Origin of the sequence: Megalodesulfovibrio gigas DSM 1382 = ATCC 19364 (assembly GCF_000468495.1) — a bacterium.
GTDB lineage: Bacteria > Desulfobacterota > Desulfovibrionia > Desulfovibrionales > Desulfovibrionaceae > Megalodesulfovibrio > Megalodesulfovibrio gigas.
Genome location: NC_022444.1, coordinates 3149767 through 3206296, shown reverse-complemented (window position 1 = coordinate 3206296; position 56530 = coordinate 3149767). Strand labels below are relative to the sequence as shown.

52 protein-coding genes (2 of these 52 running past the window's edge) are annotated in these 56530 nt (G+C 63.2%); 19 read left to right on the top strand and 33 right to left on the bottom strand.

Annotation, left to right across the window (positions count from 1 at the left end):
* The 10 genes from DGI_RS14090 to DGI_RS14045 all read right to left on the bottom strand — a co-directional run.
* A protein-coding gene (locus tag DGI_RS14090; RefSeq protein ID WP_021761838.1) for a sensor histidine kinase crosses the window boundary here: on the bottom strand, positions 1 to 902 show its 5' portion. 115 nt of this gene lie to the left of the window's left edge; 902 of the gene's 1017 nt are visible here — the first part of the coding sequence; it begins with the start codon at positions 900 to 902; its stop codon lies beyond the left edge, outside the window.
* Positions 903 to 916: 14 nt separating this feature from the next.
* On the bottom strand, positions 917 to 1300 hold the full coding sequence (locus DGI_RS14085) for a response regulator (RefSeq protein WP_021761837.1): 384 nt from the start codon (positions 1298 to 1300) through the stop codon (positions 917 to 919).
* A 12-nt stretch (positions 1301 to 1312) separates the two neighbouring features.
* A complete protein-coding gene (locus tag DGI_RS14080) occupies positions 1313 to 2968 on the bottom strand; it encodes a sensor histidine kinase (protein WP_021761836.1) in 1656 nt (551 codons plus the stop codon).
* A gap of 3 nt (positions 2969 to 2971) precedes the next feature.
* The gene (locus tag DGI_RS19475; protein ID WP_021761835.1) at positions 2972 to 5623 is read right to left on the bottom strand and encodes a PEP/pyruvate-binding domain-containing protein; all 2652 of its coding nucleotides are present in this window, start codon (positions 5621 to 5623) and stop codon (positions 2972 to 2974) included.
* Between the two features lie 63 nt (positions 5624 to 5686).
* Positions 5687 to 6070, bottom strand: coding sequence for a response regulator (locus tag DGI_RS14070; RefSeq protein WP_021761834.1), 384 nt, complete (start codon positions 6068 to 6070; stop codon positions 5687 to 5689).
* 98 nt (positions 6071 to 6168) lie between these two features.
* Positions 6169 to 6675: a hypothetical protein gene (locus tag DGI_RS14065; protein WP_144284203.1), complete on the bottom strand. Its 507-nt coding sequence runs from the start codon at positions 6673 to 6675 to the stop codon at positions 6169 to 6171.
* A 15-nt stretch (positions 6676 to 6690) separates the two neighbouring features.
* Positions 6691 to 6972, bottom strand: coding sequence for a hypothetical protein (locus DGI_RS14060; RefSeq protein ID WP_021761832.1), 282 nt, complete (start codon positions 6970 to 6972; stop codon positions 6691 to 6693).
* A 70-nt stretch (positions 6973 to 7042) separates the two neighbouring features.
* Positions 7043 to 7633: a DUF4881 domain-containing protein gene (locus DGI_RS14055; RefSeq protein ID WP_021761831.1), complete on the bottom strand. Its 591-nt coding sequence runs from the start codon at positions 7631 to 7633 to the stop codon at positions 7043 to 7045.
* 32 nt (positions 7634 to 7665) lie between these two features.
* A complete protein-coding gene (locus tag DGI_RS14050) occupies positions 7666 to 8718 on the bottom strand; it encodes a sulfite exporter TauE/SafE family protein (RefSeq protein WP_021761830.1) in 1053 nt (350 codons plus the stop codon).
* Between the two features lie 32 nt (positions 8719 to 8750).
* Positions 8751 to 9047: a DVU0150 family protein gene (locus tag DGI_RS14045; protein WP_021761829.1), complete on the bottom strand. Its 297-nt coding sequence runs from the start codon at positions 9045 to 9047 to the stop codon at positions 8751 to 8753.
* 437 nt (positions 9048 to 9484) lie between these two features.
* On the opposite strand from DGI_RS14045, the gene DGI_RS14040 reads away from it, so the two are divergent.
* The 3 genes from DGI_RS14040 to thpR all read left to right on the top strand — a co-directional run bounded on the left by DGI_RS14040 (position 9485) and on the right by thpR (position 13129).
* Positions 9485 to 11974, top strand: coding sequence for a sigma-54-dependent transcriptional regulator (locus DGI_RS14040; RefSeq protein WP_235619954.1), 2490 nt, complete (start codon positions 9485 to 9487; stop codon positions 11972 to 11974).
* Between the two features lie 66 nt (positions 11975 to 12040).
* Complete coding sequence (locus DGI_RS14035; RefSeq protein ID WP_021761827.1) at positions 12041 to 12550, top strand: CinA family protein; 510 nt, start codon at positions 12041 to 12043, stop codon at positions 12548 to 12550.
* Positions 12551 to 12553: 3 nt separating this feature from the next.
* Positions 12554 to 13129, top strand: coding sequence for an RNA 2',3'-cyclic phosphodiesterase (gene thpR / locus DGI_RS14030; protein WP_021761826.1), 576 nt, complete (start codon positions 12554 to 12556; stop codon positions 13127 to 13129).
* A gap of 72 nt (positions 13130 to 13201) precedes the next feature.
* On the opposite strand, the gene DGI_RS14025 is transcribed toward thpR, so the two are convergent.
* Positions 13202 to 13702, bottom strand: a complete 501-nt coding sequence (locus DGI_RS14025) for a hypothetical protein (protein WP_021761825.1) — start codon at positions 13700 to 13702, stop codon at positions 13202 to 13204.
* 244 nt (positions 13703 to 13946) lie between these two features.
* On the opposite strand from DGI_RS14025, the gene DGI_RS14020 reads away from it, so the two are divergent.
* The 4 genes from DGI_RS14020 (at position 13947) to DGI_RS14005 (ending at position 17546) form a co-directional block, all read left to right on the top strand.
* Positions 13947 to 14393, top strand: coding sequence for a universal stress protein (locus DGI_RS14020; RefSeq protein ID WP_021761824.1), 447 nt, complete (start codon positions 13947 to 13949; stop codon positions 14391 to 14393).
* Between the two features lie 140 nt (positions 14394 to 14533).
* Positions 14534 to 15694, top strand: a complete 1161-nt coding sequence (gene hisC / locus DGI_RS14015; protein WP_021761823.1) for a histidinol-phosphate transaminase — start codon at positions 14534 to 14536, stop codon at positions 15692 to 15694.
* A gap of 1 nt (position 15695) precedes the next feature.
* Positions 15696 to 16367, top strand: a complete 672-nt coding sequence (cmk, locus tag DGI_RS14010) for a (d)CMP kinase (protein WP_021761822.1) — start codon at positions 15696 to 15698, stop codon at positions 16365 to 16367.
* 444 nt (positions 16368 to 16811) lie between these two features.
* A complete protein-coding gene (locus DGI_RS14005) occupies positions 16812 to 17546 on the top strand; it encodes a carbonic anhydrase (RefSeq protein WP_021761821.1) in 735 nt (244 codons plus the stop codon).
* A gap of 112 nt (positions 17547 to 17658) precedes the next feature.
* Here the strand turns inward: DGI_RS14005 and DGI_RS14000 are convergent, their stop codons facing one another.
* From DGI_RS14000 to DGI_RS13990, 3 genes are read right to left on the bottom strand one after another with little or no spacing between them, the layout of a single operon-like run.
* Entirely contained in the window at positions 17659 to 18153 is a 495-nt protein-coding gene (locus DGI_RS14000) for a hypothetical protein (RefSeq protein ID WP_021761820.1), read from the bottom strand.
* On the bottom strand, positions 18126 to 18902 hold the full coding sequence (mazG, locus tag DGI_RS13995) for a nucleoside triphosphate pyrophosphohydrolase (RefSeq protein ID WP_021761819.1): 777 nt from the start codon (positions 18900 to 18902) through the stop codon (positions 18126 to 18128). Before mazG ends, DGI_RS14000 begins: the two co-directional genes overlap by 28 nt.
* Positions 18903 to 18911: 9 nt before the next feature.
* Positions 18912 to 19556 (bottom strand): CvpA family protein, encoded by a 645-nt coding sequence (locus tag DGI_RS13990; protein ID WP_021761818.1) that lies wholly within the window; start codon positions 19554 to 19556, stop codon positions 18912 to 18914.
* Between the two features lie 261 nt (positions 19557 to 19817).
* Here DGI_RS13990 and groES point away from each other — a divergent pair, with 261 nt between their 5' ends.
* Both groES and groL read left to right on the top strand, forming a co-directional pair.
* Positions 19818 to 20108: a co-chaperone GroES gene (gene groES / locus DGI_RS13985; protein ID WP_021761817.1), complete on the top strand. Its 291-nt coding sequence runs from the start codon at positions 19818 to 19820 to the stop codon at positions 20106 to 20108.
* 80 nt (positions 20109 to 20188) lie between these two features.
* Positions 20189 to 21826 carry a chaperonin GroEL gene (gene groL, locus DGI_RS13980; RefSeq protein ID WP_021761816.1) on the top strand — a complete coding sequence of 546 codons (1638 nt, stop codon included), beginning with the start codon at positions 20189 to 20191 and terminating at the stop codon, positions 21824 to 21826.
* Between the two features lie 311 nt (positions 21827 to 22137).
* On the opposite strand, the gene DGI_RS13975 is transcribed toward groL, so the two are convergent.
* The 8 genes from DGI_RS13975 to DGI_RS13940 form a co-directional block, all read right to left on the bottom strand.
* Positions 22138 to 22701, bottom strand: a complete 564-nt coding sequence (locus tag DGI_RS13975; protein ID WP_144284201.1) for a hypothetical protein — start codon at positions 22699 to 22701, stop codon at positions 22138 to 22140.
* Positions 22702 to 22890: 189 nt separating this feature from the next.
* Positions 22891 to 24057: a 3-dehydroquinate synthase gene (gene aroB, locus DGI_RS13970; RefSeq protein WP_021761814.1), complete on the bottom strand. Its 1167-nt coding sequence runs from the start codon at positions 24055 to 24057 to the stop codon at positions 22891 to 22893.
* Between the two features lie 95 nt (positions 24058 to 24152).
* On the bottom strand, positions 24153 to 25253 hold the full coding sequence (locus DGI_RS13965) for a bifunctional 3-deoxy-7-phosphoheptulonate synthase/chorismate mutase (protein ID WP_021761811.1): 1101 nt from the start codon (positions 25251 to 25253) through the stop codon (positions 24153 to 24155).
* A complete protein-coding gene (locus tag DGI_RS13960; protein ID WP_021761809.1) occupies positions 25250 to 26506 on the bottom strand; it encodes a DUF362 domain-containing protein in 1257 nt (418 codons plus the stop codon). Before DGI_RS13960 ends, DGI_RS13965 begins: the two co-directional genes overlap by 4 nt.
* Before the next feature lie 2 nt (positions 26507 to 26508).
* Complete coding sequence (locus DGI_RS13955) at positions 26509 to 28050, bottom strand: class I adenylate-forming enzyme family protein (RefSeq protein ID WP_051286643.1); 1542 nt, start codon at positions 28048 to 28050, stop codon at positions 26509 to 26511.
* Positions 28047 to 29330, bottom strand: a complete 1284-nt coding sequence (locus DGI_RS13950; protein WP_021761805.1) for a DUF362 domain-containing protein — start codon at positions 29328 to 29330, stop codon at positions 28047 to 28049. The genes DGI_RS13955 and DGI_RS13950 overlap by 4 nt, the downstream gene beginning before the upstream one ends.
* 126 nt (positions 29331 to 29456) lie before the next feature.
* Complete coding sequence (locus DGI_RS13945) at positions 29457 to 30788, bottom strand: protoporphyrinogen/coproporphyrinogen oxidase (RefSeq protein ID WP_021761803.1); 1332 nt, start codon at positions 30786 to 30788, stop codon at positions 29457 to 29459.
* Between the two features lie 15 nt (positions 30789 to 30803).
* Positions 30804 to 31211 carry a hypothetical protein gene (locus DGI_RS13940; RefSeq protein WP_021761801.1) on the bottom strand — a complete coding sequence of 136 codons (408 nt, stop codon included), beginning with the start codon at positions 31209 to 31211 and terminating at the stop codon, positions 30804 to 30806.
* Positions 31212 to 31583: 372 nt separating this feature from the next.
* On the opposite strand from DGI_RS13940, the gene DGI_RS13935 reads away from it, so the two are divergent.
* Positions 31584 to 32945: an O-antigen ligase family protein gene (locus tag DGI_RS13935; protein ID WP_158407338.1), complete on the top strand. Its 1362-nt coding sequence runs from the start codon at positions 31584 to 31586 to the stop codon at positions 32943 to 32945.
* On the top strand, positions 32926 to 34125 hold the full coding sequence (locus DGI_RS13930; protein ID WP_027193269.1) for a glycosyltransferase: 1200 nt from the start codon (positions 32926 to 32928) through the stop codon (positions 34123 to 34125). The genes DGI_RS13935 and DGI_RS13930 overlap by 20 nt, the downstream gene beginning before the upstream one ends.
* Before the next feature lie 9 nt (positions 34126 to 34134).
* Here the strand turns inward: DGI_RS13930 and DGI_RS13925 are convergent, their stop codons facing one another.
* From DGI_RS13925 to DGI_RS17490, 3 genes are read right to left on the bottom strand one after another with little or no spacing between them, the layout of a single operon-like run.
* Positions 34135 to 34956, bottom strand: coding sequence for a phosphoadenosine phosphosulfate reductase family protein (locus DGI_RS13925; protein ID WP_021761796.1), 822 nt, complete (start codon positions 34954 to 34956; stop codon positions 34135 to 34137).
* A gap of 4 nt (positions 34957 to 34960) precedes the next feature.
* On the bottom strand, positions 34961 to 36253 hold the full coding sequence (locus DGI_RS13920) for an alkaline phosphatase family protein (protein WP_034607923.1): 1293 nt from the start codon (positions 36251 to 36253) through the stop codon (positions 34961 to 34963).
* A 20-nt stretch (positions 36254 to 36273) separates the two neighbouring features.
* Positions 36274 to 37677, bottom strand: a complete 1404-nt coding sequence (locus DGI_RS17490; protein ID WP_021761794.1) for a sugar transferase — start codon at positions 37675 to 37677, stop codon at positions 36274 to 36276.
* A 200-nt stretch (positions 37678 to 37877) separates the two neighbouring features.
* Here DGI_RS17490 and DGI_RS13910 point away from each other — a divergent pair, with 200 nt between their 5' ends.
* Positions 37878 to 38243 carry a diacylglycerol kinase gene (locus DGI_RS13910; RefSeq protein ID WP_051286639.1) on the top strand — a complete coding sequence of 122 codons (366 nt, stop codon included), beginning with the start codon at positions 37878 to 37880 and terminating at the stop codon, positions 38241 to 38243.
* Positions 38244 to 38251: 8 nt separating this feature from the next.
* The gene (locus tag DGI_RS13905; protein ID WP_021761792.1) at positions 38252 to 38992 is read left to right on the top strand and encodes a PP2C family protein-serine/threonine phosphatase; all 741 of its coding nucleotides are present in this window, start codon (positions 38252 to 38254) and stop codon (positions 38990 to 38992) included.
* A gap of 72 nt (positions 38993 to 39064) precedes the next feature.
* Here the strand turns inward: DGI_RS13905 and DGI_RS13900 are convergent, their stop codons facing one another.
* Positions 39065 to 40006, bottom strand: coding sequence for a YitT family protein (locus tag DGI_RS13900; protein ID WP_235619967.1), 942 nt, complete (start codon positions 40004 to 40006; stop codon positions 39065 to 39067).
* Between the two features lie 257 nt (positions 40007 to 40263).
* Here DGI_RS13900 and dksA point away from each other — a divergent pair, with 257 nt between their 5' ends.
* Positions 40264 to 40659, top strand: coding sequence for an RNA polymerase-binding protein DksA (dksA, locus tag DGI_RS13895; protein WP_021761790.1), 396 nt, complete (start codon positions 40264 to 40266; stop codon positions 40657 to 40659).
* A gap of 199 nt (positions 40660 to 40858) precedes the next feature.
* Here dksA and DGI_RS13890 read toward each other — a convergent pair whose 3' ends face one another.
* The 4 genes from DGI_RS13890 to DGI_RS17480 all read right to left on the bottom strand — a co-directional run bounded on the left by DGI_RS13890 (position 40859) and on the right by DGI_RS17480 (position 45847).
* Positions 40859 to 42619, bottom strand: a complete 1761-nt coding sequence (locus DGI_RS13890; protein ID WP_021761789.1) for a GspE/PulE family protein — start codon at positions 42617 to 42619, stop codon at positions 40859 to 40861.
* 160 nt (positions 42620 to 42779) lie between these two features.
* Entirely contained in the window at positions 42780 to 43166 is a 387-nt protein-coding gene (locus DGI_RS19470; protein WP_051349749.1) for a methyl-accepting chemotaxis protein, read from the bottom strand.
* The gene (locus DGI_RS19635) at positions 43076 to 44053 is read right to left on the bottom strand and encodes a methyl-accepting chemotaxis protein (protein WP_456152276.1); all 978 of its coding nucleotides are present in this window, start codon (positions 44051 to 44053) and stop codon (positions 43076 to 43078) included. The genes DGI_RS19470 and DGI_RS19635 overlap by 91 nt, the downstream gene beginning before the upstream one ends.
* A gap of 798 nt (positions 44054 to 44851) precedes the next feature.
* A complete protein-coding gene (locus DGI_RS17480) occupies positions 44852 to 45847 on the bottom strand; it encodes an ABC transporter substrate-binding protein (RefSeq protein WP_027193266.1) in 996 nt (331 codons plus the stop codon).
* 351 nt (positions 45848 to 46198) lie between these two features.
* Here DGI_RS17480 and DGI_RS13875 point away from each other — a divergent pair, with 351 nt between their 5' ends.
* From DGI_RS13875 to DGI_RS13860, 4 genes are all read left to right on the top strand, one after another.
* A complete protein-coding gene (locus tag DGI_RS13875) occupies positions 46199 to 47389 on the top strand; it encodes a PP2C family protein-serine/threonine phosphatase (protein ID WP_235619966.1) in 1191 nt (396 codons plus the stop codon).
* A gap of 32 nt (positions 47390 to 47421) precedes the next feature.
* Complete coding sequence (locus DGI_RS13870) at positions 47422 to 48147, top strand: ATP-binding protein (protein WP_027193265.1); 726 nt, start codon at positions 47422 to 47424, stop codon at positions 48145 to 48147.
* 135 nt (positions 48148 to 48282) lie between these two features.
* The gene (locus DGI_RS17475) at positions 48283 to 49635 is read left to right on the top strand and encodes an Hpt domain-containing protein (RefSeq protein ID WP_021761785.1); all 1353 of its coding nucleotides are present in this window, start codon (positions 48283 to 48285) and stop codon (positions 49633 to 49635) included.
* Between the two features lie 48 nt (positions 49636 to 49683).
* Positions 49684 to 51726, top strand: coding sequence for a chemotaxis protein CheA (locus DGI_RS13860; protein ID WP_021761784.1), 2043 nt, complete (start codon positions 49684 to 49686; stop codon positions 51724 to 51726).
* A gap of 126 nt (positions 51727 to 51852) precedes the next feature.
* On the opposite strand, the gene DGI_RS13855 is transcribed toward DGI_RS13860, so the two are convergent.
* From DGI_RS13855 to DGI_RS13845, 3 genes are all read right to left on the bottom strand, one after another.
* Entirely contained in the window at positions 51853 to 53175 is a 1323-nt protein-coding gene (locus tag DGI_RS13855; RefSeq protein ID WP_051286636.1) for a PP2C family protein-serine/threonine phosphatase, read from the bottom strand.
* Between the two features lie 96 nt (positions 53176 to 53271).
* A complete protein-coding gene (locus DGI_RS13850; RefSeq protein ID WP_021761782.1) occupies positions 53272 to 55782 on the bottom strand; it encodes a TIGR03960 family B12-binding radical SAM protein in 2511 nt (836 codons plus the stop codon).
* Positions 55783 to 55893: 111 nt separating this feature from the next.
* A complete protein-coding gene (locus DGI_RS13845; RefSeq protein WP_021761781.1) occupies positions 55894 to 56247 on the bottom strand; it encodes a hypothetical protein in 354 nt (117 codons plus the stop codon).
* A 198-nt stretch (positions 56248 to 56445) separates the two neighbouring features.
* On the opposite strand from DGI_RS13845, the gene rpmH reads away from it, so the two are divergent.
* On the top strand, positions 56446 to 56530 hold the 5' portion of the coding sequence (gene rpmH, locus DGI_RS13840; RefSeq protein ID WP_021761780.1) for a 50S ribosomal protein L34. The gene runs 56 nt beyond the window's last position; only the first 85 of its 141 coding nucleotides appear in the window; the start codon lies at positions 56446 to 56448; its stop codon lies off the right edge, out of view.

The following is a 56530-nucleotide window of genomic DNA, read 5'->3' as shown; positions in this document are numbered from 1 at the left end:
AGGCTCTCCACCATGCGCTTGCACAGAGCCAGCCCCAGCCCGGTGCCCTGGCCGGGGGCCTTGGTGGTGAAGAAGGGGGTGAAGAGCTTGTCCAGATGTTCCGGCAGAATGCCGGCGCCGCTGTCCCGCACGGAAATTTCCGCATGGCTGGCCGTTTTGGCGGTGGTCACGGTGATGTGCCCCGTACGGGTGGGGGGGGCTTGTCCAGACTGCACTGTCTGGGTCGCCTGGGTCGCCTGGGCGGCCTGGGCGGCCTGGGCTGCATTGTTGAGCAGATTCAGCAGCACCTGCCGCAGCAGGGGGCCGTCGGTGTGCAGGCTGGTCAGGGTCGGATCATAGCTGCGGATCACGTCCACATCGATGAGTCGTTCGTCCCGTTCCACCAACAGGATCATGTCTTCCACCAGCCTGTTGAGGTCCCAGGCCTGCACAAAGGCTTCGCGGGGGCGGGAGAAGTCCAGCAGTTTGCGGGTGATGTCTCCGCCGCGGGCCACCTGCTGGCAGATCTGGCGCAGACTGTCGCGGATGTCCGCACCGTGGCCGTTGGGGTTCTCGTCGCCCAGGAGCAGCAGGGCCAGTTCCGCTTCCTGGCCGATGATGGCCAGGGGATTGTTGATCTCGTGGGCCACACCCGAAGCCAGCTGGCCGATTTCCGCCATTTTCTGGGACTGCAGCAGGGCCTTGTCCAGGTGCTGCGCGTGGGCCAGGGAACGGGCCAGGGAGCGCTGCATCCACCACGCGCCGACCACGGCCAGGCCGGAACCTGCGGCCAGCACGGCCACGCCGCCGGCGGTCCAGCCGGCCAGCAGCAGCAGGCCACCGGCCAGGGCCAGGCCGGCGGTGGTCCAGCGACCCAGGCGCAAGAGCCGCCAGGGGGCGTCCGGCGCCAGCAACAGCAGCATGCACGTCTCCTTGCCTATTCGCCGCGCAGGGCCTTGCGCTCTGCGGCGATGTGTATTTTCTGCAGTAATTCATCAATGTTGTATGGCTTGAGCACGTAGTCGAACGCGCCGTAGCTCATGCCCTCCAGGCCGGTTTTCACCGACCCGTGGCCCGTGAGCATGATCACCTCCACGGTGGGATGGCGTTTTTTGATTTCCTTGAGGGTGTCCAGGCCGTTGAGGTCCGGCATCATCACATCCAGAATCACCACGTCCACGGTGTGGGCCTCCAGATGTTCCAGTCCCTTGCGGCCGCTGGTGACACCGGCGGCAGACAGGCCGCGCTTGCCCAGCCGCTTGACAATCAGGGACACGAATTCCTCTTCGTCATCGATGATCAAGACATTCACGGGTGCCATGGGGGGCTCCGTTCAGCAGGCTGCCACCTGGGGCAGGTGCACGGTGAAGGTGGCGCCTTGGCCTTCTTCGCTGGCCACGGTGATGCGACCGCCCAGTTTTTCGATGATGCCGTAGCTGATGGACAACCCCAGCCCGGTGCCCTCGCCCACCTTTTTGGTGGTGAAGAAGGGATCGAAGATCCTGTCCTGCACGTGTCGCGGAATGCCGTGGCCCGAGTCCGTGATGGAGGCGTAGACCTCGGTTTCGGTGTGTCCGCTGGAAATGACGATCTTGCCGCCGCGATCGATGGCGTCGATGGCGTTCTCCAGCAGGTTCAGAAACACCTGCTGCAGCTGGGCCGGATCCGTGGTGATGCAGGGCAGGGAGCGGTCGAAGTGTTTGTCGATGCTGATGTTGCGGTACAGGGCCTCGCTTTCCAGGAACTTGGTGGTCTGCTCCAGCACGGCGTTGAGGTCGATGTGTTCCTGCATGGGCTCCATGCGGCGGGCAAAGCCCAGCAGCCGATGCGTCACGGTGCGGGCGCGCTCCACATGCTGATCTATCTTGACCAGGGCTTCGTCTATTTCGTCAAAGTTGGCGATCTGCGTTTTGTTCTCTTCCGACAGCAAATCGCGGATCCAGCCGGCGCTTTCGCGGATGAGGGTCAGGGGATTGTTGACCTCGTGCGCCACGCCGGCGGCCAGCTTGCCGATGGCGGCGATTTTGCCGGACTGCAGGAGCGCGGCATCCATGGCGGCCTTTTCCTTGTCTGCCTGGGCCAGCCGGGCCACGATGCGGCTGGAGGTGAAGAGGGCCCCGGCCAGAACGATGAAGGCCCCGGCCAGGACGATGAAGAACGTCTGGCGCTGCGTGCGCAGCAGGGGGGACATCTCCTCCGCCGGATCTTCCTGCACCACCAGCATCCAGTTGGCCTGCTGCAGCCAGGTCATGCCCGTGAGCAGGGTTCTGCCGTTGGGCAGGCTGGATGCATACAGCCGGGCCCCGCCAAAGTGCCCGTCCATGCGCAGGGAGGCCGTGCTCAGCACGCCGCCGTGACGGGAGGAGAGGGTCTGCAGCACGCCCTGGCCGTTTACCAGAAAGGCTTCGGCCTGCCGGCCCATGGGCACGGCGCGCACCAGGGAGGTGAAGACGTCGGAATCCACGGTGGCGCGCAGGGCCCAGACCTTGTCCGGCTCCCGGCGCAGTACCGCCACGATGCAGTGGGGGTAGTTGCGGAAGCCCAGGAAGGTATCGCTCACATGGATGCCGCGGCGCATGACCTCGTTGAACCACACTTCCTGGCTGTAATTGAGCCCTTTGAGCTTGTACGGGCCGGCATAGGCCACGTGGTTGCCGTCTTCGTCGATGACGCCGATATCCATGAAGGCCCGGAAGTTGCCTTGCAGGGTGCCGAGCACGCGGGTCAGGCGATCCTGATCGCTCAGCTCGGCCAGGGTGTAGCTTTCGGCCACGGTGCGCAGCTGGGCCAGACTGGCTTCCAGGAACATGTCGATGGCGTTGCGCTTGTCTTCCATGATGATGCGCAGGGCGCGTTCCACTTTTTCCGTGTAGGCTTGGCTGAAGGAGGTGTGGATGAAGTAGCCCAGGGTAAACAGGGGCGCGAGGGACAGCACCAGGGTGGCGCCGATGATTTTGAGGCGCAGGGCGGTGTATGGCGTGGATTGCATGGGCTATGCCTCTCCGGATTCCATGGCGGCGACATGCAGCAGATCCCGCCGCAGACTTTCGCGGGTGGCGGCGGCCCGGGCTGCATCGCCCATGATCATATCCAGTTGCCGGGTGTGCTGCACCAGGTGCCCCACCAGCCGCAGGGCTGTTTCCATGCGGGGCTGGTCGTAGCCTTCCAGCCGGGCAGTGAGGGTATCCATGCGCACTTCCACGTCGAAGTCGTGCTCGGCCAACAGATCGGCGATGAGTTGGGCCCGGGATTCGCGGCGGTCGATGCTGGCTGCGCCGCCGTTGTAGTTGAAGAACAGGGTGTTTTCATCCACCTGGGGGCCGGCCATGGCCTCCACGGTGCAGAAGTGAAAGCCCGTGCGCGACTGCAGGCTCATGAAGTAGCGGGAGATGAGGAAGTACGTCTGCTGTGAGAAGGCGGACGCCATGCCGGGTTCCAGGTTCGGATTGGCGGTGGCCTCCAGCATCACGGACATGAAGCCCCGGGTGTCCAGGGCGGGCGGTCCCTGCCAGGGGATGGCCGTGAGCCCCTGCCAGTAGGCCAGCATGGGGGTGCTGGCGATGTCGTCCAGGGTGACGGTGGGGCCGTCCACGGGCTTGTTGAAGCCGTCGTCCAGATCCACCACCCAGTACTGCATGGGGCGGCCGTCCAGGAGCAGCTGCTTGCTGATGCCGATGGGGAAGGCCTGGGCGCGGCTGCCGTGTTCCTCGCCGGAGCGGAACATCTCGGCCACGGCTTTTTCGTGGCAGAAGCGGGTGATGTCGTGCAGGGTGGCGCAGTAGTCCGGATGGAAGGTCGCGGCGGCGGGATCCAGAAAGGTCAGCGGCACGATGAGGGACGCCACCTGCTCCAGCATGCGGTGGGCCGGGCTGCCCAGCAGGGTGTTTTTGCGCGGGCAGGGCGCGGCCTGGAGCACGTCTTCGCGCCGGCCGGGCAACACCAGACGGCGGTCCGCATCCACGGTGATCTCGCCGGCATTCTCCAGCCGCTCCACGGCGTCCTCGATGCCAAAAATGGCCGGCACACCGAATTCCCGGGCCACGTTGGCCAGATGCCCGGCCGTGCTGCCGCTGGCGCTGACCACCGCCGCCGCGCGCTGCAGCAAGGGCGCCCAGCGGGGCAGGGCCTGTTGCACCACCAGCACGGCCCCGGCAGGGAATTGCAGCAGGTGCGCCCCCTGGCGCACCACGAACACCGGGCCCGCCGCCACGCCGGGGCTGGCGGTCTGCCCGCCATGGGCCAGGGCCTCCTGCTGCAGGGTGGCCAGCTCGTCCTGGGCCGCGTCTGCCGTGGTGTCGGCGCAGGCATCCTGCACGGCCAGGGGCCGGCACTGCAGCAGCACCAGACGGTCGTTGGCGTCGAAGGCCCATTCCACATCCTGGGGCGTCCCGAAGTAACGTTCCAGATCCAGGGCCAGCCAGGCCACGCGCAGGGCCTGGGCGCTGTTCAGGCTGGGCTGTTCCTGCAGGGCCGGGGGCATTTCGTCCAGCATCACCCCTTCTACGGGATGCAGGATAATGCGGCTGGTTTTGACGGCGATGTGCGATTCCAGCACCTGCCCGTCGGTGCGTGCCAGGATGAAGCGATCTGCCGGGGTCTGCCCGTCCACCACGGCCTTGGGCAGGCCGAAGACGCTGTGGATCTGCACGGTGCCATCCTGGGGAGCCATGGGATTGGCGGAGTAGGCCACGCCGCTGGTTACGGCGTCCACCATCTCCAGGCAGCCCACGCACATGGCCACTTCCTCGTCCAGGAGTCCCTTGGCCTGGCGATAGGCCATGGCCGTGACGCCGTACTTGGAGGCGGCCACCTCCTTGTACTGCTCCAGCAGGGAGGCGCGATCCACATTGAGTTCCGTGCGATACTGCCCGGCAAAGGAGGCGCCGTGCGCGTCTTCGCCCAGGGCGCTGGAGCGGACGGCCACCTTGACCGGTCTGCCGCACTGGCGTTCCAGCTCGGCGTAGGCATCCAGAATGGCCTGGGTCACGTCTTCCGGCAGGTCCGCTTCGATGATGCCGTGCTGCACAGTGGAGGACAGGGCGATCAGATCGGGCAGGGAAGAGGCGTCTGCAATCTGAATCCGTCGGTTGAGCTCCTCCTGCAGGCCCTGGAACGTGAGAAACCTGTGGAAGGCTGCCGCCGTGATGACGAAGCCCCGGGGGATTTCGGCATGCACCGCCCGTGCGGCCTGGGCCAGGGTGGCCAGCTTGCCGCCTATTTCCAGCGCCTGCTGCATGCCTGCCTGCTGCAGCGCAATGATGTACGGGCCGGAAGCCGCCGCCGCATGCGTGCGCAAAGAATCTTCCATGGACGCCTGGATACGCTTGAAGGAAGTCTGCAGCGCATCGTACTTGCCTGGGGCCATGCCATCCAGAGAGCGAATCATGGTGAAGACGTTGGTGGAAATATCCACGCAGGTGCTGCGCAATGTCTGGATGGTGAAGCTGCGTTTGCCTTCCCGCGATTCTTCAAGAAAAGCCATGGCATGCAAAGACTTGCTGTTTGCCTGCAACAATCGTTTGAAGTGCAGGCAACGTCCCTGGAATTCCTTGCGCAGGGACTCCAGAGCGGCGAGGGCGGTTGGATCCTGCTCCGGGCTGGCCAGCCCGAGCCACTGGGAGATTCTGTTTCGCAGTGAGACCATACGGAGCTCCTTGCCGGGTTGTCCTGTTGCAATGGATGCAATGCGCAGGAACTGCAACGGCTCCTACATACCGCCGATGGAGCGCATGGAATTGGCTTCCTGGATTTTCATCAGCAGATAATCAAACGACATGGGCTTCATCATGTAGTCAAAGGCGCCAAGCTCCATGCCCTTGACGGCGGTTTCCACGTCGGCATGTCCTGTCAGCATGATCACCTGCGTGTCTGGGCTGAGGATGCGAAGCTGACGCAAGGTTTCAATCCCGTCCATGCCGGGCATTTTTACATCCAGAATGACGACATTGAAGAAGCTGTTGCGGATCAGATCCAGAGCCTCCTGGCCGCTGGAGGCCACGTGCAGGTCTATCTTGCGTTTGGCCATGCGCTTTTGCATGAGGTCCAGAAAGTCCTGTTCGTCATCCACCAGAAGCACACGCGTGGTATCCATGGAGGGGCTCCAAGGTTGCAATGCTGCTGAGCGTTGGGGGGCGGAACCGTCGCCGCAAGTCCCGCCCCGTGACATCCGCCGGTCTTGCGAGGGGTGCGTCACTTCGCCACCTGTTGCCGCAGGTCGAGCAGAAGGGTTTCGATCTGCTCCAGCGCGGCTTTGGTTTCCGCGGGGTGGTCCTGCATTTTCAGGGCGGCGGCCTTGAGGGACATTTCCATCAACGCGCCCTGCAGGGCAGCGGCTTGCATGGCCTGCTGCTTGACTTCCATGGCGGCGAGTTGTCCTTCAAGCTTGCCGAAGAATTCCTTTGCCTTGGCTTCCATTTTGGCATCGGCGCGTGCTTCGATGGCGCTGATGGAGTCGGTCATGGAGGCAGTCACGCCCTCAATGCGATATGCAAGCGCGCTGTAGGCAATGACGATGCAGACAATCAGGAATCCGCTCAGGCAGGCAATCAGCAGTCCCTTGCTCCAGCTTTTGTAGCTTTGCTGCTGATCCTCGCTTCCTGCTTGCGCCACGCCGTGCAGCGCTTCCAGTCTTTTACCCAGGCCTAGCATGATGGTGCTCCTTGTTTGTTGTGGTAAGGAATCCAGTGCTGCAGGCATGCATGGGCGTTCGGATTATCCTTGCGCTGTTTGCACGCCAGGAACAATGGTGGTTGCAGTCTGCGGGGCAGCCTCCCCGGCTTTTTCATGTTTACGCAAGGCGCGCAGAAGAATGAACAGAATGCACAAGGTAGGGATGGCAGCCCCAAAGAAAATTGTCATGAAGGTGGTGTTCACGCTTTCTGACTGTGCAGCATAATACATGGCCACGCAGAGTTCAACGAGGATAAGCAGATCGGTGATGCCCACCAGGATCAGCTTCTTGCCGCTGTGCACTTGCTGTTCGATCACGTCCATTTGCCTTGCTCCTGCGCTTGAGGGGGGCGCCCGGGCCGATTGGCAGCCCGGGCGTCCGTCCCTATGTGCCTTACTTCTTGTAGATGTCCGTCAGGGTGATGTTCATGAAGCGCGCGGCCTGGCCTTCTTCCTTGTAGAAGATGCGCACTTCGTCGCCGGCAATCCAGGTGTTGTCTGGCAGTTGGATGGCGTCGTCGTCCACGGTGAACTTGGCGAGCAGCCGCTGCCGGCCGGAGTACACCTGCACGGTGCGCTTGTCCTTCTCGATGATGGGGAAGGTCTTGCCGGCAACCATCGGATGGCTTCGGCCCACGTCGGTCATGATGTCCACAGGCGTGAAGGGGATCTTCTTGAAGTTTTTGGCGTCATGATCATACACCAGCACGAAGTTGTCCTTCACATTGAGTTCAATGCGCCCGCCGGGGGTGGGCAACGGCCCGATTTCGTGCGGGTCCTTGGGCATCCGCATGGTCACCGGAGGCAGCGCGGTATAGCGCGGGTTCTTCCGGTCGTGCGACTCTTCCTTGATGAAGGTGATGATGCCGGTCTCTTTGTTGAATTCCACCACGCGCCCCTGGATCACGTTGCCGTAGTCGCATCCCCACAGGAGCACCGGGAGGAGCAGAAGGGCGATTCTGGTAAGGATGGTATTGATTCGCATGAGCTGTCTCTCCATTGTCTCATTGACTACGGTTACGAGCGGGCCTTCTTCATTGCCAACTCCTTGCGTGCGCCATCCAGCATCTTCATGAAGATGTAAATGGAGAGCGCAGCCACCAGACCCAGCACCAGGAACGTGGCGCCCCAGTCGAGGTAGAACTTGAACGCGGGCAGGTACTTCACCGCGAGCTTCATGAGCACGGAGATAAGACAGCCCACCACGGCGCAGCCGAACGCCACCTTGATGCCGGTGCCCTTGATGTACTTGGTGGCCACAGCGCCGATCTGCGCGCCGATGGAAGCGCCCACCAGCATGATGATGGCGGCCACGAGCTCGGTGCGGCCCTTGAAGGTGTACGTGCCAGCGCCATACACGCCGGAGATCATGACTTCAAAGAGGTCCGTGCCAACCGCCACGTGCGTGGGGCAGCCCAGGAGGTAAATGAGGGCGGGCATGCGGATGAGGCCGCCGCCGATGCCCAGGATGCCAGCCAGCCAGCCCGTGAAGAAGGACACGCCGATGGGCAGCCAGATGGAGCAGTGAATGCCGGCCACCTTCAGGTACACCATGGGCGGAATCTTGATCTTCTGCAGCGTCTTGTGCCACTGCAAGCCGTGTTCGTCGGTAAGCGTTTCACCCTTTGCCGCAGCTTCGCGGGCCTTCTTCTTGGCCTTGGACACGTCGCTGAAGACCATCCATGCGATAAAGGTGAGCAACACCACATACAACCAGCGCACTACGACTTCCACGTTGCCCATTCGTTCAAGCCACATGACCATCTGCGCGCCGACTTCAAAGCCGGCCACCGTGCCGACGATCATGATCGCGCCGAGTTTATAGTCCACATTGCCGAATTTGCCGTGCCGCATGGTGGACACCAGCGACTTGCCGGCCATGTGAGCAATGTCGGTGCCAATGGCGAAGGCCATGGGGAAGCCGAGAATGTTCAGGCCGGGGGTGACCATCCAGGCGCCGCCCATCCCGAAGAACCCGCCGATGATGCCGACGCCAAGGCCCAGAATGATCAGGCCGGGCCAGAAAATATCCACGCCTGCGATGGGCATGTGTACAAAAAGCCATTCCATGATGGTATCCTCTCTGATTCCGGGTGTGCGGGTTAATGGCCGGGCAGGTCTTTGGAGGTGAGGTCGATGCCGATATGACTCATGACGATGTCAGCCAGCACACCGAAAATCACGCCCACCACGGGGATGAGGGCGCAGGTGAGCAGGGTGAAATACAAATGGCTGTCGTTATAAAGATTTCCCCACCACTTCAGAATGCCCTCCAGATCCCGCGTGTCGGAAACAATAACGATTGGAGCGCCGCCGCCACCCGCAGCCATGGCCACTGCCGGGACCAGAAGCAGCAACAGCGAACTGACCATTCCTATGAGCTGAATCTTGCCTCGCATGGTGTACTCCCTCAGCTGGTTGTTCGTGAATTTATGCGCAAACCATGCGTGCCATGAAGCAAGATTGGGGCCACTGATTTTATTGCTTGATTCATTGAATATGGCTTGGTAAAAAATCATATATTATCTAGGTGTTGCGCTTGTACGTGCAGAATTGTTTGGATGTTGCAACAAATCGTGCAAGGTTCGAAAGTATTGCGCAGGAGGAGTGTGCGGAATAATACTGGCGAGATGGGGGCGGTCCGTGGCGGGGGACGCTCGGTTGAGTAGGGCGATCAATGGTGAGGAGGTACGTTGTTTGCTCGATTGCTGTGACGCGCATGGCAGTGCATGCTTGACGAGGGGTTGCTTGCGGGATAGGGGGCGTGTATTCGGCGAGATTGGAGGTGGATGTGGGATACTTTGGCGACGATGCGCAGCAGATTCGCGTGCGGGCCATGCTGGGGCATGTGCCGAACCTGAGCCGGTCGTTGTTTAGAACCCGCCTCTTCATGTATCTTGCACCCAGTGTCATCGCTATTGTGGGGGTGACGGGATGGGTCGGCTATAGCATTTCAGACTATTATATCCATGTCGGCGTGGAGCGGATGACAAAGGTGCTGAATCTTGCCATGGGCAATGCACTGGAGCAGCACCTTGAGTTGTGCCGGCAAGACCTGCTGAACATTGCCCGGCATGAGCCCACTGCAGAAAATTTGCGGATTTTTTTGGAGGACAGGGCGGCCATTCGTGGTGCCGCCTATGCCGAGCTTGGCTATATCCCATTGGAAGATCAGGCGGTCGTCGTCTATGTTGCAGATGGGCAGGCCATCAGCGCAGTGCCGCCAGGGCGCGTGGCGGAGATTCGCGGCAGCCCATTGTTGCTTTTCAACGAGATCAGAAATCTGGCTCCGGGAACCGTGCACATGACCGCCATGCGGGAGGTGGAATATCCGTTTTTTACATCGGATAAGCCCTACCGCCGATTGTCGTTGCACACATTCAGAATGATAACGCCCTATGTCGATGCAAGCGGGCAGGTCGTCGGGCATGTATTTCTCGGCATTGATGCCCGGGAACTGCGCAATGTGCTCTCCTTGTATAATTCCCCGCAGTCTCCCATCGCAGCCTTTCCGCGTAGCCCGACCATGCGCGTGGCGTACTTTTTTGATGCAGACGGGTGGATCGGCTTTCAGTCCGAGGACTATGCCCGCCTTGATGAGCCGCTTTCCACGCAACTTGCACGTTCCGGGTATTCAGGCAGCCTCGGGAGGCCTGAAAATCTTGGTGCATTCCGGCCTTTTGCAACTCATTTGCCGTTCTGGAAGATGGTGGGTGATGTGGCGGACGGGCAAAGCGGCATGATCACCCTGAAGGGAAATGATTTGCCGCCAGAGGCGACGGGCGAGTATTTTTTGGCCTACGCACCGGTGCACTTCAGCAGCGTGGCCAATGCAACACCGCAGATTGTTGGCGGCGTTGCCTATCTGGATCGCAGCCGGCTGCCATTGCTGGCCGGCTATGAGCATGTGGATACGCTGCTCGTGGTCATGGTCGCGTCCATGGCGTTTGTGCTGGTCATCATTTATGTTGTCGGCACGCAGGCCTCCAGACCGTTGTATGCCCTGGCCGATGCGGTCCGGGCCATGCGGTTTCAGGATCGCCTGCTGCCGCTGTCGCTGGAGGTGCATGGCTACGAGACGCGCATTTTGCGCGATGCGGTGAATCATCTTGTGGGCATTGTAAACGCGCAAATCGAGGAGCTGTGCGCCAAGGATCGCGCCATTGAGACCGCCGGCATGAAGGAAGAGGTGAGCATGCACAAGGTGGCGCCAGATTTGGAACAGGCCCTGGACGACAGCATGGTGCCAGGCATTGTTGGCAGGGGGTTGCGCATTGAGGCACTTCGTTCGGAAATTCTCAAGGCGGCCCGGGCCAATGTGGACGTGCTGATCATCGGCGAGACAGGCACCGGCAAGCAGCTGGCGGCTGAAGCCGTGCACCGTCTGTCCGACCGTTGCACTGGGCCGTTCATCAGCATCAACTGCGGCGCGCTGGATGAAAATCTGTTGCTGGATACGCTGTTTGGCCACACCAAGGGCGCATTCACAGGCGCCAAAACCGATCGCAAGGGCGCGTTCCTGGAGGCGCACGGCGGCGTGCTGTTTCTGGACGAGATTCAGGCTGCCTCGCAGAAGGTGCAGCAGTCCTTGCTGCGTGCAATTTCCATCCGCATCATCAAGCCCCTTGGAAGTGACAAGGAGATTCCGGTGGATGTGCGTCTGATTGCTGCAACAAACATCGATTTGAAGGAAGCCATCGAGCGCAATGAATTCAGGGAAGACTTATATTTCAGGCTGAATGTCATCACCATTCATACCCCTGCATTGCGCGACAACCCGGAAGATATTCCTGCACTGGCCTTTTACTATCTGCACAAGGCTGAAAAGCTTGTCACCAAAGAGCGCGTGGCTTTTTCCAAGGGCGCGTTGGAGAAACTGAAGCAGTACGACTGGCCCGGCAATGTCCGCGAACTGAAGAATGTGGTGACGCGTGCGGTGGTCATGTCAGAAGGGCCTGTGATTTTTGCGGAAGATGTATTGCTGGACGCCGAAGCCAAGTCTGTGGATGCATCGCCGGCCCTTGCCGAGGCGCATGAGGGGCGAGGCGAGGATGCTGCCGCTGTTGGATCCGGTCTGCGGACCGCTTCCGAGACGCGCCTGAATGCCCGGCAGCAGCGTGTCTGGCCGAGCATTCGCGAGCGGGGCGAGGTGACTCGCGCCGAGTATGAACAGCTCGTCGGCGGCGATATCCCCTCGCGCACTGCAGCCTATGATCTGCAGGATCTTGTCCGCAAGGGCCTGCTCATCAAGGCCGGCCGGGGACCCGCCACCAAGTATCTTGTTGCCGCGCACAAAATTTCCTGGCACGCCGGAGAAACGGTGTGATGCACGCAGTGGCATGTTGTATCTGCCTTGTTTCAGGATCGATCACTTTTTTTGTGGAGATAGACGATGCAACAGTGTCTGTGTTCTCCTGCAACAGATCGGATCATTGAGGCTTTGGCCGCGCAATTGCGTGGGCGCGGCTGGCGATTGGCCACGGCAGAGAGCTGCACTGGAGGTCTTGTGGCCGCCTGCTGCACGGCTTTTTCCGGCAGTTCGGCGTGGTTTACCGGCGCTGTGGTGGCCTATGACAACAGCATCAAGGAGCATGTGCTGCGGGTGGAGCCGTCGGTGCTGCGTGCACACGGCGCGGTGAGCGGGCCGTGCGTGGAGCAGATGGCCCTGGGGGTGCGGGCGTTGCTGCGCACCGAGGCTGCGGTGGCCATTTCCGGCGTGGCTGGCCCCACTGGCGGCACCCCGGGCAAGCCGGTGGGCACGGTCTGGATTGCCTGGAGCGTTGGGCAAGATCTTACCGCACAACGGTTTTTGTTTTCCGGCGATCGCACTGCGGTGCGTCTGGCCGCGGTGGAGGCAACCCTTGCCGGCCTGGCGGAGAGGCTGGCTTCTCAGGCGGGATGAGCCATGCGCTGCTTCATTGGCGTGCCCTTGCCCGAGGCCTGGAAGCAGACGCTGGAGACCCTGATCCGGCACTGGACGCCGCGCTTTGCCACGCGCCTGCACTGGACCCGGCCCGAAACCTGGCATGTGACGTTGCAATTTCTGGGCAACGTGGATCCGGGGCGAGTGCCGTCCATTGCAACGGCCCTTGCCCGCCTGCAGTTTCCCCGATTTGCCCTGCACGTGGAAGGGGGAGGCTATTTTCCCGAGGCGCGGCAGCCGCGCGTGGGCTGGCTTGGATTCGGAGAAGGGACAGACCGGCTGGCCCGGTGTGCGCAGGATCTGGCCAGCCTGCTGACCCCGCTGGGATTCCCTGCGGAGTCACGGGCTTTCGTCGCACACGCCACCCTGTTTCGGGTCAGGGATGCAGCACCCCGGCAGGACGACCCCTGGCAGATTTTGCCGCAGCAACTGGCTGCGATGGCGTGGCCGCCGGCCCTGGTGGAACGGATTGTGCTTTGGCACTCGACATTGGACCCGGCCGGCGCACGGCATGCGCCGCTGGCCTGGGTGGATGCGTCGGATGCCGTGGATGCATGACACCGCGCAGGGCCGACTGTCATGCCGGCCCTGTTTCGTCCGCAGGGAGCCTCTGCTGTCTGGGGCCGCTCTCTACAGATAATCGCCGCGGTTGAACTTGAAGCGTTCCGTGACGGCAAGGATCTCCAGTTCATCAACCACGGACTGCAAGGCGGCGTTTCCTTCAGGCAGATCGGGGAGCGACTGCTTGAGCTGATCCACCTGTGTGGAGATTCCTTCCAGCACGCCATACGCATTCCGAAGTCCACCCTGTGCGGGGTCCCCCTTCAAGGTGGAGGCGTAGGATTCCAGTTGGTCCAGAACGGAGTCGAGGTGTTCCATGACCGTGCGCCCTGTAAGAGGAGTTTCCTCCGCCGCATCCTCCGTGGCCGTTTCAGCGCAGTCAACGCCGGCAAGGAGGGGAGGAGCCATCAGGGATTTTGTGCCGGGGGTCTCTTGCGCAACGCAGGCAGTGTCTTTTTTGGCCGATTCCATGGCCAGCACATCGTCGAACGTCCCTGTTCCAGACGTCTGCCGGGCGCGTTGCACGTCCTCTTGCCGCAAGGCTTCCAGATATTCTGATTTGATCTTCATGCTGCACCTCGGGGCGGTGTTTTAGACGAATTATGCAAGGAGCCTGCCATGGTGGCCTTGTTTAGGCATATATAAATATTTCAGCGTGTTGACGTATTTCGCCTGAGGAAATTTTTGCCGCCATCATCAACGCAAAGCAAGGCTACTGCAGAAGAAAGCAGTTGTCTAATACCGCGCTGCTCTGGCAAAACAACGGTGTCCGTGCTTCCGATCAGGCACGGCAAGACCCTTGAGGAGGGACAGTATGGCAACCATCAAGAAAGTGCTTTGCGCGCTGGATTTTTCCGAAATTAGCCCCAAGGTGGCGGATTACGCCAAGACCATCGCCGGCCAGTTTCAGGCCGAGATTGTGGCGTTGTACGCCGCGCCGTCCTTGGCGCAGTATGTGGGGTTCCATGTGCCGCCCAATTCCATTGATTCGTTTGTGGGAGAAATCGTGGCCGGGGCGGAGAAAACCATGGATGATTTTCTCAAGGAGCATTTTGGCGACGCCCCGGTGCGGGGCAAGGTGGTGACCGGGTATGCCGCCGAGGAAATCCTCAATGCCGCCGAGGAAGAGAAGGCAGATATGATCATCATGGGCACCCATGGCCGCAAGGGTATTGATCTCATCCTGTTCGGCTCGGTGGCGGAAAAGGTGGTCAAGAGCTCGTCCATCCCGGTGCTGACCATCCGGCCCACGGCGGCATAGTTTCGACGCGCGCACAAGCGCATGGCGTGGTGGCCGGGGCGGGCGAGGCACGGTGCAGAAACCGCCCCCGCCCTCTTGCCTGCGGCGCGGGGAGACGGTATGCATTCTGCATTCTGCACCCTTTAGCGCACCCGGCCGTCATGACACAAACTTCTTCCGCCAGTTCCAGCCCCGAGTCCGCCTGCCTGCAGCAAACCCTGCGCCCGCAGGTGCAGGCCTTTTCCGCGTATGTCCCCGGCTTGTCCATTGCAGAAATCATGGAACGCCATGGGCTTGCGCAAGTCATCAAGCTCGCCAGCAACGAGAACCCGCTGGGCGCCTCGCCAGTGGTCATGCGCCGCGTGCGGGAAAGCGCCGGCTCTGCGTTCCGCTATCCCCAGGCGGGCACGCCCCGGCTGCGCAAGGCCATCGCGGCCAAGCTGGGCGTGACACCGGAGATGATCGTCCCTGGCAACGGGTCCGATGAAATCATCGACCTGCTCATCCGCGTCCGCGCCCGGCCGGAAAGTGAGCATTTTCTGGCCTTCTCGCCCTGTTTCAGCATCTATACCCTGCAGAGCGCCCTGCAAGGCGTGGCGGCGCGGCAGGTGCCCCTGAATCCGGATTTCAGTTTTCCCTTCGAGCAGTTGGCCAGTCTGGCCACGCCGCAGACGGCCCTGGCGTTTGTGACCAATCCGGACAATCCCTCCGGCCATGCCGTGCCGGCGCAGGCCATTTGCCAGTTTGTGGAGTCGCTGCCGCATTCCTGCATTGTGGTGGTGGATGAAGCCTACGTGGACTTTGCCCTGCCCGTGGAAACCTACAGCATGCTGCCGCATTTGCAGAAGTACCCGAATGTGGTGGTGCTGCGCACGTTCTCCAAATGCTACGGTCTGGCCGGGCTGCGTCTGGGGTATGGGGTCATGCATCCCTGGCTGGCCGATGCGCTGATGCGCGTGCGGCTGCCCTTCAGCGTGAATCTGCTGGCAGAGGAAGCCGGCCTGGCCGCCCTGGAGGACGATGTTTTTTATGCCGAAACCGTGCGCGTGGTGGCGGAAGGACGCGAGCAGTTGACTGCCGGCCTGACCGCCCTGGGCTGCAATGTGCAGCCTTCCCTGGCGAATTTCCTGCTTTTCCGACTGCCGGCCGGCTGCGCGCTCACCGCGCGGCAGGTGTTTGAGGCCTTGCTGGCGCGCGGCGTCATCATCCGCCCCCTGGAAAGCTACAACCTGCCGGATGCCCTGCGCGTGAGCGTGGGCACGGCGGAAGAAAACGCCGTCTTCTTGGACGCCCTGGAGGCAGTGCTTGGGAACAGATCATAACATGCCGGCCGTCATCACCCTGGACGGCCCCGCCGGCGTGGGCAAGACCACCCTGGCCCGCCGTCTGGCGGCTGCCCTGGGGGTGGCGTTTCTGGATACTGGCGCCATGTACCGCGCCGTGGCCATGTCCCTGGGGGAAAACGGCTGGGAGCTGCCCGAGGCGGAGATTGCGGAACGGCTCTCCCGGCTGTGCTTCTCCCTGCATGGCAGCGGCGAGGAAACCGCCCTGGCCATGGACGGCTTTGCCCTGGGCGACGAACTGCGCAGCGAAGAGGTTGGCCGTTGGGCCTCCCTGGTGGCCCGGTTGCCCGTGGTGCGGCAGTGTCTGGTGACAGCCCAGCGTCAGATGGGCAGCGCCAAATCGTTGGTGGCCGAGGGGCGGGACATGGGGTCCGTGGTCTTTACGCAGGCGGCCTGCAAGTTTTTCCTGGATGCCCGCCCCGAAGTCCGCGCCCTGCGTCGGTACCATCAACTCCTCAGCCTGGGCCAGACGCCGCAGCCGCTGGAAGAGTTGGTGGAGGCCCTGCGCATTCGGGACGAGCAGGACCGCACCCGCCCCATCTCGCCCCTCAAGCCCGCCGAAGACGCCATCATTGTGGATACATCCGACCTGGATGTGGAGGAAGTTTTTGCACAGTTGCAGGCGCAGGCGGCGGCCTGCCTGCGGCGCTAGGGCATTTTACTTTTGAAAAAGGACATTGCGAGAGAGGAAACCTTTTTGCAAAAGGTTCTCCCCTCTCTCGCGCTCCCCTTCCAAAACTTTCATAGTGACCTTGAATCACCATAAACAGTCTTTGGAAAGGGGGCCTCTCTCGAAAGGGGGGAAGAACCTTTCTTCAGAAAGGTTTTCCCCCGAGAATTCCTTTCAAAGATAACTTGCTCTAGTGTTGCGTCCTCAAAATATGTCCATATATGAAAGACGCAACACTGGGCCGCCCGCAAGGCGGCCCCGGAGCCGCAGGCTCCGTGAGTCCGCCAAAATCCGCGCATTTTGGCGGACGGTCCTCCCCGAAATAAGATGATGGAAACATCGCCTTATTTCGGGGGCGTCACACCAGGAGGGAGACGCACGCGCATACGTTCATCAACCCCAGCCCAATGTTTTGGGGGAGGTCATATGTCCAAGTCGTTGCGTATGTGGATGTTGGTGTTGGCCCTGGTGGCCATGCCCTTTGTCGCCTCGGCGTTGTCCGAAGGCCCGGGCGTCACGGCCGAGCAGGCCATGGCGCTGCTGGTGGACGGCAACGCCCGCTTTGTGCGCGGGGACGTCATCCATCCCAATCAACGGGAAGACCGCCGCAAGGGAACGTCCCTCAACGGGCAGCACCCCTTTGTGACGGTGTTGTCCTGTGCGGACTCCCGCGTGCCGGCGGAAATCCTCTTTGACCGTGGGATCGGCGATGTCTTTTCCGTGCGCGTGGCCGGCAACGTGGCGGCCGTGGACGAAATCGGCACCATTGAATACGGCGTGGAGCACCTGGGCACCCCCTTGCTGGTGGTGCTGGGCCATACCCAGTGCGGCGCGGTGACGGCCGTGGTCAAGGGCGAGCAGGTGGGCGGCAACATCCCGCAGCTCGTGGCCCCCATCGTGCCCGTGGCGGAACGCGTCAAGGCAGCCATGGCCGGTCAGGAAATGAACGCCGTGGTGGCCGCCGCCATTGAGGAAAACGTCTGGCAGGTCATCGACGACATCTTCAAGGGCAGCCCCATCGTCCGCCACTTGGTGCAGGAAGGCAAACTCTCCGTGCAGGGCGCCATGTACGTGCTGGAATCCGGCACGGTGCGCTTCATGGGCAAGCATCCTGCGGAAGAACGCCTGCTGGCCTACACCGGCGGTCCGGGCGGACACTAGACAACAGTCTCCGTAACAAGAACTCTCGGGGGAACACCTTTCTGTTCTTTCCAAGAAGGGGGCTTGGGGGAAAGGTTTCACTTTTATGGTGATGCAACGTCCTTGTTCGCCATTACGGCGTCAGCACGGTGCGGCAGTCCGGGATGTCGTACTGCCAGCCGGCAAAGTGGCCGTACTGCCGCAGCAGTTCCTGAAACATGCCCTGGAAATCCTGCTCCACCCGGGCCATGCCCACGGTGAAGCGGCAGGTGCCCAGATCCAGCACCCCATGCCCGGCCACCACCACGGTGCGGTCGAAGGGGAGATAGGGATTGTTGTCTGCAGAGCGCAGGGCCACGGCGGCTTCGATGGTCACCTGCCCGTCGGGCCGTGGCGCAGCGGTGACATACCGGATGGATCCCTGCCGTTGGTTGCCCAGGCAGAATTGCTGGCACACGCCGGCCAGCAGCTCATCCGCCTGGGTGCGCTCGATGACGATGGCGGTGATGTCCTGCGGCTGGGCAACGGCCGGGACCGCTGCGCCAAGTGCAAGGGAGAGTGCGATGGCGAGTGTCAGAACGCCGCAACGCAGGCGAGCGATTATTCCAGCGTTTTGATTTCGTTCCATAACGCATCCTGCTCTGCCAGGGAGAGGGCGTCCAGGGCCAGACCGCGTTCCCGGGCCAGGGTCTCCATGGCCTGAAACCGGCGCAGGAACCGCTGATTGGCCAGATCCAGGGCGGCGTTGGCCTTGATGCCGTGGCGGCGGCCCAATTCCACCAGGGTGTACAGGTAGTCGCCGAATTCCTGCTCCATGGCTGCGGCGTCCTGCTGGTCCACAGCCTGGCGAAATTCCGACCATTCCTCCTGCAGTTTGGCTTCCACGGCGGCGGTGTCCGGCCAGGTGAAGCCAATGCGGCTGGCCTTGGCGTGCAACCGGTAGGCCTTGAGCAGGGGCGGCAGGCCGGGAGGCAGGGAATCGTACAGGCCGGCCGGGCCGTGTTCGGTTGTTTTTTCCGCGCGTTTGATGCGCTCCCAGTTGCGCAGCAGCTCTTCCTGGGTGCGGACTTCCGTATCCCCGAACACATGGGGATGGCGGCGGATCATCTTGGCGGCAATGCCCTGCAGGGAGTCCTCCAGGGTGAAATCCTGCTGCTTCTCGTAACAGGCCCCGATGAAGCAGAGCAGGAAGAAGAGGTCCCCCAGTTCCTCGCGGGCGTCGTCCGCACTGCCGGCGCGGATGGCGTCCACCAGTTCGTACGATTCCTCGATCAGATGATCGCACAGGGAAGGCGGGGTCTGTTCCTGGTCCCAGGGGCAGCCGCCAGGGCCCAGCAGCCGGGCGATGACCTGGCGCAGGTTGTCGAAGGCGTCCATGATGGGTGCTTATCCTTGTTGTTGCGGCGTCGAAGGCAGCGGGCGCGAAGGCGGGAGCGGCTGCCGTTGCGGCAGGGTCTGGTTCTGACCCGGTGCGGTGTTGCCCTGCCGGGAAAATTGCTCTGAAAACTGGCCCGGCAGTTGATTCGGCAGGGGGGCGTAAGGCAGGGCGGCATCCTTGAGGTTGACCAGCAAGGTTTTGAGCACGCCGGCATACTCCCGGGCATGCGGCGCCAGCCGGGACGATTGCACAAAGTTGGACTGCGGCACGAATGTATCTGCCAGAAAAAAGACGATGAGCGCCAGCACCGTGCCCTTGGTGAGCCCGGCCAGGCCGCCGCCCAGGTTGTCCAGCCAGCCGGCAAAGGCCAGATCCAGCAGTTTGCGCAGCACCCGCGCCGTGATTCCCACCGCCATGTAGGCCGCAATGAATACCGCCAGATACGCCGCAATGCGGGCCCAGCCTTCGCTCTGAATGAGATCGCGCAGCACGTCGAAAACCCGGGCCTGGTAGTGCGTGGCGGCCCATACGCCCAGCACCACGCCAGCCAGGCCGGCCACCTCGGCCAGCAGGCCGCGCATGAGGCCGCGCACCAGAAAGAGGGCGCAGAGTCCGGCAAGAATGCAATCGAGTAAACTGAAATCCGCAAGCATAGCCAAGGCCCGGGCAGTGGGTGAATTGTCGTGTGTTCAGGGAGCAGTAGCAAAGGGGGCGATAAATGAAAAGGCCGGGGGAGGTAAAAGAAATTGGCACGGAGGAGGAAAGAAAGTTGAAAAAAATTTCGTCCGCCCCTTGCCAAAGCTGGTGAGGTGGTTAAAAGGGCTGAGTCGGCGTTAGCACTCACCGCGTGTGAGTGCCAACAACATGGCGCCGCATATTCCACTATCACATTACTCTGTTGAAAGGAGTCATCCATGAAGTTGAAGCCGTTGCACGACCGCGTCCTGGTCAAGCGTCTGGAAGGCGAAGAAACCACCAAGGGCGGAATCATCATTCCTGACACGGCCAAGGAAAAGCCCATGCGCGGCGAAGTGATCGCAGCCGGTCCCGGCAAGACCGACGACGACGGCGACCACATCAAGATGAGCGTCAAGAAGGGCGACATCATCCTCTTCAACAAGTACGCCGGCACCGAAATCAAGGTTGATGGCGTGGAGCTCCTCGTGATGCGCGAGGACGACATCCTGGCCATCATCGAGGACTAGCCCTTGCCCTGGCAAGAGCATTCCTGCTGAATTCTTGATCATTTCCCACTGATTCTCATACTTTCAAGGAGCACGCTTCAATGGCTGCCAAAGAAATTCTGTTCGATACCCATGCCCGTGAACGCCTGCAGCGCGGTGTGGACAAGCTCGCCAACGCCGTCAAAGTGACCCTCGGCCCCAAGGGCCGCAACGTGGTGATTGAGAAGTCCTTCGGCTCCCCCATCATCACCAAGGACGGCGTGACCGTAGCCAAGGAAATCGAACTGGAAGACAAGTTCGAGAACATGGGCGCCCAGATGGTCAAGGAAGTGGCCTCCAAGACTTCCGACATCGCCGGCGACGGCACCACCACCGCCACCATTCTGGCCCAGTCCATCTTCAATGAAGGTGTGAAGCTCGTGGCCGCCGGCCGCAATCCCATGGCCATCAAGCGCGGCATCGACAAGGCCGTGGCTGCCATCGTGGCCGAGCTGGGCTCCTTTGCCAAGCCCACCCGCGACCAGAAGGAAATTGCCCAGGTCGGCTCCATTTCCGCCAACAACGACCCCACCATCGGCAACATCATTGCCGAAGCCATGAACAAGGTGGGCAAGGAAGGCGTGATCACCGTTGAGGAAGCCAAGGGCCTGGAAACCACCCTGGACGTGGTGGAAGGCATGCAGTTCGACCGCGGCTACCTCTCCCCCTACTTCATCACCGACCCCGAAAAGATGGTCTGTGAAATGGACGAGCCCCTTATCCTCGTCCATGACAAGAAGATCTCCAGCATGAAGGACATGCTCCCCGTGCTGGAACAGGTGGCCAAGATGGCCAAGCCCCTGCTGATCATCGCTGAAGACGTGGAAGGCGAAGCCCTGGCCACGCTGGTGGTGAACAAGCTGCGCGGCACCCTGCAGGTGACGGCCGTCAAGGCCCCCGGCTTCGGCGAACGCCGCAAGGCCATGCTGGAAGACATCGCCGTGCTCACCGGCGGTACCCTGGCTGCCGAAGAAATGGGCAAGAAGCTTGAAAACGTGACCCTGGAAGACCTGGGCCGCGCCAAGCGCGTTGTCATCGACAAGGAAAACACCACCATCGTGGATGGCTACGGCGAATCCGACGCCATCAAGGCCCGCATCAAGCAGATCCGCGCCCAGATCGATGAAACCACCTCCGACTACGATCGCGAAAAGCTCCAGGAACGCCTGGCCAAGATCGTCGGCGGCGTGGCGGTGATCAACGTTGGCGCCGCGACCGAAACTGAAATGAAAGAAAAGAAAGCCCGCGTGGAAGACGCCCTGAACGCCACCCGCGCGGCGGTGGAAGAAGGCATCGTCCCCGGCGGCGGCGTGGCCCTGGTGCGCTGCTCCAAGGTGCTGGCCGATGTGGTTGCCCTGGACGACGATGAACAGGCCGGCGTGAACATCATCCGCCGCGCCGTGCAGGAGCCCCTGCGCATGATCGCCTCCAACGCCGGCGTCGAAGGCGCCATCGTGCTGGAAAAGGTCATGGGCGGCACCGACGGCTACGGCTACAACGCCGCTTCCTGCGAATATGTGGACCTGATCGCCGAAGGCGTCATCGACCCCAAAAAGGTCACCCGCATCGCCCTGCAGAACGCCTCCTCCGTGGCGTCCCTGCTGCTGACCACCGAAGCTGCCATCGCTGAAAAGCCCGAACCCAAGAAGGAAGCCCCCGCCATGCCCGGCGGCATGGGCGGCATGGGCGGCATGTACTAAGAGTACAAGACGGCCAATCGGGGGAACCCCTTTCTGTAGAAAGGAGTTCCCGTCCGTTCCGAGCTGGCCCCCCTCCCCAAAGACTTTTTACGGGAAGGGCGATATTACACCCCCCGCTGCGCACTGCGTGGCGGGGGGTGTTTTTTGGATGAAAGTATGTTGTTTTTGAAAAGAATTTTTTATCCTGATTCCAGGATGCGGTTAATGTTTTGGAAGGGGAGAGCGCGTCTCCCCTCTTGGAAAAAGTTTTCCTTTCCCCTCTCGCAACAGCCTTGCCGCAACACTACTCTGCCTGGCAGAACGGCGGGCGCTTACTCTTCCACCTCAAACACGGCGTCCAGTTGGGTCATGAACGGGCGCACGGCGTCCTGGTCGGCCTTGGGCGCTTCTTCCAGCATCTGATCCATCTGCTGCATGCCTTGCTGCATCTGCTGGCGGAGCATGGCCTTTTGCTCCGCGCTCAGGCCGGGCTGCTGTTCCAGCTCGGCCAGGCCGGCCTGCATCTGCGCCCTGGCGTTGAGACCTTCGGCCCCCAGCCGGATGGTGGTATAGGCCTGCATCACCCTGGTGGCCACGTCAGCCCACTGGGTCTGGTCCTGGAACCCGTGCTTCTTCAGGATGGCCAGCACCCTGGGCTCCAGGGCGGCCTGGGCCAGCCAGTCCCGGATGTTCCAGTTCTTGTCGTCGGCATCCACGGTGTCCTTGTTGATGTCCTGTTGTGAGCCGGACTGTTCGTACAGCGGTTGGATTTCCTGGATGCTGCGGATGAAGCCTTCCACGGTGGCGGCGGTCAGGGCTTGCGCCTGGGCGGCCACAGCCGCCACGAGAGAAAGCCCCAGCGCAACCGCCAGGCAGAACGCGCGAAACCTGTGCATGGTCATGTCCTTGATGAATGAATGGATGATGTCGTGATGGGGACGCCGCCTCACCGTTGCAATAGCGCATTTTAATGTTGAAAAAGGACACTGCGAGAGGGGAAACCTTTTNAGTCTTTGGAAAGGGGGTTCGGGGGAAGAACCTTTCTGTAGAAAGGTTTTCCCCCGAGAGCTTCTTTCAAAGATAACTTACCCGAGCGCGATGGCGTGCAGCACGTCCTCGTCCGGGATGTTGCGCACCACCTCCAGCTGTCCGATGGCCCGCGGCAGGATGAAGGTCAGGCCGCCGGCCTGCTTTTTTTTATCCGTCTGCATGGCGTCCAGCAAGGCCTTGGGGGCGATGGCGGGGAACGGGTCAAGCAGTCCCAGCCGGTGGAGCAGGGCGTCTTGCTGATTTGGGAGGGAGGCATCGCACAATCCCAACCGCACGGCCAGTTGCGCAGCCAGGCGCATGCCCTGGGCCACGCACCAGCCATGCGGCCGGGAAAACTGCAGCACCGTCTCCAGCCCGTGGGCAAAGGTGTGCCCGTAATTCAGCAACATGCGCTCGCCGGATTCCAGTTCGTCCCGGGCCACCACGCCGGCCTTGATGCCCACGCAGTGCGCGATGGAGGCGGACAGGCAGGCGGGAGACCAGGGGGCTGACCCCCCTGGACCCCGCTTGAGGTGCGGCTGGTGCTGGTTCGCCCGCGAACCAGCACCAGCCGCACCCGAACAAGGGGGTTCGGGGGAAACTATTTCCCCCGATATTTCCTTTTCCACCCATCCATAAAACGCCTTGTCCATCATCGCATACTTGGCCAGCTCGCCCAGGCCGGAGGCAAATTCGTCACCGGGCAGGGTGTGCAGGACGTCCGGATCAATGCAGACGTGGGCCGGCTGGTGGAAGCGGCCGATGCAGTTTTTGACTGCACCAAGATTGACGGCGGTTTTGCCGCCCACGCTGGCGTCGATCATGGCCAGCAGGGTGGTGGGGACCTGCACATAGGGGATGCCCCGCATGTACAGGGCCGCGGTCAGGCCGGCCACGTCGCCCACGAGGCCGCCGCCCAGGGCTGCAATCCCGCCGTCCCGCGCCAGACCGGATTCCAGAAGCTGACGGGAAAGGGCCTCCACCGTGGCCAGGGCCTTGTGCTGTTCGCCACCGGGGAAGGTGATGAGCCGGCAGGGGAGCCCGGCGCGTTCCAGGGAGGTCAGCAGGCGCTGCCCGTAGAGGCTGGCCACGGTGGTGTCGGCAATCACGGCCCAGGCCTGCCGCCGCAGGGGCAGCAGGCGCTCGCCCAGGGAATCGAGCAGGCCCGGGGCGATTTCCACGGCATAGGGCCCGGCGGGCAAGACGACGTCGAGACGATGCATGCAGCCTCCCAAAAGTCTTTGGAAAGGGGGTTCGGGGGAAGAACCTTTCTTCAGAAAGGTTTTCCCCCGAGGACTCTTTTCAAAAGCACTTGATGCTATTTCATGGAAGAAGGAATGCAGGCGTCGCAGTCGCGGATATGGCGGACCAGCGCCACGGCCTGTTCCATGTCCAGCTGCTGATCGGCGTCGGACAGGGCGGCCGCGGGATGGCAGTGGCACTCGAACATCACCGCATCGGCCCCGGCGGCCAGGGCGGCAAAGGCCATGCGGGCCACCAGGTCCTTGCGTCCCAGGGCATGGCTCACATCCACCACCACGGGCAGGGTGGTTTCCTGTTTGAAGAGGGCCACGGCGGCCAGATCCAGGGTGTTGCGGGTCCAGGTTTCGAAGGTGCGGATGCCGCGTTCGCAGAGCATGATGTCATTGTTGCCGCCGCTGGCGATGTATTCCGCCGCCAGAATGGCTTCCTCCATGGTGGCGCACATGCCGCGCTTGAGCAGGATGGGCTTGTGCAGGGAACCAAGGACCTTGAGCAGGGAGAAGTTGGCCATGTTCCGCGTGCCCACCTGGAGCACGTCGGCGTACCGGGCCACGAGTTCCACATCCTTGACGCTCAAGACCTCGGTGACCACGTCCATGCCCAGCTCGTCCGCCACCTCGCGCAAGAGGATGAGGCCCTCTTCCTCCAGCCCCTGAAAACTGTACGGCGAGGAGCGCGGCTTGAACGCGCCGCCGCGCAGAAAGCGCACCCCGGCATCGCGCAGGGGTTTGGCGGTCTTGTAGAGCTGGTCGCGGCCCTCCACGGAGCACGGCCCGGCGATGATGGCCGCCTCTCCGCCGCCGATGCGGCCGTGGGGCAGCGTGATGACGTGATCCCCGGCGCCGGAATTGCGGTGCACGCGCAGGGTCTTGCGTTGCTGCACCCCCATGAATTCGGTGGAATTCTTGAAAATTTCCTTGAAGATGCGGGCCAGCATGTCATCGGGCAGTCGGGCAGGGGAGGCGGCGTTGGCCTCCAGGATCTCGCCGAGCATTTCGGCCTCGCGGCGGGCGTCGAAGTGCGGCAGGTGCAGGCGGTCCTTCTCCTGGCCGATCATCCGCGCCACCTGATAGTATTCCAGCAGGGACTCCAGGAGACGCAGGTTCACGGCACCCATGCGGGCGCGCAATTCGTGCAGGGCGGATTCAGGGGTCATGACTGCGCCTCCTCGGCCATGCATTGCTTGTATGCCTTGTAGAATTCCAGGATGTGCGGCGGGCAGCCCGGGATGAACCGGGACAGGGGCTTGCGCTCCGCCTGGGAGAAGATGAGGTCCGCCGCGCAGGAGCCGAAGCACCACAGCGGGCCGCGCAGCTTTTTGAGGTTGACCATGTCCGGCATGGGCTTGCCCACGTAGACGGACTGGATGGGATTGCCCGCCAGCAGGCCTTCGCCGGCCAGCTTGTCCAGGGAATGGCGCAGGGCCGAGAGGCAGCCGTTGCAGGCCCCACCCTCGATGCATTGCACTTCGTCATAGGCCCCCTGGGGGCTGATGACCGGCCGGGTGAACTGACGGCGCACCTCCTCGATGCTGCGGCCGCGCACGTCAATGTTGTTCACGTCCGTCTCGCCAAGGCCTTCCTGCCGGCACAGGCGCAGCATGGCCACTTCCATGGGGTGGATGCCCATGACGCTGGTGGCCACGGTGTCCACAGCCACGATATCCTCGCCGGCCACCAGGGTGTTCATGTCCGGCACCACGCTGCCGGACAGCGGGGCCTGGCCCTGGGCGGCGATGATGCCATCCACCAGGGTCAGCTGCGGGCGGACCTTGCGCAGGATGTCCACCATCTTCACGTGCAGGTCGTTGCGGTGGAAGAACATGCGCTGATCGTCCAGGATCAGGCCGTACTGGTTCTTGATGCCCAGCGTCACCAGGGCATGCATGTGGGTCTTCATCTTGGGCAGATTGATGTAGACATCGGCATCCAGCAGGCTTTTGGGCAGGATCATGGGGCTGAAGATGGTGGCCTCGGGGTTGTCCACCACCACCTGCTCCTCTTCATCGAAGAAGCGCAGCCGTGCGCCATAGCCGGCCAGGCGGGCCTTGAACTCGCCCAGCTGGGCCAGGGCCTCGGCCAGGGGCAGGCCGTAGCCGGGATTGTCACCAATCCAGATTTCCCGGGCGCCGGCGTCCTTGAGCAGCTCCACCAGGGCAAAGAGCACGCGTTCGTCCGTCACCACGGCAAAGGGATTTTTGGGATTGGGACGCACGAGATTGGGTTTGACCAGCACGGTCTTGCCGCGGACCATGCCCGGCAGGTCCGTGGCCAGGGAGAGCACCTCGGCGGTGAGCTGCCGGATGACATTGAGGCTGGCGTCGGTGTAGGCCGCTGGCGACTCGCCCACCTGCGCGGCGCGGGCAATGGCGACCACCGGACGGCTGGGATTGGCTGGGGAATGGGTCATGATCAAAGCTCCTTCCACGCAATTTTGCCGCCCGGGGTCTTGGGGATGGCATCCACGATGTCGATGACCCGGGGCAGGGCGAAACGATGCAGCCGGGCTTCCAGCCAGCGCCACAGTTCCCTGGGAGTGGCCTCCTGGCCGGGACGCAGGGCCACCACCGCGCGGGGAGCCTCCCCGCGCAGCGGATCGTGCATGCGCACCACCACGGCCTGGGCCACGGCGGGGTGTTCGTGCAACAGTTCTTCGATGCGGGTGGGGTAGACCTTCATCCCCGCCACCTTGAGCATGCCTTGCATGCGGCTGTGAAACATCACGGCGCCGTCCGGCGTGCGCGAGACAAGATCGCGCGTGCGGAACCGGGCCGTACCGTCCGGTCGGATGACGAAACTTTCCGCTGATTCCAACGGCATGTGGTAGTATTCCCGGCACACGCCGGGGCCGGAGACGTGCAGTTCGCCCACTGCCCCATCCCGGACGGGCTCGCCGTGTTCGTCCAGGATTTCCACCAGATACTGCGGCAGCGGCCGGCCCGTCGCACCGGCGGGAAAGGACGGGTCCTCCTCCAGGGGCGTGGCCATGGCAATGCCCGTGGTTTCCGTGGATCCCCACACCGGCAGCAGGCGGACGCCGAGGCGGTTGCGAAACTCGCGGGAAAGCGCCGCCGGCACGTGCATGCCGCCGCTCTCTGCCACGCGCAGGCTTTCCAGGTCGAAGGGTGCGTGTTCGTGCTGGCGGATCAGGGTTTCATAGATGGCGGCCACGGCCATGAAGCAGGTGACATTGAACCGGCGGATGGTGTCCACAATGGTGCGGGGATCGATGCCGTCCATGAGGGCCAGTGCGCCGCCCTGGGCCAGGGGACGGGCAAAGAGTTCATGCGGATGGACGAAGGACGGCATCATGCACAGGTGCACGTCATCCCCGGTCATGCGGAAGTGTTCCACCGAGGCCAGAGAATTCCAGTGGATGTTGCCCAGGGTGGTCAGGGCGCCCTTGGGCCGGCCGGTGGAGCCGGAGGTGAAGTTCATGTACACGGGGGTATCGTCGTCATCAGGGGGCAAGGGCATGGGCAGGCGCACGCCCTCCAGCTCGGTCCAGAACCGGCAGCACGGCGCGGTGTGGGGCGTGGGCAATTCGTGATCCGGATGCGGCAGCACCAGCCGTGGCAGGTGCGGCGCGCCCAGGGTGTCCCACAGGCCGGCATGGGAGGCGCACAGCACCACGGCGCGCGGGCTCAGGCGGGTGAGCAGATCCCGCAGCACGGCCGGGGGCTGGTTGGCGTCCAGGGGAAAAAAGATGGCGCCGAGCGCCTGAATGCCCAGATACGCGGCGATGGCCTCGGGCGTCTTGCGCACCAGGCATCCCACGCGATCCCCGTGCCGCACGCCCATGTCCTGCAGCAGATGCGCCGCGGCTGCCGCTTCCTGGGCCAGCTCGGCATAGGTCATGGTCCGCAGGGGGTGGAACACTGCCGGCCGCTGCGGTGTGCGCGCGGCGTATTCGGCCACCAGGGCGGGGAAGGAAGGCCAGGGAAAAGGGATCATGACTCGCTCCTTGCCGCCAGGCATCGCAAATGCGCATCATATTGCCGGCATTGTTCTGCAAAATAGCCCTGTTCCCCATGGAAGGCCAGGCCGGCGCGGGGGCAGGCAGCGTAGCAATACAGGCAGCCCAGGCAGGCGTCCGGCAGACGGGAGGTGCCGGCGTGCAGGGCGCGCGGGTCGTGCCCCAGGGGGCACAACGCCACGCAGGGCCTCGGGTCCGGACAGCCATCGCAGGCTGCCGTGGGTTCCAGCCGATCCAGCCGCATTTCCTGATGCAGGAACTTGTCCTGCCGAAGGCCGGTCTTGAACAGCAATTCGCCGAACCATTCCGTGGCCGCCAGCCGGGTGAAGAGCGGCGTGTTGCGGATGGCCAGGAAGTACTTCTGCCGTGACGGGTGATGGATGAACGTGGCGATGGGGCCGGCCTTGGGCGGCGCAAAGGACCGGGCCACGCCGGATACGTCCACGGCCTCGGCCTGGGCCTTGCGCGCAGGCGTGAGCAGCCCGCGGGCCTCGGCCTGACGCAGGGGGCGGATCTCGTCGTACCGGAACCCGGCCAGGCGGGCGCAGGCCATGTCGATGACCAACGGATCCTCACCCACCAGCACCGCAGCCAGCCGCAAGGGGGTACCGCGGGTGGGGCCCAGCCCTTCCATGGCCACCAGGGCATCCACAATGTGCAGCCCGGGGGCAAGGCCTTCGTTCAGGCGGATGATGTTGGCCGCCAAGGCTTGATGCGTCTTCTTCTTGTTTTCCTGACCGACCAGGCAGCCCATGAGATTTTTGAGGCAGACGCTCATGCCGGCCTCGAAATGCGTCTTGAGCTTGGGCAGGTTGATGAGCAGCGCCGCCTGGGCGCAGGTGCGGGAGACCTGGGCCACAATGCCGTCTTCAAAGGGCACGTCCACGGCCTCGTCGAAGTTGCAGTCCACGAACCGGGCGCCGAAGCGGGCGGCCAGGGCATCCATGCGCAGCCGCGTGGCCACGCCGATCTTGTTGCGGTAAAAGCCGGAGTTGGTGCCCTCGGCCACGGTGAGGTTGGTGTATCCCTGATCCCGGAGCCAGCCCAGCAGGGCGGCCAGGAGGCGCAGATCCGTGGTGTTGCCGGTCAGGGCGTTCATGGCTGCGTTGGCGTTGGGCTTGAGCACCACCGGGGCGGCGCGATCCGTCGGCAGCACGTGGGCAAAGGCGGCGAGGGACTGGTCCAGTCCCTGCCGAATGGCGCGCACCGTCCAGGCGCGAAAGAGCTGCGGGGGAATGCGGGACGTAGCTATGGCCATGACATCCTCATCGCAAGGTGTTGGGAACTCGGATTATCCTATCACCGATGCGCCGGGGAATGTCAAACGCCAAGTCGAAACGATTGTGTAAAAAAAATGCCGCCGAGGCGGGCGGCACGGGTGCGATCATGATGTGCGACGCAACACCTCCCGGGCAGCCTTGAGGCCCTGGCTGGCGGCGGTGGGGGTCATGCAGAACAGGAACCCGCCCTGGCGGCCCACGGTGAGGCAGTTTTGCAGCGAGCGCGCGGGGGTCAGGGCTGCGGCAAGCTGCTGCTGATAATCCAGGGGATAGACGGGCAGGGCCTGCGGCAGCCGGACAACCCGGGAGGCGCGCAGGGAGGAGGCGTCGTACAGATCCGCCAGGTGCGAATCGGCCAGAGCGGTGCGCAGCAGGGCGGCATCGTCCATGGTGGAGAGTTCGGGAGTCATGGTGTATTCGAAGCAGATGCCCTCCCGGCCGTCCGGGGAGCGCTCCCGGAAAATGGAGTGTGGGTAGTACGTCCGGTTGCAGGCCATGCGCGGATCCGGATGATAGACATAGACGAAGGGGCGCGCCGGCGGCGTCTGGCTTTCAAACGTCAGGCAGACCAGCGCCATGTCCAGGGCCGGCAGGGTGGGGACACCCGCGCCGAGCAGCCGGTTCAGGGTATTCAGGGGCGCAGTCCAGACCAGATGGGAGGCCTCGTGCGTCTGGCCCAGGGCGGTCACAGCCTGCACCCGGCCGTCGCCACGCTGAAGGTGCAGCGGGCCGCAGGAGCAGACGGCCTCGCCGCCAAGAGCCTTGAATTCCTGAAAGAGCGCGTCCGTATAGGTCTGAAATCCGGCGGCGGGATAGTAATACGGCCGTTTGAGGCGTTGCAGTGCGCCCACCACACGCCGCACGTGCCCCACCTGGGGCGGGGGCTCAAGATCCTGCCTGGCGCTGCGTTCCACCCGGGCCAGCCAGTGGACATGCAGGTGCTGCGGGTCCTGCAGTGTTTTTTTGGTCAGAAATTGCCGGAACAGCTCCTCGTAAAAACAGTCTCCGCCCTTGGCCGTCAGCTCGTCGCGGGCCGAGGGCTCGCCGCGCAGGGGCGGCTTTTTGCCCAGCAGTCCTTTGAGAATCCCGGTCTTGTAGCGCCAGGGATACGAGAAGACATCGCGGTGGTTGGGGAAGGCGTAGCACCGGCCGCCCTCGGACACAGGGGCCTGGATGGCAAAGGCGAAGGGCCGTTGCAGGCAGCGCGTCGGATCCAGCACGGCCCTGGCCAGCAGGGCGCCTTCGTCCTGGGGGTCCTCGAAGAGCACATGCGGGCCGTAATCGAACAGGACATCATCCAGCAGAAACGACCGGCACAGGCCGCCGGGCTCGGGAGCGCGTTCCAGGAGCAGCACCGGCCTGCCCTGACGGGCCAGAGTCACGGCGCATGCCAGCCCGGCCAGGCCTGCGCCCACAATGATGACGCGAGCAGCCATCGTCACCTCGACCTGTTATCGTGGGAGGGGGGTGATTTCCATGCGGGCCACATGCGCCGGCGGCACCCCCACGGCAATGAAGCGCTCGTCCTGCGACTCGCCCGGCGCAAGGAATCCCTTGCGCGCCTTGCGCTCCACGCGGTGGCTGACAAGCAGGGTGCCGGAGGCGTCGTACAGGGCCACCACCATGCCGTAGCCGGCGATGGGCGAGGCCGAAACGTTGGTGACCACGGCGTCGATGAAGGTATGTTCTTCGAATTCCTGAGGCGTGCAGATGGTTTGCACCGCCACGGGGGGCACCATGAATTCCGGGCACGTGCCAAGCGCGGCGCCGGCGCGCGCCAGTGCCGCACCAGGGCTGAGGGCGAAAAGCAGGGCGGCGCTTACGGCAACAGGCAGCAGCAACAACGACAACGGGCGCATGGCATCCTCCTTAGTCATTCGGTATGAAATGCCACGGAACGGTAATCCCTGGCAAGGTGGAACATCTGCCGGCCGGCCCGCAGACACTCCTGGCCCGCAATCCGGGAGGCGATGGCACAAACGTGCTGGAAACGAGTTGTCACAGGCATGGCCCTCTGGTATGCAAGAAGCAGCAGTCCGAGTCGGTATGCAATGTGTTTTCCGGCTTCCGCGCGGCTGCCTGTGGACGCGTGCCAGGAGGAGTCCATGCTTTCATCGTCCTCAGATACCGTTCAGACGCACGGGTTTCCCAGGCATGCAACAGCGCAGCGCCCCTTCCTTAGCCCCGTGGTGGCCATCATTGCAGTCATTGTCGGAGTCGCTTCCCTGGGAATGATGGTTTCGCCTTGGCACATGTATGCCTGGCTGCCTGGGGTGGGACTGCTTCTGCTGCTGATTCTGGGACGCAAGCCGGAGCTCGCCTTTTACGTGGTGTTGTTCCTGGTGCCGTGGGATGCTGTGCGCGCCCTTGCAGGGCCAGATTCGTCCATCACCATCTCGAAGTTTGCCGGCATGGCCATGGTGCTGGTGGTGGCGCTGCACATGGTCTTTTCCCGCGGCTCGCGCTATGCGCTGCATTCCAACTTGTGGCGCTGGATCGGCTTGTTCCTGGCGACTGCCCTGATCTCTGCATTGCTGACACGATATCCTGATGAAGCCTGGGGGGATCTGCGCAAACTGGTGGCGTCGGTGACGGTGTTCGGGCTGGCGCTGGCGTTGGTGGATGAAAAAGGCTTCACCAGGACTGTGCCGCGGGTGGTGATCTTCTCCATCGGCATCTCCACGTTTCTCTCCGTGACCACCTACGCATTCGGCCTGACCCTGTTCACCATGAACACGGACTTCGAACGCCTTGTCGGCGTGGCCTACAACCCCAACCACTATGCCTCCTTCGTCCTGTTCAGCATGCCGCTGCTGGCGCACTGGTTTTTTAACGCCACCCGTTCGTGGGTGCGCGTGTGCGGTGCGGTGGTGTTCATCGTCAACCTCGGCGCACTGGTGCTGACGTATTCGCGCGGGGCCTTCGTCGTCAGTCTGGTCATCTTCGGGGCCCTGATCCTGGAACACGGCCGCAAGCTGCGGCCGCGGCACCTCGGATTCCTGGGGCTTGGTCTTGCCCTTGTGGTGGCCGGGGCTGCGGCATATGTGCCGGACACCTATTGGGAGCGGCAAAAATCCATCAGCACCCAGGACTCTTCCGTAAGCGCCAGGCTTTCTTATGTGCTGTTCGCCTGGGAGACCTGGCGGGAGCATCCTGTGATCGGAACGGGCATCGGAACCTATGACAGAGCCTATTCATTTTCCGAGTATGCCTTCACCCGCGGCTGGGGGCGCAAAACCCGGCTGGATGCCCAGCGCGATGCCCACAACACCTATCTGGAAGTGGCGGTGGGGATGGGTACGGTGGGGCTGGGGCTGTTCCTGGGTATTCTGGTGATAGCCTGGCGAAACTTCACCAACGCAATACGAGAATCCAAGGTGTTGCAGGACCCGCAATTGACGCAGTTGATCACCGCATACAGGCTCTCGTTCGTGTCCATTCTGGCGTACTTTTTTCTCTTGTCGCGGGTGTATTCACACTATTATTGGCTGGCGTTGGCCTTGTCCACAGTGGCGTTGCGCGTGGTGCAGCAGCGGTGCAAGGCCATGAACACCCAGATTGCGCAGGGGCAGGATGATTCGCACCGCAGCTGAAATCGTCTTTTGGATTGCTGTGGCCATCCCGCTGCTTGTGGTGGTGGGCAATCCGCTATGCATTTACGTGGCCACCCTGTTGCAGCGGCACAGACCCAGTCCCGAAGCCGCAGTCGGGCAGCCGTTGCCGTCGCTCAGTCTCATCGTGGTGGCATACCGACCGGGACCGTTGCTGAAGGCCAAGCTGGCCAATGTGCTGCAGCTGAACTATCCCGCGCCGCTGGTGGAGGTCGTCTACGCCTCGGACGGCGAGGATGCTGCCGCCATGGCGGAGTGCCGCGCCTGGGCCGAGCAGGCGCGCGCTGCAGGCATGGCAGTGCAATGCCTGGAAACTGCCGTGCGAGGCGGGAAAATTGCCGCCATCAACGAGGCCGTGGCCCGGGCGCACGGTGACGTGCTCGTGTTTTCCGATGTGGACGCCAGGCTGGAGGCCGGCGCATTGCAGCATCTGGCGCGCCGCTTTGCGGATCCTGCCCTCGGCGGTGTGGGCGGCAGGCGCGTGGTGGCCGGGGCACACACGCGGACAGGCGCCGTGCAGGCGATGTACTGGCGGCTGGACGCCTGGCTCAAGACGCAGGAATCCCGTCTCGGCGCCGTGACATCAAACGACGGCAAGCTGTATGCCATGCGGCGCGCCGTGTTCGTCCCGATTCCGGATGCCGTCACCGATGATCTGTACAATTGCCTGACAGTGTTGCGCCGTGGATTTCGTTTCGAATACGAGCCTGCCGCAGTGGCCGCAGCGCCAACGCCTTCACGGGATGATGCCCACGAAATCACGCGAAGGCGTCGCATCGTGTGCAGGGGCCTGCATGGCTTGTGGCGCTCCAGGGAACTGTTCAACCCCGTTGCCTTTGGCTGGCTTTCCGTGCGGCTCTTCATCAACAAACTGCTGCGCCGCATGCTGCCCGTTGCGTTGATGGGCCTGTTGTGTTCGTCGCTGCTGCTTTCCTTCTCTTCCGGGATGTATCTTGCCGTGTTGCTGCTGCAGATGTGCTGCTATGGCGTGGCAGTGTTGCATCCCCTGCTGCACACGGTGGCAAAGGCACCCAGGCGGCTTGTCAAACTGTCCTCCACGGCGTGGTACGTCTGCCTCGGCATGTATGGCACGTGGCTGGGCACCCTGGATTTTGTGCGGGGCAAGCGGGTGGCGATGTGGATGCCCATGAAGGCGCCATAAGCAGCCGCCCTACATGTACCCCAGGCTCCGCAACTGTTCCATGACTGCTTCCTTGTCCTGACCGCGGCCATCACGTTCCGAGGTGTGCTCCAGATCCTGTTCCCAGGCCGGGATGGCGGCCAGGGGACGCGTGGTGGAGCGTGCCCCAAGAGACCGGTAGCCCAGCCGGTACAGTTCGCAGAAGGGCAGCCGCTCGCCGTGGATGGTGTTCCAGATGTCGCGTTCCGTGAAATGCAGAATCGGATGCACGCGGGTGTGCGGCGGGGTCTCGCGACTGCTGGTGTAGTCTTCGTCCAGGCGGTGTTCCTGTTCATCCCAGCGGATGCCGACAAGGAAATGCGAGATGAACTGCTGCTTCAGATAGTGCAGCAGCGGGACTGTCTTTGTCAGATGGCTGCCGGCAAAGGACTCGGGCTCGAAAAAGAAGACGGGGTCCGTATGTCCGACGCTGAGTAGCTGTTGCTGGTTCTCCTGGGATAGCGAGGCGACTTCGATGCCTTCCCCAATGCGCGGCTGCCGCGATAGAAGGTCCTCGTTTCGGATAATGGCGACATCAATTCCCCAGGCTGCTGCAATGGTGTTGACGAACTGATCAATCTCGGGGAATGCGTCGCCGTCGTCAATGTACACGCATTGGGGCATGGGCAGGTTTGCTTCCTGACATGCCATTCGCGTGAGCCAGAGCATGGTGGTGGAGTCCTTGCCGCCAGTCCAGCCCAGGGCCACACGGGATGATGCGTTGGCGATGGCTTCAAGGATATGTTGCCTGGAAAGATTGCATTTTTCCTGTACGGAAAGTGCCCAGTGCTGGGCACGTGTTGTGGCGTCCATTGCATCACCGTTCCTGAGTGAAGAATGAGGTAAGGAGTGCGCTGCAGTCCAGTATCGTCCGCGGGGGGGCGAACGGCTGCGCACTGGCGACAATCCAGAAGGCGTCGTCATGGGTATGCATGCCGGTCAGTGTCCCGCGTTTGAAAATTTCATTGGAAATGGCTCCCTTGGGATCGAACCCCCGGTGCGGCACAAGCACGAGATCCGGCGCAAGGTGCGCGCAGGGGCCGGAATAAATGTCCTCGCGTCGTTTGACGTCCTGGAAAACGGGCTGGTGCTCGAAGGTCAGGGCGCGGAAAACGGCTTCAATCTCCGCGCGCAGGGCCGGGACATCGGCCGGCAACACCGTGCCGCGGGCAAAGCGATCTGTGCGATTGAGGTAAATCCTGCCGGGATCAAGCGCAAAAGCCCTGGTCTGTGCAGGGTCAAGATGCGAGATCATCCGTGGGTTGTCGTTCAGGAACCGCAGGTATCCGGATTCCTGGAGCACGGTATTGCAGTACACCTCCTGTTGCAGGGAGGTGAAACCGTGATCGGACAGGAACATCATCATGTGCTCATCGTTGCCGGATCGTGCGATGAACGATGTGCAGAGCTCTTGCAGCACGTTGTCCACGGCCGTATAATAGTCGAGGAATGATTGTCTTGCGTCGCTGCCTTCGTCGGCCCAATGGTCGAAGTGGAAATGATGCAATCTGTCCGTGCCGGTAATGACCAGGAAGAACAGGTCCCATTCCTCTTCCTTCAGCAAGGTTGTGGCAATGGTGCGGCGACTGGCAAGGGTGGCATGGAGTTCCGGATACAGTTTGGCAGGGTCGGCGCGGATTGCGGCCAGGTCCACATCAATGCGGTAATTCATGGCCTGCAGCCGTGGCAGCAGTGCGGGCGGGAACACCGCCCGCGCCAGGTCCGGCGCCACGAATCCGGAGATCAGCACGCCGGGAAATGCGCGCGCCGGGTACGTGGCCGGGAGGTTGATGACGATGGATCGCCTGCCCGTCTGGCCAAGCTTGTCAAATAACGTCGGGCACTTGACATCGAGAAACGTCGGGAAGGCCAGGGCGTGGTCGCGGGTGATATCCGTGAAGCCGAAGATGCCGTGATGGCACGGCGCTTCGCCGGTGGCAAAACTCGTCCAGGAGACCGAAGAGATGGGCGGAAGGGTGACTTCCATGGCCCCGAAGGCATTGGCCGATGCAATGCCATGCAAAAACGGCATGACGCCTTGTTGCATCATGGAGGCAAGCAGGCCATGCGGGACTCCATCAAGGCCAATCACCAGTGCTTTTTTTCCCATGGTGTGGTCCACTCAGCAGGTTATACGCCGCGAAACAGAAACGCGACGGTTTCCAGAAGAATCGTCAGGTCCAGAAAGAACGAGCAATTGCGGATGTAATAGAAATCGTACTCAAGGTTGTCATGGATGGCTTGGTGCCGATCGACGCTGATTTGCCACAGCCCGGTGATGCCGGGCTTCACGCGCAGCCGCAGCCGTTGCTCGTTCGTGTATGAGGCAGTGATGAACGGCATTTCCGGCCGCGGTCCCACAAGGCTCATTTCGCCTTTAAGCACATTGATCAACTGCGGCAATTCATCCAGGCTGGACTTTCGCAGCAGGCGACCAATCCGTGTAATGCGCGCATCACTGCTGCAGGCGGGGGTGCAGGCGTATGGATCCGCGCCGCAATGCATGGTGCGGAACTTGAACATGCGGAACGGGACACCGAGGAGCCCTGTACGCTCATGGGCGAAGAATGGATTGCGGCGGTCCTGCAGATAGATGGCCAGGGCAATGAGTACCAGCAACGGCGACAGGACAAGCAGTATCATGGCGCTGCATGCAACATCGAAACATCGCTTCGTCAGTGTGTAGAGAGCAAGGCATTTCGGATGAAAGCGGACAATGGGAATATCGCCGAGCACCGTGGCGTGGATTTCATAAATTGAATACCCATGGAGGTTGGGCACAAAACTCATCTCCAGGCCAAGCGTCTTGCATTGCTCGGCAATGCGGTACAACTTGTCTTCGCGGATGTCGGAGATGGTGACGATGAGTTCCTCTGCCCGGTGCTGCACGGCAATTTCTTCAAGATCCTGTATGGTGCCAAGCACCGCACAGGACGTTTTTTGCATCAGGCCGGAGGAATGAAAGACGTCTCCAAGCTTCTTGGGGTCGTCATCAAGAAACGCAACCGGCACAAGGCTGTGTCTGGAAGAACCGATGACGGAAAACAGCGTTTTTCCGAGCTTGCCGGCGCCGTACATGATGATGCGCTTGCCGGATCTGATCTTCAGGAAGAGGAGACGATGGTGCAGGGCGATGTGTCCGTAGAAAATCGTCACGGAAGAAATGACAAATGCCCCGGCAAAGAACAGCAACGTGGCTTTTGTTAAAAATGGATACAGTACAAGAAGGACTGTGGCAAATCCGAAACACAAGCCCTTGAGGGTGCGTTTGGAGTGTTCAATGTCTAAAAAACTTTTCTCGTCGTTGTATACGCCGGCAACTGCAAGGGAAAGAATCCACAATACCGTAACCAGCGATGCAAGGACTGGTTCTGCGAATGCCGGATGTGCGGGAAACGGTTCGCAGATGATTGTGCAAAGGACTCGGAACACGAAGATGGCAAAAAAAACTGCCAGGGCATCGAAAACGATCAAGGCTCCGGTGAAAAGGTGCGAGCCCTGATATGCAGAAGTCCGTTGCGGTGAATCGGTCATGAGTGCGTCCCGCCATGCCTGTTGTGGAAGTACAGCCAATCTCATTTGAACACATACGGAAAAATGAGGCAGTTGGCTAGCATTGCCTCCATGTGGGCAGGCCGGGCGCGCAACCTTGCACAGGCCATGGTGGTGGGGGCGGGCCGCGGTTGACCAGCCGCCGCTGTCCCGGTATTGGCAGCGGGATCGAGGTGTCCGCCATGCCCCGCAAATTCGCCAGAAGCTTTTCCTATGCCTGGGCCGGCCTGTGCTGCGTGGCCCGCACGCAGCGCAATTTCTGGATCCATGGCGCCATTGGGCTGGGCACCCTTTCCCTGGCTGTGTGCCTGGGGCTGCCGCGGCAGGAACTGGCCATCATCCTGGCCATGTGCACCCTGGTGCTGGCCATGGAAATTGCCAACACGGCGGTGGAATTTCTGGTGGATGTGTTGTGCCCGCAGCATGATCCGCGGTATGGACGCGTGAAGGACATCATGGCTGCCGCCGTGCTGACAAGCGCCCTCGGCTCCGTGGCCGTGGGAGTGGTCCTTATGGCGCAGCCGATCTGGCTGCTATTGCAACCCTGAGGCGCACCATGCATGCCTGCGGTGTGAGTAGAGCCGGGCCTCGCCATACGAGCAATCAGGACGCCTGGAGCATTACCGAGCCCCTGGCGTGCGGCATGTCCCTGTGCATCGTGAGCGATGGCGTGGGCGGCCGTGCTGCCGGCGAGGTGGCCTCCCGGTTTGTGGCCAAGGCCCTGCCTGCCTTGCTGCGTCGGGAGTTGACCAACACGCCCCAGACCGGGCCGCATGCCTGTGCCGACATTGTCGCGCGCTGTGTGCGCCGGGCCTCGCGCCATCTGCGGCAGCATGCCCAGCGTCTGCCGGCGCTGACGGGCATGAGCGCCACCCTGGCCATGCTCCTGCTGCGCGACGACGAAGCCCTGGTGGCCCACCTGGGCGACAGCCGCGTCTACCAGCTGCGAGACATGACCATCACCCCCCTGACCGAGGACCATTCCTTCACCGCCAACCTTGTGTCCATGGGCGATCTGCGCTCGTCCCAGGCCTTCCGGCATCCGGCCCGGCATCAGCTCATGCGCTGCCTGGGCATGCAACGGGACCCGCAGCCGGACGTGACCATGGTCCATTGCCTGCCTGGGGACCGCTTCCTGCTCTGCACGGACGGCGTATCCAAACCCCTGGGGGACGACACCCTGCGGCTGCTCCTGACCCGTGACGGCATGCCCGAAACCCTGGCCCACGGTCTGCTGGCTGAGGTGGATCGTCGCAAGGGCAAGGACGACGCCACCGCCGTGTTGGTATTCGTGTAGGGCCTGGAAACTGCCGTGTATTGCCTCGGAACATCAACCCTGCACGGCTGCAGTGTTGATGTGGGAGCGCACTCAGTAGGTCTTGCGCTTCAGGAAGCCTTCGCCCAGCACCGTGGAGGTGGACAGGGTGATCATGAACGCCCGGGGATCCTGGGTGTAGACCAGTTCCTCCAGCCGCTTGATCTGGATGTTGTTGACCACGGCCAGCACCACTTTTTTGGGGCTGTGGGTGAACCCGCCCTCGCCCGTGAGCAGGGTGCAGCCGCGATGCAGCCGTGTGGTGATGCTTTCGGCGATGCATTCATATTTGTCGGAGATGATGAGCGCCATTTTGCGCTGATTGAACACCCCCAGAAAGTATTCAAGGGTGGCCGAGCAGACGAAGATCATGGCCAGGGAATACAGCACGGCGTGCAGCGGCAGGACGACAAGACCGGCACCCAGGATGAAGCCGTTCACCAGAAAGTTGAAGCGCCCCACGGGGAAGCCGTATTTCTGGAAGACGAGGATGGCGATGATGTCTGTCCCCCCCAGGGACCCCATGGAGTGCAGGGCAATGCCCAGGCCGGCGCCCATGAGCGCCCCGCCAGCCAGCACGGCCAGCACTGGGTCGGCCACATGCATCGCCGGGCGCACCAGCTCCAGGCACAGGGTCAGCATTCCGGCTCCAGCCAGACTGTACCAGAAAAATCGCCGGCTCACCCCGATCCAGCCCAGCACGTACAGCGGCACGTTGAGCAGGGCGTACCACACAGCCGGATCCGGCACGCCAAGCACGTAATACAGCAGCATGCTCAGGCCGGAAATCCCCCCCGCCAGCATGGTGTGCGGCAGGGCAAAGCCGTTGAATCCCGCGGCATACAGCACCGCGCCCAGGGCCAGCAGCAGGAGGTTCTTCAGCACAAACATGGCGTACTGCCGGTCGCCGGGTGCCGGGTCCATGCAGTCGGGATCCGTGCATCCATTGCTGGTGTGCTCGGGAGCGTCGGAAGAGGAGGGGGGCGTGATGGTCATGATGGATGGCTGCCGATGTGAGGCGGGATCTTGGGTTGGCATTGCCTGCGTTGCCTAGCATTAAATTTGCGCGAAGGCCACATTACCGTTTTGACATTTTTTAATTTGTGATACAGCTGCGCCCAGCATCGCAGACGCAACGGGCGAGTGTGCAAATGCAGGGAGCCGTGGCGCAGCATGCAATGCGACGGCAAGTGATTCCGTTTTCGCGGAACTGCTGTTTTCATATGATAAACGGAATGGGCGAGCGAGGGATCATGGATCACGAGCAGATGGAGTTCTTCAAGACGCTGTTGAAGGGCATGGCCAACGAGATATTGCAACGCGGCGACGACACGGTGGCCTCCATGCAGGGCGGCGACATGGACATGCCCGACCCGGCGGATCGGGCCTCCGCAGAATCGGAACGCGAGTTTTTGTTGAGCCTCAGACAACGCGAGCACACCATGCTGCGCAAAATCCGCGAAGCCCTGCAGCGCATCGAGGACGGCGAATACGGCGAATGCGAGGAATGCGGCGAGGCCATCGGCGTTGCCCGGCTCAAGGCCCGGCCAGTCACCACCTTGTGCATCCACTGCAAGCAGCGCCAGGAACAGCTGGAAGCCGTGCCCGGCACCGGCAGCGGCCCGCAGCCGCAGCAGTATGAGTTTTAGAGCCTTTTATGTTTGAAAAAGGACGTTGCGAGAGGGGAAACCTTTTTGCAAAAGGTTCTCCCCTCTCGCGCTCTCCCCTTCCAACACTTTGATCGTATTTTGCAGTCCTAACAAAAAAGTCTTTGGAAAGGGGGTGCGGGGGAAAAACCTTTCTCCAGAAAGGTTTTCCCCCGACAGCTCTTTTCAAGGGTAACGTGCTCTAGTGCTCGAAGGCCACGCTCATGTATTCCTCGATGGTCGTCAGCCCTCGCAGCACCTTGATGGCGGCATTCTGCTTGAGGGTATGCAGCTTGCCGGCCTCCACGGCGGTGTTGCGGATGGTGGCGGAGCTGGCGCGTTTGAGAATCAGGTCCTGCATGGCCTGATCGATCTCCAGGATTTCGTACACGCCGATGCGTCCTTTGAAGCCCGTGCGGCCGCAACGCGGGCAGCCCACGGCGCGGCGGATGCGGATCTGCTCCGAGGTCTTCACCTGCATGGCTTTCAGGATGTTCGGCGTGGCCAGAAACTCTTCGCAGCAGTCCGTGCACACGCGCCGCACCAGCCGTTGCGCCACGGACACCAGCAGGGTGGAGGCCACCAGGAACGGTTCAATGCCCATTTCGGTGAGCCGGGTGATGGTCTCGGCAGCGTTGTTGGTGTGCAGGGTGGAAAGCACCTTGTGGCCGGTCAGGGCTGCGCGCACGGCGATATCCGCCGTTTCCAGGTCCCGGATTTCCCCCACCATGATCACGTCCGGATCCTGACGCAGCACGGAGCGCAGGCCCGAGGCGAACGTCATGCCCGCCTTTCTGTTCAGCTGGATTTGCGCAATGGAATCCATGCGGTATTCCACGGGATCTTCCAGGGTGACGATGTTCACGTCCGTGGTGTTCAGCCGCTTGAGCAGGGCATAGAGCAGGGTGGTTTTGCCGCTGCCCGTGGGGCCGGTGGCCAGGAGCATGCCGTAGGGGCGTTTGAGTCCCACTTCGATGATTTTCTGCTCGCGCGGATCAAGGCCCAGCTGCTCCAGGTCCATGGCGTCGCCGGACTGGTCCAACAGCCGCAGCACCACCTTTTCGCCCCAGATGGTGGGCATGGTGGAGGTGCGCACGCTGATTTCGCGCTCCCGGGTGCGGTAGGTGAAGCGGCCGTCCTGCGGGATGCGGGAGACGGAAATATCCATGTTTGAAAGGAGCTTGATGCGCGAGATGAAGGGCAGGTAAAACTGCCGGGGCGGGGCCGGGGCTTCCTCCAGCTTGCCATCCACCCGGAAGCGCACCAGGATGGACTCCTGCCGGGGCTGGATGTGGATGTCCGAGGCGCGCCGCTCCAGCGCCGCCACCAGTGTGGAGTTCACCAGCTTGATGATGGGCGCGTCCTCGGCCATGTATTGCAGCGAGGAGATGGTGAAGGTGGAGTCCTCCGCGCCCTGCGGCCGCTCCACGTCGTAATCCACATCGGCAATGCCTTCCAGCATCCGGCCGTAAATTTTGTAGAAGTAGGAGACGTACTCCTGTTCCGTGCAGATCACCGGCTCCACATACAGCCGGGTGAGCTTGCCGATGATGTCGATGGCGTTGAGGTCCGTGGGGTCCATCATGGCCAGCATCAGCATGTCGCCGGTGTGCTTGATGGGCACCAGCAGATGCTTGTGCGACACAGCCTCGGGCACCACCTGCGACAGCGAGACATCGGGCGGATACAGTTCGGGGTCGAACAGCTCCACCCGCAACTGCTTGGCCAGCAGCCGCACGATGCTGCGCTCATCCACCAGATTGCGTTGGATGAGGTACTGCCCCAGCTTCATGCCGTAGCTTTTGTGCGCGGCCAGGGCCTTGTGCAGATCTTCGGTGGAAAGCAGGCCTTCCTCCACCAGCATTTCACCCAGGCGTTTGCGGTCTCCCGTGGCCGGGGCAGTGTGCGAGGGGTCCAGCCGGAACCGGGGCGGGGCGATGTCGGCAGACGCAGGCCGGGACAAAGGCTCCTTGCCGGGTGCGCCTGCCGGGCGACGTGCAGGTGGATCAGTATGCATGTCAAAAGGGTATAAGACTTTGCGCGTTCGGTCAACGCGTGGCAGCCCCTGCCTTGGCTGCTTCCGGCGTGGACTTTGCGCAGATTTTCAATGGGTGCAACAATGCTTACACGGCCCGGGCCGTGTTGGACCCGCGCATTTCGGTAATCAGCCGGTGCAGCTCCAGGCTTTGCCCTGCCAGTTCGCCCGTGGCGTGGGAGGATTGGCGCATGGCGGAATCCATTTCCTGGGCAATGGTATGGATGGCCTCCACCGCGGCGTTGATGCTCTCCGAAGAGGCGGACTGCTGTTGCGAGGCGGCGGCGATGGACGCCACCTGCTGGGCGGTTTCCTCCGCCAGGGAGACGATGCGCCGCAGCGCCTCGCCGCTGCGCTGCACATAGCCGGCCGCCTGCTCAAAGCTCATGGTGGTGCCGCGGGTGTTCTCCATGTTTTTGCGGGCGCTGGCCTGCACGGAGGAGACGGAGCGGGCCACGTCCTTGGTGGCGGCCATGGTTTTTTCCGCCAGCTTGCGCACCTCGTCCGCCACCACGGCANCCGGGCCGCCTCAATGGCGGCGTTCAGGGCCAGCAGGTTGGTCTGGTCGGCAATATCGGCAATCACGGTCATGATCTGATCGATTCCCTGGGCCTGGCGCTGCATGTCTTCCATGTCTGCCCGCAGGGATTCAGCCTGGCTGCTCACCCGGCCAATCAGGGCGATGACGTCGTTGATGACGGCTTCGCCTGCCGCCGCCTGCTCGCGCGTGGAATCGGCGATTTGCGCGGCCACGCCGGCGTTTCTGGCCACCTCGGTCACGGTGGCGGACATCTGCTCCATGGCTGCTGCGGCCTGGTCTGTCCGCTGGCGTTGCTGTTCCGCGCCGGAGGTGGTCTGGTCGATCTGCGAGGACAGTTCGGTGGAAGCCTGCGAGACGAAATCCGCAATCCGCTGGGCCTTGTGGGCGGCGTCGGCCAGCATGTGCATCTGCGCCATCACCTTGTGCTCGTTCTGCCGGATGGGGGTCAGATCGTGCCACAGGCTGAAGGCGCCGATGAGGTTGCCATCCAGATCCCGGACCGGGGAGGTGGACAGGCTGATCACGCTGCGCCGGCCCGAGGGCGCGTGGTGCTCGATCTCTTCCTTGCGGGCCTGGCCGGTTTCGATGACGCGGGTGATCACCTGGGCGGCCCCCTCCCGGCAGCCGGGTTCGCGGCAGAACAGGGCGCCGGCCTCCTGGCCCAGGGCCTGCTGCAGGCCGCCGCGCAGCTCCAGCATGTCCAGCATTTCCTGGTTCACAAATGTGGTCCGACCGGCGGTGTCCGCCACCAGACAAGGAAAGTCGATGCCTTCCAGCACGCCCTGGGCAAAGCCCAGGCGCACCTTGAGTTCGCGGACCATGGCTTCGATGGCGGTCTTGAGGATGCGCATCTCTCCCTTGAACCGGCCGGCAGCAGTGGCGTTCAGGGAACCGCAGGCCACTTCCTCGGCAAAGGCGCTCAATGAGGCCAGGGGGGAGAGCACCACCCGGCGCACAAACTCCATGCTCCCGGCCACCACCACAATGACCATGGCCAGAATGCCCAGCCCCACGGCGGTGGACCCAGCCACCACGGCATCCATGCGGTGCAGACTGGCGGCGGACTGGTCGGCAATGAAGGTGTCCAAATTCTGCATCAGGGCTGCAAAGGTCTGTTCACTCTGTTCGTTGATCAGCGCATAGGCGTTTTTGGTTTTGAAATCGAAATGGAGCGTTCTGGCCTCGGCATATTCGCCGACGATCTGGCTGCACAACGCGCGCACAGTGTCGGGCGCATCATGCCCGTTCAGAAAGGCGTGCATGGCCTGCTGCTGGGCATCCATCAGCGCGCCCACGTCCTTCATGACTTCCGGCTTGCTGGAGCCGAGGTAGCGGAACATGGAGAGCCGCATGGAGAGCAGCGTGTGCTGGAAGGCGGCCAGTTCGTTCTGCCGGGCCATGGTTTGGCTGCCCTGGGCATGGATGCGGGCGCTGTTGGCATAGGAAAACCAGCCTTGCACAGCGGCCAGGATGGCGAACAGAACAAAAACGGCAAGCATGCTGCCGCGGATGAAGCCGATACCCGAGGTGCGGAGGCGAGTGGCCATGGCGTGCTCCTGACGGAGAGGAGATCCCCCGGCCGGGTGCCGGTCGAGCCGGCCGGGGGAACCTGCGAAAGGTTATCGGGAAAGGGCGTCCACGGCCACATCGGCGGCCAGCAGATCCTCGGGGGCGAATTCCTTGGTCAGCATGCCGTTTTCCTTGAGGAAGGCGTGCAGATCCACCAGATACTGGCGCAGGCCGTCCTTGTTGCGGGCGAGCTGCTCGGCGCGGCTGTGGATGCGCACGGAATCCAGCATGGCTTTCAGGTCCGCCTCGCTGTACGGCGCTTCACCCTCAAAGGTCTTCTCGTTGAGAATGGTCATGTACTCCGCCCAGTTGGCCGAATCCTTGGACCACTCCACCGCCTGGGCCCAGCCCTGGATGACCTTGATGAGATCCTCGCGGGGAATTTCAGCCAGCACGTCGGCCCGGGCCACCAGACCTTCGGGAATCACCCCTTCCCAGCTGGCGCTGGTGGCGATGACTTCGCCCCCGCCGTCGCGCTCGGCGCGCAGGGCCTGGGGATCGTAATTGACGATGGCCTGGAACCGGCCGGAAATGAAGTTGTCCGCCAGGGCCTCGGGCTCCAGTTCCACCAGCTGCGCATCCTTGAGCGGCACATTGATGGAGGCCAGATACTTGTTGAGGAAATACGTCACCGAGGGCTGATTGAGGTAAATGCCCACGGTGGAGCCCTTGAGCTGCTCGGGCGTGACGCCCTTCTTGACGATGATCTTGTCGCCGCCGAAGGACCAGTCGGTCTCGGCCACGATCTTCAGGGGCGCGCCCGCCATGTACATGCCCACCCAGGAGCCCATCATGTCGCAGGCGATGTCGATGCGCTTGTGCTCCAGCGCGCCATTGAGTTCCTGGTTGGATCCGAAGTTCACCACCTCCACCTCCAGCCCCAGGGTTTTCCAGAACCCTTTGACGTCGGCCACATTAAGGGGAGAGTACGCGATCCAATGGATCATCCCGATTTTGTAAGGCCTGGCCTGGGCAGTGGTGGCGCCAGCCAGAAGCAGGCACGCTGCCATGACAAGGCCGACGACTCGTAAAAACCTGCAATACATGGATAACTCCTTAAGATTGGAAGAGCGCTCGGGCGGTGCGGAAGAGGAATCTGTGCAGAATATCAGCCTGCGATAACTATGTTCTCCTGAAATTGTCACAATTGAGCGACGGTCTTATGGCATAATGGTTTTTCATTCAATATAGGGATAATCCCCTAATCGCGCGCCATGCCAGTCAAGGGCATGCTCCAGGCGGGAAATTGCGCATCCTCCATGCGTTGCGGGAAAAACCAGTTGCCAGCCCATGCCGGCCATGGCACTCATGGAACACACGTCGCCTGTCGCCGTCCGCCTTCCACCGGGGGCGGAGGTTGTGCGGCAGTCAGGAATTCAGGCGAGCTGGACACGCACATGCACACCATGACGTCGCGCCCCCAGGCGGATGCTTCGCCGCCCGACCAGACTCCCCGCCCTCCCGAGGGCTTGTCCCGGGAGCCCCTCGTCCTTGTGGTGGATGACGAACCCCTGAACGTGCTGGTGCTGCAGGGGCTGCTCAAGGCGGAAGGCTTTCTGGTGATCGCCGCCAACAACGGCGAGACTGCCCGGGAACTGGCCGTTGCGCGGCAGCCGGACGTCATCCTGCTCGACATCATGATGCCCGAGGAATCCGGATTTCAGACGTGCGGGCTGCTCAAGCTGCATCCCGCCACCCTGGATATTCCCATCATCTTCGTCTCCGCCCTGACGGACGTGGAAAACAAGGTCAAGGGGTTGGAGCTGGGGGCGGTGGACTACATCGGCAAGCCTTTCGAAAAGGCCGAGGTTCTGGCCCGGGTGCGGCTGCATGTGAAGCTGGCCCGGGCGCGCAAGGCCCTGGTGGCGGAACAGGCGGCCAAGCTCCAGGAGCTTGCCGACGCCCAGCGGGCCATGCTGGTGCGGCCTGAGGACGTGCCCCAGGCCCGTTTTGCTGTCTGCTACCTCCCGGCGCTGGAGGCAGGCGGCGATTTTTACGACGTGCTGCCCGTCAAGGAAGGCACGTGCTGTTATTTTGTGGCCGACATCTGCGGGCACGATCTGGGCTCGTCCTTTGTCACGTCCTCCCTCAAGGCCTTGCTGCACCAGAATTCAGGCCCGTTGTTCAGCCCGGAAGAGACCCTCAAGACCATGAACTCCGTGCTCGCCACGGTGCTGTTCGGCGGCCGGTTCCTCACGGCCCAGAGCCTGCATGTGGATCGCCTGCGCAACCGGGCCGTGCTGGTGAACGCCGGGCATCCTGCGCCGGTGCATCTGCCGCGGGGCGGAGCGCCGGTCTTGCTGGAGGCGCAGGGGGACATCCTGGGCGTGTTCGCCTCGGTGTTTCTGGAGCCGCTGCAGTGTGCTGTTGCGCCAGGGGATCGCTTTCTGCTGTACACCGATGGCCTGCTGGAGCGATTCCGGCCGCCGCGGCGCACCCTGGCTGCGGGGCAGGCGGCGCTGCTGGAGAGTCTGGCCCGGCATGCGGCCGCTCCCCTGGAAGAATGCGCCTGGGCCGTGGCCCGGGACCTCGGCGTACCGCAGCATGCTGCCGAGGACGACACCGTGCTGCTGCTGGTGGAGGTGTAGGCCGCATGGGGGGGCAGCAGCCATCATGCAATGTGGCGGCCCGCGTGGAAGGCGCGCGGCTGCAGTTGCGCATGCCGGCGGCGGTGGCCTGCATCGAGGACGCCTGCCGCCTGGCCCGGGAGCATCTGGCCCGCCACGATGCCGCCCAGGAGGGCTTCACCCTTATCCTTGGCATCCGGGAAGCCTTGCTCAACGCCATGCTGCACGGGTCCGGGAACGATCCGGCCAAGGTCGTTTCCCTGATGCTGGAAGTGGAGTCGGACCGGGTGAGTATTGAAGTGGAGGATCAGGGCCCCGGCTTTGACTGGCAGGCCCGCTCCCTGGAGCCGCCGGCCCCGGAGGCCGTCTCCGGCCGGGGGTTGCCCATCGTCCACAGCTGTTTTGACGATATTGCGTTCAACGCCAAGGGCAATCGCATCCGATTGTCCAAACGTCTCAGGAGAAATGCGGCCATGAGCGAAATCACCCGCCAGGGAGAAACCGTTCAACTGACGCCGCGGGGCGATATTGTCGCCGCCGTGGTGCAGGAACTCAGGCAGGAGCTGAAAACGCTGGTGGACGAGGGCGCCCGCCATCTGGTGCTGGATTGCGCCGGGGTGGACATGGTGGATTCCGTGGGCATTGGCCTGCTCATCGCCACACACAATTCCCTCAAGGCCCGGGGCGGCGGTCTGGCCCTGATTCGCGTCGGCGATGATATCGCGAGCCTGTTCAAGGCGATGCGTCTGGACAAGCATTTCGAACTGCTACGGGGCTAGTGAACGTATCAACATGATGTAACAAGGGCGCTGCAGGGGGAAGAATCGCTCAATGGGAAGCGTTTTCCTTGGCATAACGCCTTGTTTTATACATAAGCACCAGGCGAGTTGCGGACAAGCGAAGGGAGGGGAAGCGTGGACGATTCCATTCTGGCCATGTTCGTGGAGGACGCGCGGGAGCATCTTGCAGACATTGAACAGGATCTGCTGGATATCGAAGAGGCCGGCGCCGGGTTTGATCCCGAGCTGGTGAACAAGGTCTTCCGCACGGCGCATTCCATCAAGGGCAGTGCGGCCTTTCTGGGCCTGTCGGCCATGCGCGATCTGTCCCACGGCATCGAAAACGTGCTGGATCAGGTGCGCGGCCATGATCTGATGCCGTCGCATCAGGTCATCAATGTCGTGCTGGCCGCCTTCGACGCCCTGAATCTCATGCTCGAGGATGTGGAGCATTGTGACGACGTGGATGTGGCGCCCCACCTGGAGACCCTCACCCGGCTGGTGCAGGGGAGCCTGCCGCCGGAACAGCGCGCCGCCGTGGTCACCATGTGCACCTTGCGGCTGCCGGACGGGCGCGAGGGCTTCACCATGTCCGAGCACGCGCTGGCCCAGGCCCGCAAGGGCGGCAACTACGTGTATCTGGTGGAATACGATCTCATTCATCATGTGCACAAGCGGAACAAGTCGCCCTTGGAGCTGTTGCGCTTTCTGGAAAAAAGCGGCCAGATTCTCGATTGCCGGGTGGATTTCCAGGCCGTGGGCACCCTGGAGGATGCGCCCTCCAACCGCATTCCGTTCTATCTGCTGTACGCCTCCATCCTGGAGCAGGATCTGGTGAAGGTCATCTTCCAGCTGCCCCAGGAACTCATTTATCTTGTGGACAAGGACACCAACCAGCCGTGCAGCACCGCGATGCCGCCGGCCGCATCGGCCGTGCGCCTGGCCGGCCCTTCGCCTGTGGTGCCCGAGGAGGTGGACGCCATGACGGCGGCCTTTGACCGCGCCGTGCAACAGCAGGCGGCCCAGCAGGCTGGCCGGGAAAGCAGCCAGGAAATTGGCCAGGAGATTGGCCAGGAGATTGGCCAGGGGATTGGCCAGGGGATTGGCCAGGGGATTGGCCGGGCAGTGTCGCCCCCCCCATCCACGGCCGACATGCCCGACGGCGTGGCGCTGGACCTCGCCCCCGCCGTCTGTCGGCTGCGCATTGCCGGTCGGGCCACGGCGGAGCGGGCGGCGGACCTTAAGCGGGCACTGCTCGCCGCCCTGGAGCAGCGTCCCGCCCTGGAGCTGGATTGCGCCGCCGTGGAGGAAGTGGACATCACCTTCCTGCAGCTTCTGTGGGCCACATGGCTGTCTGCCAAGGCTCGCCAGGTGGCGGTTTCCTGCACGGCCATGTCGCCGGTATTGTCGGGAGCGCTGCGCATGGCCGGATTTCACCGAGTGGCTTTTGACAGCTACGGCTTGCGCGGCTTCCCTGGCGCGATGTAAGGGTGGCGGTCGGGCCGTTGAGCCCTCTTGCGAAAAAGGAGCCATGCCATGCAGCACCCGCCCCCGGATGAGGCCTTTCGGGAAGAGATGGCCGAGCAGCTGGAGGTCGCGGAAAGCGCGCTGCTGGCCCTGGAACAGTGCGGCCTGCACGCGGGGCCGCGCTGCGTGGAACACGTGCAGGGGCTGTTCCGGGCCTTCCACACCATCAAGGGCCTCGCCGGCATGGTGGGCTGCACGGACGTGGCTGCCCTGACGCATGTGCTGGAGTCCATTCTGGAACCCGTGCGCCGAGACACCGCGCGCATGCTTCCGGATCTCCTGGAGCTGGTGCTTGCCGCGCGGGATCTCCTTGCCGCGGCTGTCCAGGCAGAGTCCTGCCATGTCCTTGCTGACGAGCTGCAGGGGATGACCCGGATCCTGGAGCAACGACTGCTTCCTGTGGCCCGGTCTGCAGCACCTGCGCCGGCACCCCCATTGCCCGAGGCCGCCGAATCGCCCCGATACCGTTGGCACGTGCGCTTCGCGCCCAACGCGCCGGACCTCTTCGGCCGGGTGGACGTGCTGGAACTGTTGCAGAGCCTGGAGGAGGCCGGAGCCCGGGGCCTCACGCCGCAGCCGCGCGGCATGGATTGCCTGGAACTGGTGGAACCGGCCACGCCCCTGCTGGCCTGGGAGTGCGAGTTTGACGGCCCGCTGGACGAAAACGGCGTGCGCGACCTGTTCATTTTTGTGGAAGACGCCGCCACCGTGACCGTGCGTCCCCTGGCGGCATCCGCCGAACCACCCGCGTCTCCCGTTGCGCCGGTTTTGCCGGTTTCGCCGGTTTCGCCGCCGGTGGCGACAGAAAAGAAGGAAAACGAGGAACGGGAGGCGACGTCCTCAACGCATTCCTTGCGTCGTGCCGCCCAGACTTCTGCCGCGGAGCCTCGCACGGCGAACCAGACCGACACCCGCGTGGATGCCCGGAAGCTGGAACATATGGTAGGGCTGGTGGGCGAGCTGGTCATTGCCCAGTCACGCTTGCTGGCCATCAGCACCCGGCTGGGCGATGCCCCCCTGCAGCGGGTGGTGGAGGAGCTGGAATACCTCTCCGCCTCCCTGCGCGATCAGGCCATGGGCATGCGCATGGCGTCCCTGGGCACGGTCTTTGGCCGCCTCCGCCGCACGGTGCGCGACCTGTGCCATGAGCTGGGCAAGGATGCCGCCTTTATTGCCCGAGGTGGCGAGACCGAGCTGGACAAGACCGTGCTGGAGCAACTGGCTACCCCCCTGCTGCATCTGCTGCGCAACGCCCTGGAGCATGGTCTGGAGACGCCGGCCGAGCGGCGCGCCGCGGGCAAGCCGCCCCGGGGCGCCATCACCCTCGACGCCACCCAGGCTGCCGGCACCGTGATCGTCACCCTTGCCGATGACGGCCGCGGCCTGGACCACGATGCCATTGCCGCCAGGGCGCAGGCGCTGGGGCTGGTGCGGGACGGGCAGGCGCTCTCCGACGACGAGCTGTTCGACCTGCTGTGTCAGCCCGGCTTCTCTCCTGCTCCTCCCCATGCCGAGGATGCAGACACAAGCCGGGGCCTGGAGCTGATGCGCCGCACCCTCGCCGCCCTGCGCGGTCAGGCGACGCTGACCAGCACGCCGGGGAGCGGCGTCACGGTGCAAATCCGCCTGCCCCTGACCATGGCCATCATCGAGGGCCTGCAGGTCCGGGTGGGGCAGGAACGGTTCATCATTCCATTGGCCATGGTGGAGGAGTGTGTGGAGCTGCACCGGCAGGGGCGGGGACGCGATCGGCTCCTGGCCCTGCGCGAGGCCCTCGTTCCCTGCGTCTTTCTGCGGGAGCTGTTTTCCGTGGCAGGAGAGACGCCAGCCATTGAGCATGTGGTCGTCACCCAGGCCGCCGGGCAGCGCACAGGGCTGGTGGTGGATGAAGTGCTCGGGCAGCAGCAGGCCGTGGTCAAGCCCCTGGGTGCGCTGTTTCGGCACCGGGCGGAGTTTGCCGGCGCGGCCGTGCAGGGCGATGGCGACCTGGCCCTCATCCTGGACGTGCCGCACGTGGTGCAGGCCGGGCGGGAGCAGCCGACAGGACGGTAAGGCAAGGTATTTTTGAAAGGAGTTCTCGGGGGAAAACCTTTCTGAAGAAAGGTTCTTCCCCCGAACCCCCTTTNAACCTTTTGCAAAAAGGTTTCCCCTCTCGCAACGCCCTTTTTCAAAATCCCCTCAGGACGCGGGCGTAGCCTCCCGCCAGAGTTCCAGCAGCGTCAGGTCGTCGGACTGGCTGGCCGTGCCGCGCCAGGCGTCCAGCCGGGCCACCAGGGTGTCGCCCACGGGGGGACGTTGTCCGTCCTGCGATTCGGCGTTCACGGCCTCGGCCAGGGCCGCCGCCATGATGGTCTCTTCGAACCGCTCTCCCTGTTCATTGAAGGCCTCGGTGAGGCCATCCGTGTACAGCAGCAGGCCGTCGCCGGGGGCCAGCTCCATGGAGACGGAAGGATAGCGCACGCCCGTGCTCACGCCCAGGGGCATGTCCGCCGCACGGGGAAAGGGCTTCCAGGCTTCGCCACAGCGCCACAGGGGGGCCGGATGCCCGGCCATGGCCGCCTGCACCTGGCCCGTGGCCGGCCAGAACCGGCAGACCAGACAGGTGACGAAGTATCCCTCGCGGGCAAGCAGGGTGTGCAGCGGCTCGTTCACCCGCTCCAGCAACTCGCCGGGGTGGGGGGTCAGATACGCCTGGGTGCGCAGCTGGGTCCACACCGCGGCCATGATGAGGGAGGCCGGGAGACCTTTTCCTGAAACATCAGCGACATAGAGAATGATGCTGTCATCTGGCAGCTCGATGCAGTCGTACAAATCCCCGCCCACGAAGCGCGCTGGACGCGAGAACGCCCACAACCGCGCGCCATGGCTCAGGGCCGGCAGGGCCGGCCAGAACAGGGATTGCAGCTTGGCCGCGGTCTGCAGTTGGGTCTCCAGTACCCGCTGGGCCAGACGCTCCTCCAGCAGCCGGGCGCGGATGATGGAGACCGCCGCCAGACAGGCAAAACATTCCAGCACCTTGGCGTCTTCCCCGTCAAAGTGGGGCTTGTGCAGGGCGTTGAGCACCTGGATGACGCCCAGCAGCTCATCCTGATAGATGATCGGCGCGCAGATGACGTCGCGGGTGATGAACCCGGTGGCCATGTCCGCCCGGTTGCAGAAGCGGGGGTCTTCCCGCACGTCCTCAATGAGCAGGGCCTTGCGGTGCTGGGCCACCCAGCCGGCGATGCCCTCGCCCGGCTTCAGGCGAATGGAGGACTTGAGGATATCTTCCGTGGTGGCGGGCGAGCCTTCGCCGGTGCGGGCGTACCAGAAGCTGAGTTCCTGGGTGGCGGGATCGTGCAGGAGAATGGACGAGGCCTGCGCCACGGTCACTTCCTCGGCCAGTTCCATGAGCCGGGGCATGAGCCGATCCATGGACTCGATGGCCGCCAGGGACTGGCTGGCCTTGAGCAAGGCTTCCATGCGCTCGAAATACAGGGATGCGGCAAGTGACGAATCCATGGCGGCACGCTCCTGCGTCCAGAAGGATGGATGGCGTTGCGTGAAAATAGGCGAGGGCGTGGCAAAAGGCAATCACCGCTGCGCGGGAAGCCGAAATCATCCCGCGCCGTGGCGCACCTTGAGCAGCCGGAAGCTGCCCGGCGCCGCATCCCTGAGAATATGCCGCACCAGGGCCAGGGGATTCACGTACCCGGCCGTCCAGTCCAGCCGCAATTCGGCCTGGCCCGGGGCAATCATCTCCGCTGTGGCCAGCATGGGCCGCACCTCCAGGGTGCGGTCGCCCTTCTTGCCGCTCACGGTAAGGAGACTGGAGGGCAGGGCCAGGAACTCGGCCAGCAGCGCGGGCAGGCGGTCCCGCAGGGGGTGCTCCTCGGGAAGCTCCAGGCGGTACAGATCCGTCATGGAATCCAGGACCTGCTTCTGGGGGCCGATGTCTTCCACGGCGGTCAGGGCGATGCCGGCAGGGAAGCGGCCGCCCAGCCGGCGCAGCGCTTCCGCGGGCTCGATGGCCTCGCGCAGCCAGAGGTCCAGGCATTCCTGCAGGCTCTCCACCCCCACGGGCAGGGCGCGGCCAAAGGAGACGCGGGGCAGGGGATGGAACCCTTGCGAAAAGGACAGGGGCAGCCGGGCGCGGCGGAAAGCCCGCTCAAACACCTGCGCCAGCTCGCGTTGGGACAGATACGCCGCCGGGCCCAGTGTCTCGTACCACAGCCGCAGTTGCACGGCCTTGTCGCCCAGGCTGGCCTTGGCCGGCGCGGCCTGCTCCGTCTCGTCCTGCAGGATCGTTGCCGGCGCGGCCTGATCCCGTGTGGCTTGGTTGAGGTGGTGGGCCGGTTCGTGTTCGCAGGCGCCGCACCGGGTGCAGCGGCCGTAGCGGCAGTCTTCCGTCAGGCTGCCGGCCAGGGCGCGGCGACGCTCGGCCAGGAGAAATTCCTTGCGCACGCCGGGATGCAGATGGTCCCAGGGCAGGGGTGCGGCAGGATCGCGGGCGTCGAGGTACGTGTCGGCCTCAATGCCGCACTGCGCAAAGACCTGCCGCCAGATGGAGATGTCCAGGCGGTCTGTCCAGCTGTCGAAGCGCACGCCCATGTCGCAGGCCAGTTCCACGGCCTGGGCCAGCCGGCGGTCGGCACGGGAGAACACGCCCTCCAGCCAGCTCATTTCCGACATGTGGAACTTGAGGGCCAGCCGGCGGTGGGGCTTGAACAGCGACTTCAGATAGCCGATGCGTTCCCGGGTCTCGCCCAGGCTGAGCTGGCGGTCCCACTGGAACGGTGTGTGCGGCTTGGGCACGAAGGTGGACACCGCCGCCGTGACCTGCAGCCGGCCCGGCCGGTCCTTGACCTCCCGGCCCACGGCCTCCACCTTGCGGCACAGGTCCAGAATGGCATCCATGTCCGCCCGGGTTTCCGTGGGCAGGCCGAGCATGAAATAGAGCTTCACCTGATCCCAGCCCAGGCGGAACAGCTCGCGCACGTGCTCCAGCAATGCCTCTTCGGTGACGCCCTTGTTGATGACGTCGCGCAGGCGCTGGCTGCCGGCTTCGGGGGCAATGGTCACGCCCGTGCGGCGCAGCCCGGCGATCTTGGCCATGACCGTGGGCGAGATGGATCCCACCCGCAAGGAGGGCAGGGAGATGGCCACCTGCTCGGCCCGGCAGCACGGCAGGCTGCGGTCGAACAGCTGCTCCAGGGCGGAAAAATCCCCCGTGGACAGGGAAAGAAAGGAAATCTCTTCGTAGCCCGAGTCCTGAATACCCTGTTCCACAATGGTTTCCAGGGTGTCCAGACTGCGTTCGCGCACCGGGCGGTAGACCATGCCGGCATGGCAGAACCGGCAGCCCCGGGTGCAGCCGCGGGCAATCTCAATGGTGTAGCGGTCGTGCACCGCACCGAAGGCCTGGGGCGAGCGCAGGGGATAGTCCACGGCATTGAGATCCGGCACGAAGACGCGCTCCACGCGCGCCTGGGGCACGGAAGGCACATACAGGCCCGGCACGGCGGCCAGCGCCTGCAGCAGCTCGCGGCGCGTCCGGCCGGCATCCCGAAAATCCGCCACCATCTCCAGTACATCCGGCAGAATGAATTCGCCATCGCCCAGAACCATGACATCAAGAAAGGGCGTCAGAAATTCCGCATTGCAGGTGATGCCGCCGCCGCCCAGGATCAGCGGCCAGCCTCCGAATTCCGCCTGACTCCCGGCGGGTGCGTCCGGGGCGCGCTGTTCGCTGCGGCGGGGAATGCCGGCCAGATCCAGCATCCACAGGGCGGTGGTGGCGCACAGCTCGTGGGTGAGGTGGAAGCCCACCACGTCGCACTGCGCCAGGGGCGTGCCCGTCTCCAAGGTGGAGAGGCGCGCGCCGTGGCTGGCCATGATGGCGGCGGCCTCGTCGTCCGGGGCATAGACGCGCTCGGCGAACAGACCGGGCCGGCTGTTCACGGTGTGCAGCAGGATGGCCTGGCCGGTGTACGACATGCCGACCTCGTACAGATCCGGAAACGCCAGGGCGATGCGGGCCCGGCAGGGGTCCGGCGGGGTGCGCAGGCTGCCGTCCTCGCTGCCGAGGTAGCGGGTGGGCCTGGGAAGCAGCGGGAGGAGTGTGCGCATGGTGGTAATGACGAAAACGCCCCCGGTGGGCAGTCGGCCTGATGTCTCGAATCAGACCCGCCGGCCGGAGGCGTTCTCGGAAGGGAAAAGGATGATGCGGAAGGAAGACAGCTACTTCTTGATGAGCCCGGAAATGCCGCCCATTTTGCCGCCCGCGCCGCCTGCCAGATTGGACAGGTTGCGCAGGGTGCCGGGGGTGGCCAGGGTGAGGTTGCTGGTGGCTTCCAGATATTTGTTCTTCAGTTCTTCCGGGCAGTTCTTGTACTGATACAGGACGTGCTCGGCCTTGATTTCGCCGCCGAATTCCTGCTCAAAAGGGTAGCCGAAGGGCAGCATCATCATCTGCACGCCGGCTTCTGTGGGGATGGTTTGCAAGATGGCGGGATCTTTGTAGAGGTCATCCTGAAATTTGGCGAGGATGATGTCGCCGGTGATGATCTTGGCGAGCCGGATGTCATAAGCCATGTGATGCGCTCCTTGGGCGTAACTGATTCGACACTGGTACGTAGGGGCTAGAGCGGCAGCTGTCAAGAGAGGGGCTGCGCTGGCGGGTGCCGGAGGGGCTGCGGCCGCGTTGCGTGCCGGGCGCGAAACAGACTTGACTGGCCAGACGTTCAAGGCTATTCTCATCCGTTCCATATTTTCATCGCAGGAGAAGACATCATGGCTCAGAAAATGACCTACCAGCCGCACACGACTCGGCGCAAGCGCACCCACGGTTTCCTGGTGCGGTCCCGGACCAAGAACG

Coding starts and splice junctions, on each gene's coding strand:
- DGI_RS14005 (WP_021761821.1), top strand. CDS start 16,812: ATGTCCAAGTCGTTGCGTATGTGGATGTTGGTGTTGGCCCTGGTGGCC.
- DGI_RS14045 (WP_021761829.1), bottom strand. CDS start 9,047: ATGCGAGGCAAGATTCAGCTCATAGGAATGGTCAGTTCGCTGTTGCTG.
- DGI_RS17480 (WP_027193266.1), bottom strand. CDS start 45,847: ATGTATTGCAGGTTTTTACGAGTCGTCGGCCTTGTCATGGCAGCGTGC.
- groL (WP_021761816.1), top strand. CDS start 20,189: ATGGCTGCCAAAGAAATTCTGTTCGATACCCATGCCCGTGAACGCCTG.
- hisC (WP_021761823.1), top strand. CDS start 14,534: ATGACACAAACTTCTTCCGCCAGTTCCAGCCCCGAGTCCGCCTGCCTG.
- DGI_RS19475 (WP_021761835.1), bottom strand. CDS start 5,623: ATGGTCTCACTGCGAAACAGAATCTCCCAGTGGCTCGGGCTGGCCAGC.
- DGI_RS13990 (WP_021761818.1), bottom strand. CDS start 19,556: ATGCTTGCGGATTTCAGTTTACTCGATTGCATTCTTGCCGGACTCTGC.
- DGI_RS13935 (WP_158407338.1), top strand. CDS start 31,584: ATGATGGTTTCGCCTTGGCACATGTATGCCTGGCTGCCTGGGGTGGGA.
- DGI_RS13845 (WP_021761781.1), bottom strand. CDS start 56,247: ATGGCTTATGACATCCGGCTCGCCAAGATCATCACCGGCGACATCATC.
- DGI_RS14070 (WP_021761834.1), bottom strand. CDS start 6,070: ATGGATACCACGCGTGTGCTTCTGGTGGATGACGAACAGGACTTTCTG.
- DGI_RS13955 (WP_051286643.1), bottom strand. CDS start 28,050: ATGATCCCTTTTCCCTGGCCTTCCTTCCCCGCCCTGGTGGCCGAATAC.
- DGI_RS14040 (WP_235619954.1), top strand. CDS start 9,485: ATGCTGGGGCATGTGCCGAACCTGAGCCGGTCGTTGTTTAGAACCCGC.
- DGI_RS13920 (WP_034607923.1), bottom strand. CDS start 36,253: ATGGGAAAAAAAGCACTGGTGATTGGCCTTGATGGAGTCCCGCATGGC.
- DGI_RS13965 (WP_021761811.1), bottom strand. CDS start 25,253: ATGACCCCTGAATCCGCCCTGCACGAATTGCGCGCCCGCATGGGTGCC.
- groES (WP_021761817.1), top strand. CDS start 19,818: ATGAAGTTGAAGCCGTTGCACGACCGCGTCCTGGTCAAGCGTCTGGAA.
- DGI_RS13905 (WP_021761792.1), top strand. CDS start 38,252: ATGCATGCCTGCGGTGTGAGTAGAGCCGGGCCTCGCCATACGAGCAAT.
- DGI_RS14050 (WP_021761830.1), bottom strand. CDS start 8,718: ATGGAATGGCTTTTTGTACACATGCCCATCGCAGGCGTGGATATTTTC.
- DGI_RS13975 (WP_144284201.1), bottom strand. CDS start 22,701: ATGCACAGGTTTCGCGCGTTCTGCCTGGCGGTTGCGCTGGGGCTTTCT.
- DGI_RS17490 (WP_021761794.1), bottom strand. CDS start 37,677: ATGACCGATTCACCGCAACGGACTTCTGCATATCAGGGCTCGCACCTT.
- DGI_RS13860 (WP_021761784.1), top strand. CDS start 49,684: ATGCAGCACCCGCCCCCGGATGAGGCCTTTCGGGAAGAGATGGCCGAG.
- DGI_RS14065 (WP_144284203.1), bottom strand. CDS start 6,675: ATGCCTGCAGCACTGGATTCCTTACCACAACAAACAAGGAGCACCATC.
- DGI_RS14060 (WP_021761832.1), bottom strand. CDS start 6,972: ATGGACGTGATCGAACAGCAAGTGCACAGCGGCAAGAAGCTGATCCTG.
- DGI_RS14020 (WP_021761824.1), top strand. CDS start 13,947: ATGGCAACCATCAAGAAAGTGCTTTGCGCGCTGGATTTTTCCGAAATT.
- DGI_RS13925 (WP_021761796.1), bottom strand. CDS start 34,956: ATGGACGCCACAACACGTGCCCAGCACTGGGCACTTTCCGTACAGGAA.
- DGI_RS13910 (WP_051286639.1), top strand. CDS start 37,878: ATGCCCCGCAAATTCGCCAGAAGCTTTTCCTATGCCTGGGCCGGCCTG.
- mazG (WP_021761819.1), bottom strand. CDS start 18,902: ATGGACGCCTTCGACAACCTGCGCCAGGTCATCGCCCGGCTGCTGGGC.
- DGI_RS13855 (WP_051286636.1), bottom strand. CDS start 53,175: ATGGATTCGTCACTTGCCGCATCCCTGTATTTCGAGCGCATGGAAGCC.
- DGI_RS14000 (WP_021761820.1), bottom strand. CDS start 18,153: ATGGAACGAAATCAAAACGCTGGAATAATCGCTCGCCTGCGTTGCGGC.
- dksA (WP_021761790.1), top strand. CDS start 40,264: ATGGATCACGAGCAGATGGAGTTCTTCAAGACGCTGTTGAAGGGCATG.
- thpR (WP_021761826.1), top strand. CDS start 12,554: ATGCGCTGCTTCATTGGCGTGCCCTTGCCCGAGGCCTGGAAGCAGACG.
- DGI_RS13850 (WP_021761782.1), bottom strand. CDS start 55,782: ATGCGCACACTCCTCCCGCTGCTTCCCAGGCCCACCCGCTACCTCGGC.
- DGI_RS13960 (WP_021761809.1), bottom strand. CDS start 26,506: ATGACCCATTCCCCAGCCAATCCCAGCCGTCCGGTGGTCGCCATTGCC.
- DGI_RS14080 (WP_021761836.1), bottom strand. CDS start 2,968: ATGCAATCCACGCCATACACCGCCCTGCGCCTCAAAATCATCGGCGCC.
- DGI_RS14055 (WP_021761831.1), bottom strand. CDS start 7,633: ATGCGAATCAATACCATCCTTACCAGAATCGCCCTTCTGCTCCTCCCG.
- DGI_RS13930 (WP_027193269.1), top strand. CDS start 32,926: ATGATTCGCACCGCAGCTGAAATCGTCTTTTGGATTGCTGTGGCCATC.
- cmk (WP_021761822.1), top strand. CDS start 15,696: ATGCCGGCCGTCATCACCCTGGACGGCCCCGCCGGCGTGGGCAAGACC.
- aroB (WP_021761814.1), bottom strand. CDS start 24,057: ATGCATCGTCTCGACGTCGTCTTGCCCGCCGGGCCCTATGCCGTGGAA.
- DGI_RS13940 (WP_021761801.1), bottom strand. CDS start 31,211: ATGCGCCCGTTGTCGTTGTTGCTGCTGCCTGTTGCCGTAAGCGCCGCC.
- DGI_RS14035 (WP_021761827.1), top strand. CDS start 12,041: ATGCAACAGTGTCTGTGTTCTCCTGCAACAGATCGGATCATTGAGGCT.
- DGI_RS13875 (WP_235619966.1), top strand. CDS start 46,199: ATGCACACCATGACGTCGCGCCCCCAGGCGGATGCTTCGCCGCCCGAC.
- DGI_RS14085 (WP_021761837.1), bottom strand. CDS start 1,300: ATGGCACCCGTGAATGTCTTGATCATCGATGACGAAGAGGAATTCGTG.
- DGI_RS19470 (WP_051349749.1), bottom strand. CDS start 43,166: ATGGCCGCCACCAAGGACGTGGCCCGCTCCGTCTCCTCCGTGCAGGCC.
- DGI_RS13945 (WP_021761803.1), bottom strand. CDS start 30,788: ATGGCTGCTCGCGTCATCATTGTGGGCGCAGGCCTGGCCGGGCTGGCA.
- DGI_RS13900 (WP_235619967.1), bottom strand. CDS start 40,006: ATGACCATCACGCCCCCCTCCTCTTCCGACGCTCCCGAGCACACCAGC.
- DGI_RS14025 (WP_021761825.1), bottom strand. CDS start 13,702: ATGAAGATCAAATCAGAATATCTGGAAGCCTTGCGGCAAGAGGACGTG.
- DGI_RS13950 (WP_021761805.1), bottom strand. CDS start 29,330: ATGGCCATAGCTACGTCCCGCATTCCCCCGCAGCTCTTTCGCGCCTGG.